At 60.5% G+C, this 57671-nt stretch carries 45 protein-coding genes and 17 pseudogenes (2 of these 62 running past the window's edge); 35 read left to right on the forward strand and 27 right to left on the reverse strand.

Annotated elements, in window-relative coordinates:
• Positions 1-628, reverse strand: partial view of an IS91 family transposase gene (locus HAP47_RS36170; protein WP_173643881.1) — the 5' portion only. It extends 599 nt beyond the left edge of the window; only the first 628 of its 1227 coding nucleotides appear in the window; the start codon lies at positions 626-628; its stop codon lies off the left edge, out of view.
• A gap of 20 nt (positions 629-648) precedes the next feature.
• A pseudogene (locus HAP47_RS36175) lies at positions 649-1510 on the reverse strand (tyrosine-type recombinase/integrase).
• Between the two features lie 1231 nt (positions 1511-2741).
• Between HAP47_RS36175 and HAP47_RS36180 the strand changes: the two are divergent.
• From HAP47_RS36180 to HAP47_RS36195, 6 genes and pseudogenes are all read left to right on the forward strand, one after another.
• Entirely contained in the window at positions 2742-3008 is a 267-nt protein-coding gene (locus tag HAP47_RS36180; protein ID WP_173643880.1) for a hypothetical protein, read from the forward strand.
• A gap of 454 nt (positions 3009-3462) precedes the next feature.
• Positions 3463-3645: an IS66 family insertion sequence element accessory protein TnpB gene (gene tnpB / locus HAP47_RS41855; protein ID WP_173643879.1), complete on the forward strand. Its 183-nt coding sequence runs from the start codon at positions 3463-3465 to the stop codon at positions 3643-3645.
• Positions 3646-3749: 104 nt separating this feature from the next.
• Positions 3750-4061 carry a transposase gene (locus tag HAP47_RS41860; protein WP_371821704.1) on the forward strand — a complete coding sequence of 104 codons (312 nt, stop codon included), beginning with the start codon at positions 3750-3752 and terminating at the stop codon, positions 4059-4061.
• Positions 4037-5071 (forward strand): annotated as a pseudogene (gene tnpC, locus HAP47_RS36190) (IS66 family transposase); the annotation flags it as partial. The gene HAP47_RS41860 and the pseudogene tnpC, both read left to right, overlap by 25 nt.
• Positions 5069-5314 carry a transposase domain-containing protein gene (locus HAP47_RS41865; protein WP_371821832.1) on the forward strand — a complete coding sequence of 82 codons (246 nt, stop codon included), beginning with the start codon at positions 5069-5071 and terminating at the stop codon, positions 5312-5314. The pseudogene tnpC and the gene HAP47_RS41865, both read left to right, overlap by 3 nt.
• 59 nt (positions 5315-5373) lie before the next feature.
• Positions 5374-5959 (forward strand): annotated as a pseudogene (locus HAP47_RS36195) (plasmid pRiA4b ORF-3 family protein).
• A 10-nt stretch (positions 5960-5969) separates the two neighbouring features.
• Here the strand turns inward: HAP47_RS36195 and HAP47_RS41870 are convergent.
• Positions 5970-6254 carry a hypothetical protein gene (locus HAP47_RS41870; protein ID WP_371821713.1) on the reverse strand — a complete coding sequence of 95 codons (285 nt, stop codon included), beginning with the start codon at positions 6252-6254 and terminating at the stop codon, positions 5970-5972.
• Between the two features lie 25 nt (positions 6255-6279).
• Positions 6280-6687, reverse strand: coding sequence for an alcohol dehydrogenase catalytic domain-containing protein (locus HAP47_RS36200; RefSeq protein ID WP_371821714.1), 408 nt, complete (start codon positions 6685-6687; stop codon positions 6280-6282).
• Between HAP47_RS36200 and HAP47_RS36205 the strand changes: the two genes are divergently transcribed.
• A complete protein-coding gene (locus HAP47_RS36205; RefSeq protein ID WP_176396208.1) occupies positions 6569-7258 on the forward strand; it encodes a hypothetical protein in 690 nt (229 codons plus the stop codon). The two genes, HAP47_RS36200 and HAP47_RS36205, sit on opposite strands and share 119 nt — an antisense overlap.
• A 34-nt stretch (positions 7259-7292) precedes the next feature.
• Here the strand turns inward: HAP47_RS36205 and HAP47_RS36210 are convergent, their stop codons facing one another.
• Positions 7293-7838: a hypothetical protein gene (locus HAP47_RS36210; protein WP_173643877.1), complete on the reverse strand. Its 546-nt coding sequence runs from the start codon at positions 7836-7838 to the stop codon at positions 7293-7295.
• 436 nt (positions 7839-8274) lie between these two features.
• A pseudogene (locus HAP47_RS36215) lies at positions 8275-9557 on the reverse strand (IS256 family transposase).
• Positions 9558-9670: 113 nt separating this feature from the next.
• Between HAP47_RS36215 and HAP47_RS36220 the strand changes: the two are divergent.
• The 3 genes and pseudogenes from HAP47_RS36220 to HAP47_RS41875 form a co-directional block, all read left to right on the forward strand.
• Positions 9671-9826 (forward strand): annotated as a pseudogene (locus tag HAP47_RS36220) (transposase); the annotation flags it as partial.
• Between the two features lie 89 nt (positions 9827-9915).
• Positions 9916-10128 (forward strand): hypothetical protein, encoded by a 213-nt coding sequence (locus tag HAP47_RS36225; RefSeq protein ID WP_224581069.1) that lies wholly within the window; start codon positions 9916-9918, stop codon positions 10126-10128.
• Positions 10129-10190: 62 nt separating this feature from the next.
• Positions 10191-10424 (forward strand): hypothetical protein, encoded by a 234-nt coding sequence (locus HAP47_RS41875; protein WP_371821835.1) that lies wholly within the window; start codon positions 10191-10193, stop codon positions 10422-10424.
• 68 nt (positions 10425-10492) lie between these two features.
• Here HAP47_RS41875 and HAP47_RS36230 read toward each other — a convergent pair whose 3' ends face one another.
• Positions 10493-10783 (reverse strand): hypothetical protein, encoded by a 291-nt coding sequence (locus HAP47_RS36230; protein ID WP_173637249.1) that lies wholly within the window; start codon positions 10781-10783, stop codon positions 10493-10495.
• Here HAP47_RS36230 and HAP47_RS36235 point away from each other — a divergent pair.
• From HAP47_RS36235 to HAP47_RS36240, 3 genes and pseudogenes are all read left to right on the forward strand, one after another.
• Positions 10767-12857 carry a recombinase family protein gene (locus tag HAP47_RS36235; RefSeq protein ID WP_173637250.1) on the forward strand — a complete coding sequence of 697 codons (2091 nt, stop codon included), beginning with the start codon at positions 10767-10769 and terminating at the stop codon, positions 12855-12857. The two genes, HAP47_RS36230 and HAP47_RS36235, sit on opposite strands and share 17 nt — an antisense overlap.
• Positions 12858-12974: 117 nt before the next feature.
• A complete protein-coding gene (locus HAP47_RS41880) occupies positions 12975-13151 on the forward strand; it encodes a hypothetical protein (RefSeq protein ID WP_371821836.1) in 177 nt (58 codons plus the stop codon).
• A pseudogene (locus HAP47_RS36240) lies at positions 13133-13423 on the forward strand (transposase domain-containing protein); the annotation flags it as partial. The gene HAP47_RS41880 and the pseudogene HAP47_RS36240, both read left to right, overlap by 19 nt.
• A 411-nt stretch (positions 13424-13834) precedes the next feature.
• Here HAP47_RS36240 and HAP47_RS36245 read toward each other — a convergent pair.
• Positions 13835-13999, reverse strand: a complete 165-nt coding sequence (locus HAP47_RS36245) for a hypothetical protein (protein WP_173640777.1) — start codon at positions 13997-13999, stop codon at positions 13835-13837.
• A gap of 499 nt (positions 14000-14498) precedes the next feature.
• Between HAP47_RS36245 and trpD the strand changes: the two genes are divergently transcribed.
• The 3 genes and pseudogenes from trpD to HAP47_RS36260 all read left to right on the forward strand — a co-directional run.
• Positions 14499-15509 carry an anthranilate phosphoribosyltransferase gene (trpD, locus tag HAP47_RS36250; RefSeq protein WP_166072521.1) on the forward strand — a complete coding sequence of 337 codons (1011 nt, stop codon included), beginning with the start codon at positions 14499-14501 and terminating at the stop codon, positions 15507-15509.
• Positions 15510-15749: 240 nt separating this feature from the next.
• Complete coding sequence (locus HAP47_RS36255; RefSeq protein ID WP_173640776.1) at positions 15750-15935, forward strand: hypothetical protein; 186 nt, start codon at positions 15750-15752, stop codon at positions 15933-15935.
• A gap of 1931 nt (positions 15936-17866) precedes the next feature.
• Positions 17867-18136, forward strand: a pseudogene (locus tag HAP47_RS36260) (M20 family peptidase); the annotation flags it as partial.
• Between the two features lie 207 nt (positions 18137-18343).
• Here the strand turns inward: HAP47_RS36260 and HAP47_RS36265 are convergent.
• A pseudogene (locus HAP47_RS36265) lies at positions 18344-19630 on the reverse strand (IS256 family transposase).
• A gap of 312 nt (positions 19631-19942) precedes the next feature.
• Between HAP47_RS36265 and HAP47_RS36270 the strand changes: the two are divergent.
• Positions 19943-21038: pseudogene (locus tag HAP47_RS36270) on the forward strand (IS3 family transposase).
• Positions 21039-21503: 465 nt separating this feature from the next.
• The gene (locus HAP47_RS36275; RefSeq protein WP_173643875.1) at positions 21504-21785 is read left to right on the forward strand and encodes a hypothetical protein; all 282 of its coding nucleotides are present in this window, start codon (positions 21504-21506) and stop codon (positions 21783-21785) included.
• Between the two features lie 341 nt (positions 21786-22126).
• Here HAP47_RS36275 and HAP47_RS36280 read toward each other — a convergent pair whose 3' ends face one another.
• The 4 genes from HAP47_RS36280 to HAP47_RS36290 all read right to left on the reverse strand — a co-directional run bounded on the left by HAP47_RS36280 (position 22127) and on the right by HAP47_RS36290 (position 25477).
• A complete protein-coding gene (locus HAP47_RS36280; protein WP_173637460.1) occupies positions 22127-23485 on the reverse strand; it encodes an IS701 family transposase in 1359 nt (452 codons plus the stop codon).
• Positions 23486-23704: 219 nt separating this feature from the next.
• Positions 23705-23938, reverse strand: a complete 234-nt coding sequence (locus tag HAP47_RS36285) for a globin domain-containing protein (RefSeq protein WP_231168613.1) — start codon at positions 23936-23938, stop codon at positions 23705-23707.
• 675 nt (positions 23939-24613) lie between these two features.
• Positions 24614-24826, reverse strand: coding sequence for a hypothetical protein (locus tag HAP47_RS41885; RefSeq protein WP_371821715.1), 213 nt, complete (start codon positions 24824-24826; stop codon positions 24614-24616).
• A 33-nt stretch (positions 24827-24859) separates the two neighbouring features.
• Entirely contained in the window at positions 24860-25477 is a 618-nt protein-coding gene (locus HAP47_RS36290; RefSeq protein ID WP_210285307.1) for a di-heme-cytochrome C peroxidase, read from the reverse strand.
• 1078 nt (positions 25478-26555) lie between these two features.
• Between HAP47_RS36290 and HAP47_RS36295 the strand changes: the two genes are divergently transcribed.
• Together HAP47_RS36295 and HAP47_RS36300 are read left to right on the forward strand one after the other, a co-directional pair.
• Positions 26556-26771: a transposase gene (locus tag HAP47_RS36295; RefSeq protein WP_173643874.1), complete on the forward strand. Its 216-nt coding sequence runs from the start codon at positions 26556-26558 to the stop codon at positions 26769-26771.
• An 11-nt stretch (positions 26772-26782) separates the two neighbouring features.
• Positions 26783-27307 carry a hypothetical protein gene (locus HAP47_RS36300; protein ID WP_173643873.1) on the forward strand — a complete coding sequence of 175 codons (525 nt, stop codon included), beginning with the start codon at positions 26783-26785 and terminating at the stop codon, positions 27305-27307.
• Between the two features lie 190 nt (positions 27308-27497).
• Here HAP47_RS36300 and HAP47_RS36305 read toward each other — a convergent pair whose 3' ends face one another.
• Positions 27498-27839, reverse strand: a complete 342-nt coding sequence (locus HAP47_RS36305; protein WP_173643872.1) for a hypothetical protein — start codon at positions 27837-27839, stop codon at positions 27498-27500.
• Between the two features lie 806 nt (positions 27840-28645).
• A complete protein-coding gene (locus HAP47_RS36310; protein ID WP_231168615.1) occupies positions 28646-28840 on the reverse strand; it encodes a hypothetical protein in 195 nt (64 codons plus the stop codon).
• 899 nt (positions 28841-29739) lie between these two features.
• Between HAP47_RS36310 and HAP47_RS36315 the strand changes: the two genes are divergently transcribed.
• On the forward strand, positions 29740-29937 hold the full coding sequence (locus tag HAP47_RS36315) for a hypothetical protein (RefSeq protein WP_173643871.1): 198 nt from the start codon (positions 29740-29742) through the stop codon (positions 29935-29937).
• A 578-nt stretch (positions 29938-30515) separates the two neighbouring features.
• Here HAP47_RS36315 and HAP47_RS36320 read toward each other — a convergent pair.
• Positions 30516-30812 carry an FAD-dependent monooxygenase gene (locus HAP47_RS36320; RefSeq protein WP_305879366.1) on the reverse strand — a complete coding sequence of 99 codons (297 nt, stop codon included), beginning with the start codon at positions 30810-30812 and terminating at the stop codon, positions 30516-30518.
• A complete protein-coding gene (locus HAP47_RS41890) occupies positions 30734-31219 on the reverse strand; it encodes a DUF2188 domain-containing protein (protein WP_210285306.1) in 486 nt (161 codons plus the stop codon). The genes HAP47_RS36320 and HAP47_RS41890 overlap by 79 nt, the downstream gene beginning before the upstream one ends.
• Before the next feature lie 181 nt (positions 31220-31400).
• Here HAP47_RS41890 and HAP47_RS36325 point away from each other — a divergent pair.
• From HAP47_RS36325 to tnpB (HAP47_RS36335), 3 genes and pseudogenes are all read left to right on the forward strand, one after another.
• Positions 31401-31556, forward strand: a pseudogene (locus tag HAP47_RS36325) (transposase); the annotation flags it as partial.
• 89 nt (positions 31557-31645) lie between these two features.
• Positions 31646-31858 (forward strand): hypothetical protein, encoded by a 213-nt coding sequence (locus HAP47_RS36330; RefSeq protein WP_224581069.1) that lies wholly within the window; start codon positions 31646-31648, stop codon positions 31856-31858.
• Positions 31855-32004, forward strand: a pseudogene (gene tnpB, locus HAP47_RS36335) (IS66 family insertion sequence element accessory protein TnpB); the annotation flags it as partial. The gene HAP47_RS36330 and the pseudogene tnpB (HAP47_RS36335), both read left to right, overlap by 4 nt.
• Before the next feature lie 218 nt (positions 32005-32222).
• Here tnpB (HAP47_RS36335) and HAP47_RS36340 read toward each other — a convergent pair.
• A complete protein-coding gene (locus HAP47_RS36340) occupies positions 32223-32513 on the reverse strand; it encodes a hypothetical protein (protein ID WP_173637249.1) in 291 nt (96 codons plus the stop codon).
• On the opposite strand from HAP47_RS36340, the gene HAP47_RS36345 reads away from it, so the two are divergent.
• From HAP47_RS36345 to HAP47_RS36350, 3 genes and pseudogenes are all read left to right on the forward strand, one after another.
• Positions 32497-34587 (forward strand): recombinase family protein, encoded by a 2091-nt coding sequence (locus tag HAP47_RS36345; RefSeq protein WP_173637250.1) that lies wholly within the window; start codon positions 32497-32499, stop codon positions 34585-34587. The genes HAP47_RS36340 and HAP47_RS36345 overlap by 17 nt on opposite strands.
• Positions 34588-34704: 117 nt before the next feature.
• Complete coding sequence (locus tag HAP47_RS41895; protein WP_371821837.1) at positions 34705-34893, forward strand: hypothetical protein; 189 nt, start codon at positions 34705-34707, stop codon at positions 34891-34893.
• 1 nt (position 34894) lies between these two features.
• Positions 34895-35669 (forward strand): annotated as a pseudogene (locus tag HAP47_RS36350) (IS66 family transposase); the annotation flags it as partial.
• Between the two features lie 88 nt (positions 35670-35757).
• Here the strand turns inward: HAP47_RS36350 and ltrA are convergent.
• Positions 35758-36999 carry a group II intron reverse transcriptase/maturase gene (gene ltrA / locus HAP47_RS36355; protein WP_231168617.1) on the reverse strand — a complete coding sequence of 414 codons (1242 nt, stop codon included), beginning with the start codon at positions 36997-36999 and terminating at the stop codon, positions 35758-35760.
• A 682-nt stretch (positions 37000-37681) separates the two neighbouring features.
• Between ltrA and HAP47_RS36360 the strand changes: the two are divergent.
• A pseudogene (locus HAP47_RS36360) lies at positions 37682-38170 on the forward strand (IS66 family transposase); the annotation flags it as partial.
• Between the two features lie 802 nt (positions 38171-38972).
• On the opposite strand, the gene HAP47_RS36365 reads toward HAP47_RS36360, so the two are convergent.
• A complete protein-coding gene (locus tag HAP47_RS36365) occupies positions 38973-39233 on the reverse strand; it encodes a ParA family protein (protein WP_231168619.1) in 261 nt (86 codons plus the stop codon).
• Positions 39234-39448: 215 nt separating this feature from the next.
• On the opposite strand from HAP47_RS36365, the gene HAP47_RS36370 reads away from it, so the two are divergent.
• A complete protein-coding gene (locus HAP47_RS36370) occupies positions 39449-40777 on the forward strand; it encodes an IS5 family transposase (RefSeq protein WP_176396261.1) in 1329 nt (442 codons plus the stop codon).
• A 358-nt stretch (positions 40778-41135) separates the two neighbouring features.
• Here the strand turns inward: HAP47_RS36370 and HAP47_RS36375 are convergent.
• A pseudogene (locus tag HAP47_RS36375) lies at positions 41136-41255 on the reverse strand (ATP-binding protein); the annotation flags it as partial.
• Positions 41256-41639: 384 nt separating this feature from the next.
• Here HAP47_RS36375 and HAP47_RS36380 point away from each other — a divergent pair.
• Together HAP47_RS36380 and HAP47_RS36385 are read left to right on the forward strand one after the other, a co-directional pair.
• Complete coding sequence (locus HAP47_RS36380) at positions 41640-41792, forward strand: hypothetical protein (protein ID WP_224497196.1); 153 nt, start codon at positions 41640-41642, stop codon at positions 41790-41792.
• The gene (locus HAP47_RS36385) at positions 41767-43869 is read left to right on the forward strand and encodes a recombinase family protein (protein WP_173643870.1); all 2103 of its coding nucleotides are present in this window, start codon (positions 41767-41769) and stop codon (positions 43867-43869) included. The genes HAP47_RS36380 and HAP47_RS36385 overlap by 26 nt, the downstream gene beginning before the upstream one ends.
• A 6-nt stretch (positions 43870-43875) precedes the next feature.
• On the opposite strand, the pseudogene istB reads toward HAP47_RS36385, so the two are convergent.
• The 5 genes and pseudogenes from istB to HAP47_RS36405 form a co-directional block, all read right to left on the reverse strand.
• A pseudogene (gene istB, locus HAP47_RS36390) lies at positions 43876-44513 on the reverse strand (IS21-like element helper ATPase IstB); the annotation flags it as partial.
• A gap of 11 nt (positions 44514-44524) precedes the next feature.
• Positions 44525-46051, reverse strand: a complete 1527-nt coding sequence (gene istA, locus HAP47_RS36395; protein WP_173643966.1) for an IS21 family transposase — start codon at positions 46049-46051, stop codon at positions 44525-44527.
• 2405 nt (positions 46052-48456) lie between these two features.
• Positions 48457-50199 carry an ABC transporter ATP-binding protein gene (locus tag HAP47_RS36400; protein ID WP_173643869.1) on the reverse strand — a complete coding sequence of 581 codons (1743 nt, stop codon included), beginning with the start codon at positions 50197-50199 and terminating at the stop codon, positions 48457-48459.
• Between the two features lie 773 nt (positions 50200-50972).
• Positions 50973-51095 carry a hypothetical protein gene (locus tag HAP47_RS41425; RefSeq protein ID WP_256459633.1) on the reverse strand — a complete coding sequence of 41 codons (123 nt, stop codon included), beginning with the start codon at positions 51093-51095 and terminating at the stop codon, positions 50973-50975.
• A gap of 313 nt (positions 51096-51408) precedes the next feature.
• A complete protein-coding gene (locus HAP47_RS36405; RefSeq protein WP_173643868.1) occupies positions 51409-51666 on the reverse strand; it encodes a hypothetical protein in 258 nt (85 codons plus the stop codon).
• A 1647-nt stretch (positions 51667-53313) separates the two neighbouring features.
• On the opposite strand from HAP47_RS36405, the gene HAP47_RS36410 reads away from it, so the two are divergent.
• Together HAP47_RS36410 and HAP47_RS36415 are read left to right on the forward strand one after the other, a co-directional pair.
• Complete coding sequence (locus tag HAP47_RS36410) at positions 53314-53754, forward strand: hypothetical protein (protein WP_173643867.1); 441 nt, start codon at positions 53314-53316, stop codon at positions 53752-53754.
• A 200-nt stretch (positions 53755-53954) separates the two neighbouring features.
• Positions 53955-55066 (forward strand): IS3 family transposase gene (locus HAP47_RS36415; protein ID WP_173643866.1). Its coding sequence is split into 2 segments (ribosomal slippage): positions 53955-54210 and positions 54210-55066, totalling 1113 coding nucleotides; the frame shifts between segments, so codons are not numbered across the junction.
• An 80-nt stretch (positions 55067-55146) separates the two neighbouring features.
• On the opposite strand, the pseudogene HAP47_RS36420 reads toward HAP47_RS36415, so the two are convergent.
• Positions 55147-55407: pseudogene (locus HAP47_RS36420) on the reverse strand (IS3 family transposase); the annotation flags it as partial.
• Positions 55408-55672: 265 nt separating this feature from the next.
• On the opposite strand from HAP47_RS36420, the pseudogene HAP47_RS36425 reads away from it, so the two are divergent.
• Together HAP47_RS36425 and HAP47_RS36430 are read left to right on the forward strand one after the other, a co-directional pair.
• Positions 55673-56955, forward strand: a pseudogene (locus HAP47_RS36425) (IS256 family transposase).
• 406 nt (positions 56956-57361) lie between these two features.
• Positions 57362-57671, forward strand: the start of a protein-coding gene (locus tag HAP47_RS36430) for a hypothetical protein (RefSeq protein ID WP_231168621.1). Its footprint extends 1277 nt past the window's final position; the window shows 310 of its 1587 coding nt (coding positions 1-310); it begins with the start codon at positions 57362-57364; its stop codon lies beyond the right edge, outside the window.

Here is a 57671-nt window from a genome sequence, read left to right on the forward strand (position 1 = left end):
GTTTGAGAAAAAGTGTGCGAAATAGTCTGGACAACGGTTTGACGGCCAGGAAGAAGTTCGGTCGGCAAGCGGTCCAGCGCGCGCCATCGGGCGAGAGGCCGCCACCCGGAACGACGCAATGGACGTGGGGATGATGCATCAGCGTCTGTCCCCAGGTGTGGAGGACGGCGACGCCGCCGATCGCACCGCCGAGCCGGCGTGGATTGGCGGCGAGCGTCGTCATCGCCTCGGCGGCAGCCTTGAACAGGATGGCATAGACGACGGCCTTGTTCTGGAAAGCGATCGCGGCGATCGGTGCGGGAAGTGTAAAGACGACGTGGAAATAGGGAACCGGAAGCAGGTCGGCTTGACGCGCGGCGAGCCACGCGGCTCGGGCTCTCCCCTGACACTTCGGACAGTGCCGATTGCGGCAGGAATTATAGGCAACGCGTGTCGTGCCGCAGTCGTCGCAAGCCTGCATGTGGCCGCCGAGCGCCTCGGTCCGGCACGCAACGATCGCGCTCATCACGCGCCGCTTGACCCGCCCCAGATGACCGGCATGTACACGGCGATAGGCGTCGCCATGCCGGCACAGAATATCGGCAATCTCGATGGCGGGCCTGTTGGAGCGGATGTCGGAGCGGGTCATGACCCGCATCCCGCTGCGGGTCATCCAGGTGGCGTCACCTCCAGCGACAGGCGATCGAGCGGGCTCTGCGTCGCTCGGATCGTATCGGTGGCGACCTGCGTGTAGCGCGCTGTCGACGACAAATTATTGTGCCCGAGCAAGACCTGGATGATCCGGATATCGGTTCCGTTCTCGAGAAGATGTGTCGCGAAGCTGTGGCGCAGCGTGTGCAGCGTGACGCGCTTGGTCAGGCCCGCAGCCTTCACCGCCGACCGGCAGGCGGCATGCAGCACGGTCTGATCGATCGGATGATCTTCGTCACGACCAGGGAACAGATAAAGCCGCGGCCGGGCGAGCCGCCAGTAGATGCGCAGGATGCCCAGCAGCTGGGGCGACAGCATCACGTTGCGATCCTTCGCGCCCTTGCCGTGGCGCACCTGGATGACGCCGCGGGCGCTGTCGATGTCTTCGATCCGCAGTCCCGCAACCTCCGAGGCCCTGAGCCCGGCCGCATAGGCGGTGGTGAGCGCGGCGCGGCTCTTCAGGCTCGATACCGCTTCAAGAAACTGAACCACTTCGTCGGCGCTGAGAACGACCGGCAGCTTGCGCGGTTTTCGCGCATAGGGAATGCGCTCTGGGATGAGCGCCTCGCCGAGCGTGACGCCGTAGAAAAACCGTAGCGCACAGACGATCTGGTTCAGCGCCGGCCATGAGATGCCGGTCGAGACCAAATGCACCTGGAAGGCGCGGACGTCTTCCAGCTCTAACCGGTCAGGCGATCGGCCAAAAATAGCGGCTGAACTTCGAAACCGCGCTGATGTAGGATCTTTGCGTCGCCGGCGACAGATTGCGGACGGTCATGTCTTCGATCATGCGGCGGCGAAGAGGGCTCAAATCGGCCATCTCGATACTCCTGTCTGAGGGGGTGGGCTCCAACACCCACATCCTCTCAGCCAGGAGGCGATCTATGCCACCTTGCCCCCTACGCCGCGGCAGCGGCTTAGTTCAATCCTAAATCGCGGCGAAATCAGCTTTCTGCCAAAGTAGTGCTAGTGCACGCTGTGGAGATCATGCCATAACCCGTGAAGAGGCGTTGAAGATCGCCATTGAGGCGCCCACACAATGGTCTCAAGGGAAGGTCGCAACGGCCGTCGTGCTTGCCGCGATCGCGAAGCTCGAAGCGAGTAGGCCGACACCTAGGCGGCCTCCAAAACGGAAGCTCTCTTCCATAACGCGGATGCGCGCGTTAAAGTTACGCCCTAGCAATGTCAGGCCCCTAGGGTCGCGCTGCCATCCTCCGGATATCGAGCAGAAGTACACCGAAGTATTCGAAGAGCGCGAGATCGCTGCATATCACGAGGCGGGGCATGCAGTGATTGCTCGCGCACTAGACATAGAGGTCGCGTGTGTTGCCATCATTCCTTTTATGGGTCGCATTGGGCACGTGTGGCACGAGAAGGCCAGCCCCAAGACTGAAAACTTGATCACGATGGCAGGGCCATTCGCGCAAGCTCGCTTCACCGGCCGGCTGCTTGTGCTGCGATGACGAAGCCAACATCACCAGCGCAATGACGCAATTGCCGGAGCCGCGCGAGCACTATGAGGCGAAAGCAAAGACGCTCGTGGCGGAAAGCTGGCGCGCTATCGAAATTGTCGCGGAAGAACTATTGATCGGAGCTGGCAGGCTCTACGGCCCGACGCTTGATTTGGCTATATGCTGCGCTGCCCCTGGCGTCCCCTAGCGATCGATGATCCCGGCGAGGATGGCTTTGGCGCGCACGGAGACGGCCATGTAGTGCTGTGCCGCTTTGATAGACTTGAGCCTTCCCGGGTCATTCTGTGCGATGTTTGGATCAGATAGGATGCGCTGGAACCGCGCCTGCGCCACGCCTGCACACGGCGGAGGCGTGGCAGGATGGCCGGCCGCGCGACAGTGTCGATCCGCTCAAACTTGCTCGCCACGGCGGCTTTCCTCCAAGTCGTAGCCTAGCGCAGCTCGCGCTACGCATGGAAGAGGGTCCCGTGATCCTACGGACTAGGCCGCCACGGATCTGCAATCCTCCCATTATTGGGAGGTGGCTACTAGGCGTGGATGCGTAGAGTAACCGCCTGTCTTGAATATCGGACGAGTGAGATGGCAGCAGGATGGATGGTTTCGATCGGCGTTCCCAAAGCCGACGGCAAGCTTCGATATGTAACCTATGCGGTCGCAATGGCCGATGCGACAGAAGCCGTAAAGGCTTCGTTGGCGGCCAGCGCGGGCGAAGCAGCGATCTCGAATTCCGAACTACGCGAAGCTGACTTGAAGGGCCTCGGCGTAAGAGCTGGCGAGCTTGTGACCATATATGATGATCGGAATGATCCGCTGATCTCACGGACGTGGCGTCCTGATACCGGCTAGGATCGAGCCGCCCCAATTCTCAAGGCACCGCTGACCAGAGCCTCTCGGGCCGCGTGCGGTCGTTTGGCACGCTCGTTGCTGGGCTTGGTTGCTTGGCCCCGATGTCGCGGGACACCAAATCGTCAAAGTCAGAACTGGCGCGGGCGGCCCGCGATGGTATTTCCAGCGACCCATCATAGGTTTCTCTCGGCAGAGATAAAGCGCATGATCAAACACCGAATGCTTTTCAAGCAAGCAAAGCCCCTTACTGACCGTCTGTTGGAAGAGGCGGCGTGCTTAAGGAACTGCGTTGACCAGATGCCGGCATGCCCAAAGTGCGACGCGATGTTGCGCAAAGCGCGGGAGCATCAAGTGACTGCCCACATGGCAGATTGGATTAGATCGTCCGGGCTTAGGTGCCCAACTTAGCCGGCGGCCCTCATCTTACCCCGTGGAAGCTTCAACCCAAGACGCGATGAAGGGTGTGGTGGTCTTCCGTGCGAAGCGCGCTGATCGGGTGAAGATTGTCGTCTGGGATGGCAGCGGCCTTGTGATGTACCGGAAACGGCTCGATGGCGGCCGCTTCATGTCCTCCCATCGTGGCCGGCGTCATGCGGGTGAATGCCACGCAGCTGTCCGCGCTTCTGGCCGGCATTGAGTGGACACGCATGCATGCGCCTCGAATCCCGCAGCCGAAAGCGCTTTGCGTAGGACATAAAATCTTCGCTGCATCGTGGCGCGAAGCATGGCAGACTCGGGCCAATGAGTGATTTACCTGATGTGCTGCCGAGCGATCCAGGCGACTTGCGTGTCTTTGCCGCGGCTCTGCTGGATCGCTGCGCCAGGCTCGAGCGGTTGCTCAAGCTTGCAAAAGATGCGCAGTTCGGTCGATCGTCGGAAAAGCTGGACGCTGATCAGCTACAGCTTGTTTGGAGGACATCGAAGAGGCCGTCGCGGCTCTCGAAGCAGCCGAGAATCACGCCAATCCAAGAACCTGCGAGAAGAGAACTTCCAAGCGCGGGGCCAATCGTGGCAAGCTGCCGGAGCATTTGCCACGCATCGTCGAGACCCTGATGCCCGCTGCAACCTGCTGCCCGTGCTGCGCAGGCGACCTTTTTGAGATCGGTCACGATGAGAGCCAGATGCTGGACGTCGTACCGGCGCAGTATCGCGTCATCGTCACCCGCAGCCCCAAACTGGCCTGCCGCGTCTGTCACGGCGTCGTCCTCCAGCATGCTGCTCCCGAGCGATTGATCAGGGGAGGACTGCCGACCGAGCGGCTGGTCGCGCATGTGATCGACGCCAAGTATCATTGGCATTTGCCGCTCTACCGCCAGGCGCAGATGCTGACGACGCACGGTATCGCCATCGACCGTTCTGCGCTCGCCTTCTGGGTCGGCTATGCCGCCCAGGAATTGAAGCCCTTGTGGCATCGTCTGCGCCAGCTTCTGCTCGGCTCTTCGAAGCTCTGTGTCGACGAGACCCCCGCACCGGTGTTGGATCCGGGGCGCGGCAGGACCAAAACCGGCTACTTCTGGGCGCTGTCACGCGATGACAGGCTCCGGGCCGGACCTGACCCACCTGGCGTGGTTTACGCCTATGCACCGGGCCGTGGGGCCGTTCATGGCTTGCAGCTGCCTGAGGGCTTTCGCGGCATCATCCACTGCGACGGCTATCAGGCTTACAAGACTATGACCCGAGAGACGCGTGCGGACGCCTTGTCCGGGACGCTTGCCTTCCGCTGGTCGCATGTGAGGCGCCAGTTTGTGAAGATCGAGCGCGAGGCCGCTCCGGCGCCAGCTCCGGTTGCCCGCGAGGCTCTTGAGTGCATCGCCCAACTTTACGCAGTCGAAAAAGCGCTCCGCGGCCGATCAGATGTCGAGCGCCGTGCTGGCAGGCAGGCGCATGCCTGACCTCTGGCGACAGCCTTGAAGCAGTGGTTTGAGGCCAAGCTTGATCACCTTGCACAGAAGAGCGACACGGCGAAGGCCCTGCGTTACGCGCTGCGTCATTGGGACGGCTTGACGCTCCATCTTTATGACGGGTGCATCGAGATGGACACGAATGCTGTCGAGCGTGCGATGCGGCCGATCAAGCTCAACGCCAAGAACTCCCTTTTTGCCGGTTGCGACGAGGGCGCCGAGAATTGGGCAGTTCTCGCTTCGTTTATCGAGACCTGTAAGCTCAATGGCGTCAGTGCCGAGCACTGGCTCGCTGACGTTCTCGCGAAGCTCGTCAATGGCTGGCCAGCGGCGCGACTGGACGAGCTGCTTCCCTGGGCGTCGACATATACGATGCATGCACACGATCCGAGGCTGGCGGCATGAGCCTGAACACGACCGCGGTCCGGATCAAGGTAACTCTCAAGGATGTGAAGCCGGAGGTGATGCGTCGCCTTGTCGTACCCGTTACCCTGCGCCTTGATCGGTTGCATCTGACGCTTCAGGAGGCATTCGGCTGGACGAACAGTCACCTCTTCGAGTTCTTCGCTGGTGAGGCACATTGGGGGATTCCCGACCCCGACAATGATTACGGCCACCAGCCCATTGATGCCCGTAAAGCGCGGCTTTGCGATATCGTTCGAGAGACCGGCGCCAAGACGATCCACTATCTCCATGACTTCGGCGACAGCTGGGATCACGTGATCAAGCTCGAAAAGTGGTTCGACAACACCGACGGAGGGCATGCCCTTCCTGCTCGAGGCCGCCGGTCGTTGTCCTCCGGAAGACGTCGGCGGTGCGCCAGGCTATGCCGAATACCTCGATGCCATCGGTGACTCCACCCATCCGGAGCACGAACATATGCGCCGCTGGGGCCCCGGAGCGGTTCAATCCCAACGAGATCGACCGGAAGGCCCTCGAGGCCGCCGTCAACGCATTGTCCGGAATTTGGAAGCCACGTCGGCAAAAGCTACGATCAAAATAGGGCGTCAAGAGCCAATCAAAAGGGCCGAAGAGCTAGGGTTACCATAGACCATCGCGCTCACGACCAGGAGCGGCCGGATCCGGGACGGGCCGAGCTCGTCCGCGCGTTGCCTTTCGGGTAGAGGCCGGATTCCAGCCAATCTCGAGCGCCGTCATCTCGCCGCCCGGTGACCTTGTCATCGACATCGATCATGATGATCTCGGCAGGCGAGTAGAATTGTGCGGTCAGCAGCGTAGCCAAGCCGACGGGGCCGGCACCGACGATGGTGACGGCGGAGCCGGGCGAGATCTTGCCGTTGAGCACGCCGCACTCGAATCCGGTGGGAAGGATGTCGCTGAGCATGACGAGAGCTCCCTCATCGACCCCATCAGGCAAATGGTGGAGGCTGGTGTCGGCAGCGGCGTCCGGACATATTCGGCCTGCGTGCCGTCGATCTTGTTGCCGAGGATCCACCCGCCGGTGCGATAGTGCGAATACATAACTCTCCGGCAGAAGTCGCATTTGCCGCAGGACGAATGCAGGAGATGAGGACGCGGTCACCCGCCTTAAAGGCGGTCACGCCACCGCCAACCTGGTCAACGACGCCCACGTCCTCGTGGACTAGAATTCGGCCGGGCTGACAGGTCGTTACATCACCCTTGAGGATGTGGAGATCAGTGCCGCAGATCGTGGTTTTCACGATCCGCACGATGGCGTCTCCGGGTTCCAGGATGGCCGGTTTCGGTCCCTGCGCGAGAGACTTTTTACCGGGCCCCTCAAAGATGAGCGCTTTCATTTCGCATCCCTCCTTGCGTATTCAGTCCGCCGGTTTTGCCTCGGGCAATTGCCATCGTCGCCCGGTAGAGCCGAACCGTGTAGTTCCAGACTTTGGTGATCGGCAGGCTGTTTTGGATCTTGCCGTCGTAGCCTCCAAACTGGCACCGCAACTGAGCCGTCCGAGCCAGCCGCGCACTGAGCTTGCGAACGCATCGGTGGTCATGCCGGCATACGGCACCGCCATTAATCTGCACCAGGCCCTTCTCGCCGCTGGCGGCAAGCGCCCTGCTGTCCTTCTCCAGAATCGCTTTGAACGGCTGCCGCGGAAGAGCGCGCGCTCGACCACGCTGATCTCGGCGTCGAGTACAGGATCGTGGGCAGCGAGCCGCAATGCCTCGATCGCATGCGTGGCGCGACCGGTTCGAACTGTTGCAGCCAGTCGCGCGCGAGCACGTCGCGCAATACGCCTCACGATCGGCCTGCGCCGGACGTACCAACCGGCGATGCGCCGCTCGCTGACGGGTTTGCCTCGATATGCAGGTCACCGCATCGAAATGCGTCACGTCGATTCTTTGCGCGCCGACGTCTGAAGCGACGATTGAGCGGGGTAGAGCATGAGCCCGTCTAGGACAGCAAATTTCGCCGGCGACAACAGCATCGTAGGCATGCCCTCGGTCCTATAGTGACGGTTCGCGTCACGGCATTCCCGGTCTCGAGCCGATCCGACGAGCGATTGATGGTCAGCGCGATCGACAGACTGCCTGCAGCGAGGAAGGGCAGATCGGATGCCACATGCGGGATGAAGGTCTGAAATGCGATCCGGGGGAGCGTGAGCGTTGCCTCGCGTGTGGCCGGCGGATCGACCGCGTATTTGGCGACGATCCTCAGACCAGAGATCGCATAACTGCCCGGCTCCTGCGGATGGATCGCGAATTCGAACCAGACACCGCCAGTGAGGCCGTCGCGCTCTTCGCTCTCATAGGGGCTGCGCAGCTGCCGCGTCAGGACATTGCACGGTTGGAACTCTGGCAGCTTGGGCGGCGCCGTCTTGTAGTTCGGCGCCAGCACCTCGATCCGCTGCGTGGCGGCCTGTCTCACCACGACGCAGGGCGGATCGAGCGTCACCCGCAGGATCGGCTCGGCGTGTTTTCCTGAGCGCGGGCCGCGCATGGCGCCAGCGAGCCAGGCATCGGGGCTGCGTTAGACAGCGGATACCTCATTGCTTCGCTCCCGCCGGCTGCGCCGCATCCTGGTGGGCATATTTCAGCTTGAGGACATCAGCAGGCGTGGCCTGGACCTGTCCAGGCTTCAGCGGCGCGGGACGTGGTCAGGTCTGCCGGTGTAACCTGATCTTCTGGCCGCCCTTCTGGACTGGGTCGATCCGACGGCCTGCCAAATAGTCAAGCCCCTCATCGACGACAATTGCCGCAAGCGATCAACTACCAATGCTCGCAATAGACCTGCTGATGGGGGCATGACCACCCTAGTTAATGATCGTCACTGAAAACTGTGCCGATCCGGCTGCATCACATGCGTTGAGGCATAAAGTCATCATCGGCCGATGAGCACGAGAGCTATCGCCAAATTTTGGTGACGGCGCGGCCGGTCAGGCGGCGGCGGTTATGGGCTGACGGTCAGTCGGTTTGGCGATGAGCTCGATCCCGTCGTTGAATGTCACACCGAGAACGAGTTTTGGCAACTGGTTGCGGCCATCGAGACGACGCCGGCTTTTCTGCGCGGCCTCAAGCAGTTTGAAGACCATCGCGAGCGCCGTTCTGTTGGACAGGCAGCCCTTCGATCGGATCGTGCGGTGGCGCACGGTAGCGAAGGTGCTTTCAATGGGATTGGTGGTCCGCAGGTGTTTCCAGTGTTCGGCCGGGAAGTCGTAGAACGCCAGTAGCGTGTCCCGATCCTTGCTCAGGCAGTCGGCCGCCTTCTCGTATTTGGGCGTATAGCTCTCGATGAAGGCGTCGAACGCCAGCTCGGCGGCGGCCTTGGTTTCGGCCATCCAGCTCTCCTGCAACGCGCGTTTGGCTTTAGGCTGCTGGCTCTTCGGCAACTTGGCGATCACGTTGGCGGTCTTGTGTACCCAGCAGCGCTGCTCGTGCGTTTTCGGCCAGACCTCGCCGGCGGCCTTCCAGAACCCGAGCGCGCCGTCGGCGATGGTGAGCCGCGGCGGCACGCCGAGCCCGCGCCGCTTCAGGTCGAGCAGCAGATCGCGCCAGTCCTGCGCGCTCTCGCGGGCGCCATCGGTGAAGCCGACCAGTTCCTTGCGGCCTTCCGGCGTCGCGCCGATCAGCACCAGGATGCACTGCTTTTCGTCTTCGAGGCGTGCTTGGAGATGGATGCCATCGGCCCAGATGTAGACGTAGCGCTTCGCCGACAGATCGCGCCTCTGCCACGCGGTGTGTTCGTCAAGCCAACCGTCCTTCAGACGGCCGATGGCGGATGCCGACAACCCGGCAGCATCCTTGCCGAGCAGCGCCGCCAGAGCCTCGGAGAAGTCGCCGGTGGAGATACCCTTCAGGTAAAGGATCGGCAGCAGCGTCTCGATCGATTTCGAGCGGCGCATGTAGGGCGGCAGGATCGACGGAGAGAACCGGATGCGGTCGGGATCGGTAGCCTCCGCCTCGCGATCGCGTACACGCGGCTGGCGGACGCCGACCGGACCGATACCGGTCATCACCTCGCGTTCCGGCAGGTGACCGTGGCGCACGAGCGCTGGTGGCCGTCCGCAGTCCTCAAATCGGCATGCTTGCCGAGAAAGTCCGCGACCTCGGCCTCGACCGCCTGGGCCAACAGAGCACGCGCCCCATTGCGCAAGATTTCGGTGAGTTGATCGTCGACGTTTCCTGGCTGAATCAACTTGATGATGTTATCTTTGGACACGGCATATCGCTCCTTCGGTGGAGAAGTGGAGGCGTCAAGCACCCCCACGATATGCCGCCTTCCCGATTCCCGCCGTCGCCAACTTTCAGCGATAGCTCACCGTTAGGCTTAGAATGGACACAGAGCATAGTGCTATCCCGGAGCCGGTGCGGCGGCTTGAGGTCTTCACCGGAGCCGGCCGCCGGCGGAAGTGGAGCGATGAGGACAAGGTGCGGATCGTTGCAGAGATCGTGGCGAGCGGCGGCTCGGTCTGTTCGTTGGCCCGACGGCATGGATTGTCACCGCAGCAGTTGTTTGGCTGGCGACGTCAGTTGCGAGAAGGAGCAGGCGGTCATTCCGAAATAGAAGAAGTAAGTTTGTGCCGGCGGTGGTGGATGCCGCGGTGCCGGCGCCCGCTGTTGATCGGGAGCGCAAAGCGGTGCGCTGCAAGGCCAAGGCGGATACCCGGGCTCGCCGTTGCGATGCCGGGATCATCGAGATCGAAGTCGACGGCATCACAATCCGGGCCGGTCGTGGTGCGGATACGACGATGATTGCGTCGATTGTCCAGGCACTGAAGGCGAGCCGGTGATCGGCCCGTCGGGTGCGGTCCGGGTGATGGTGGCGACCAAACCGGTGGACTTCCGCAAGGGGATGGAAGGGCTCGCGATCCTGGTGCGCGAGAGCATGCGGGCAGTCCAATTCTCGGGAGCTGTCTATGTGTTTCGGGCCAAGCGGGCCCAACACTCGACATTCTGCATACAGTCTTCGAAGCGCGAAGATTGCGTATCCGTGGCATCCGCTTTTTGGGCGGACGCTTCAGGTGGCACCGTTCCGACGCGGCAAGGAGCTGAAATGCATCTACACAGAGGAGCGGCGTGGGTTTAGCCGCGAAGTTCCCAATTGGATGCTCGACGAAAGCTACTGCGCCGGCATGGCGCTAGGACCGCCGCAGGTCAGTATTGAGGGGCTGAACGAATTTGCTGCTGTTCTGAAGCTTCTGGGCGCGACTCAGGCGTCGGGCGCACAATCCCGTCCTTCTTTGAAGAGGGAGAAAGGACGTGCGGAGAAAAAGCCAATATCGCGAGCCGATGCAACTGGGTCTGGATCTGCGTCTTCGGATTCCCCAGAACCCGCTGGGCGCCAATCCCAAAGGTCTGATCGAGGCGCTCGCCGATCTGTTGCTGGAAGCGGCTGGCGTCGAACCCGCTCAGATGTCGGGAGGTGACCATGAGTGTCAAGATCACACGTGATCACCTCGACCGCGCCGCCGTCGTCTATGTTCGCCAATCGACAATGTCCCAAGTTATGGGGAATCTCGAAAGCCAGCGGCGGCAATATGACCTGGCGCAGGCCGCGGAAACCGCCGGATTTAAGTCGGTGGCGGTAATTGACGATGATCTTGGCCGCTCAGGCTCTGGCAGCACTCAACGGCCCGGATTTGAGCGGCTTGTGGCGATGGTTTGTTCGGGTAACGTCGGTGCCGTTTATTGCATTGAGGCGTCGCGGCTGGCGCGCAATGGACGCGACTGGCATCACTTGATCGACCTATGCGCCCTCGCGGGCGCGTTGGTCATTGATCCCGACGGCGCCTATGATCCGCGGCTTGTCAACGACCGCCTGCTTCTCGGACTGAAGGGAACGATGTCGGAGTATGAGCTGAGCCTGCTTCGCCAACGTGGAATCGCCGCTCGGGACTCTAAGGCCAAGCGCGGCGAGTACCGCTTCATGCTTCCACCTGGATTTTGTTGGAGTGAACTCGGCAAGATCGAAATGGATCCCGACGAACATGTGGCGGGATTGGTTCGACTCGTCTTCACGAAGTTCCGCGAGCTCGGTAGCGCCCGGCAGGTCTTTCTTTGGCTGCGTGCTGCCGACATCAAAATGCCTGTGGTTCTAAAAAACGTTCAAATCTACAAGCTCAGCTGGAAGGCGCCGGCCTATCACACGGTGATGCAGATCCTGCACAATCCGCTCTATGCTGGCGCCTATGCGTTTGGCCGAATCGCCCAGAAGACACGGATCGTGGACGGTCGCGCCCGCAAGGTCAGCGGGTTCAAAAAGCCGCGGGAGGAATGGAATGTTCTCCTGCGCGACAATCATCCCGGCTATGTCAGCTGGCAGGAGTATGAGGACAATCAGAGGCTGCTGCTGGAAAACGCCCACATGAAGAAGAACTGCTCGCGAAAATCGGCGCGCGGGGGACGCGCACTTCTGACCGGATTGATGCGGTGCGGCCATTGCGGGCGGATGATGCGTGTGTTCTACGGCCAGGCCAAGGGGAATGCCCATCGTTATCAATGCCGCGGCGATGACGCCCATGTCGGCGCTGGCCTATGTATCGGCATCGGCGGGGTGCGGGTCGATCGTGCGGTCGCGCTGCAAATCCTTGAGGCCGTCTCCGATCGGGCTGTTGAAGCAGCGATATTGGCGTCCGACCAGGTTGAGCGCTCAAGACAAGAGATCATCACGGCCGTCGAACGGGAGCTTGAAGTCGTACGCTACGAAGCGTCTCTTGCTGCACGCCGATACGAGCTTGTGGATCCGGCCAAGCGCCACGTTGCCCGCGAACTCGAGGCGCGCTGGAATGGCGCATTGGAGCGGGTTGCCGAGCTTGAAGGTCGTGTAAAGGAGCTGCGCACCGCATCGGCGGAAAGTCCCAAGATCGACCGCGCCCTGCTTCTGCAACTTGCGCATGATCTTCCGCGGGTTTGGAATGCACCGTCCACGGACACGCGCACCAAGCAGCGGCTGGTTCACATTGTGGTCCGAGAGATTGTTTGCGATCTCGATAGGAACACCAATGAGGCGGTTCTGCTCATCCACTGGACCGGCGGCCGGCACACGGAGGTTCGCGTTGCTCGCGTTAAGACGGGCCGATATCCGGGCGACATGGCACCGACTGCCGTTGACGCACTTCGTAAACTCGCTGGTCATTGGCCTGATCGAGAGCTCGCCGTGTCGCTCAATCGGATGCGCTGCAAGACCGGCGACGGCGAGACCTGGACGACTGTTCGCGTGCGGGAAATGCGCGAACGCCTGGGCTTGCCGGAATACGACCCCGCATCGTCCGACGGCAAAATGATCAGCCTTGCGAAGGCTGCGGCACACTTTGGAATTTGCGTCGGATCAGCAAAGAGCTTGGTGCTGAAGGACATCTTGCCGGCCACACAAGCAATCAAGGGCTCGCAATGGTTGGTTCCTGTCGACGCGCTGAGCTCGGAAACAGTACGTATAGCGGTGCAGCGCGTGATCGAGCGTCGGCCGAGAAACTACATTGATTATCAATATGATAGAATGATCCGCCTACCCGGTATCTGACAAAGGGACGTACAATGAAACGAGCTGTGCGGATCGCATCAAGCTGGTGTTCTGGGCGGAACGGGTCTGTGCCTGTTCGCCAAGAGGCTCGAGGATGGGATCTTCCGCTGGCCGACAATCGAGGACGGCGTGATGCGCCTGTCGGCGGCGCAATTGTCGGCGCTGCTGGAGGGGCTCGGCTGGCGGCTTGTGCATGAGGCGCGAGAGACGCCGGCGCCAACGCAAGCCGGATATTGTTGGCAGCGCTGCGGCGAAGTGAATCAGGAGCGTCGAACTCACGCTGGGAGGGCCTGACGCGCTTCATCAATGATGGCCGTATCGAGCTGGACAACAACGCCGTCGAGCGCTTGATCCGTCCGATCACGCTGAACTGGAAAAATGCGCTGTTCGCAGGCTCTGACGGCGGTGCCCAGCACTGGGCCGTTATCGCCTCCTTGATCGAAACCTGTAAGCTGAATCGCATTGACCCGCTGGCCTATATCACCGATGTCCTCACCAGAATCGTCAACGGTCACCCGAACCGCCAGCTCGACAGTTTGTTGCCATGGAACTACGGAAACGGCTAGAATCCGGCCTGGGCGAAGAAAATCGACGAACCAACATTCTTGAGGCGCGCCGGTGAGCGACAAGAACATCTTGTGGCAACAGGACGGGTCGATCCCGGTTGGTTTACGGCCGAACACATCGGATCGATCAGGAGCAGCACGAGTTACCGCCCGGGCGGTTGGTAGTTCTTGCCTGCTTGGCTACCGGACACGCAAGAACACGACGTTGGTCCATTTAAAACCAAGACTGCAGCACTAGCTGAGGCGGAGCGGCTGGCAGCCCTCCACAAACGAAAAACATAGAGGTCAGCTCACGTCTCGAACCCGTGTGTTCGGAACAGCGCTTACCGCCACCTAACAATCCGGCATGTCTTCGGTCGGAAGGCCTGAAGAACATGCCGCAAACCAACCGACGCGAAGGAACACCATGATTCAAAACCAGCGGCTTCGTTTGGCTTCGCCCCTGAAGGCTGCCATCCCCTTGCTTTTGCAATGACCGCCCTCATCCCAGAGCGAGTAGACGCGCGCGATCACGCGCCGACCGTAGAGGAGAAAGAAGCCTGCATGGAGGACGTGTTCCGCCTGTGCAGCAGCCATATTCCTGATCGCGTCGCCATCATCGCTTGTCTCATATCCAAGCAATGAGGCTCAGTCGTCTGAAATGTCGCTACATGATTTCCGCTGGTGACGCTGGCAAGAAGAGTAACGAACCGAAATGAGGGGATGGCGAACCAGGTGGCTGCTCCTTCGCCTCAGGCTCAGAGATTGCCGACCGTGACCAGCAGGCCGTCACGCGATGGCGGGACAACAGGCACGGGCAATCGAGAGCGACGTCGATAACTTAGAACTGACGGACACGGTCGCCGATTACTTCTATCGGGCAGCTCAGCCTGGGGCGCTTGACCCTCACGTAGCGTCAGGTTGTAGCCTGACGAAGGAATCGCATTTAAGCGGCAGATACGCAAGCATCGAGGACGGTCTGCCGCGAGCGGGTGCTCGCACAACAATATCAATGCAATTGACGCCACGCCTCGTCGACGAAAAGTCCCCTATTGAACGAGGAGCCCGAGGATAGACTGGTAACGTGTGAAGTTCGATGGAAGCGCTTAGATCGATCATTGGCAAAGTTGCCAGCGGCACCACTCTGACATGTGAGGAAAGTGAGTTCGCCTTCGACAGCATGATGTCGGGTCAAGCGAGCCCTTCACAGATCGGTGGCTTGTTGCTGGGAATGCGGGTCCGCGGCGAGACCGTCGAAGAGGTCACCGGCGCGGCCTCCGCGATCCGCAATAGAATGCCACGGGTCGATGCGCCATGCGATCCCATCGGTATTGCTAGCACGAATGATACCCCGTTTTGCTCAGTCAACGTGGAGACGTGCGCCTCCTTTATCGTCGCCGGGGCCGGCGTTCCTGTCGCCAAGCACACCGACCGCGCAGCGTCATCAAGCTCGAGCACCGCGAACATTTTGGCGCGCCTAGGCGTGAAGACCGATCTCACGCCTGAAGCCGTTGCTCGTTGTCTACAGGAAGCCGGCATCGGCTTTCTGTTTGCGTCGGCCCAGTATCCGGCCATGCAGCGTATTCGCCAGATCCGAACTGCACTTGGGACTCGCACGATTTTTAATCTAATCACACTTCTGTCCAACCCCGTGGGGGTTAAGCGGCAGATGGTCGGAGTGTTCTCTCGTGAATGGGTGCAGCCACTGGCCCTAGTGTTGAAGAACCTTGGCGCCGAATCGGTGTGGGTGGTGCACGGCTCGGACGGGCTCGATAAGATAACCCTTGCCGGCCCGACTTTTGTTGCCGCGCTCGAGGCGGGTGCAGTCCGCACCTTCGAGGTGACGCCAGAAGATGCTGGGCTCCCCCGCCACACCGAGGCGCTGGAGAGCGGCGATGTGGACGGCAATGCCGTCGCGCTGCAAAGCGTGCTCGGTGGCGCAGCAAGTCGATATCGCGATGCCGCCCTTTTGAACGCGGCGGCGGCATTGATCGTGGCCGGCCGGGCCTCCACGCTACAGGAAGGCGTCGCACTTGGCCAGGAAGCGCTTGATCGCGGCGCCGCAGCCACCCGACTGGAGCGCCTGATCGCGGCTTCCAACGAATGACAACTGAGTCGGGCCCTGTTCAGTTGTGACCGCCAAGGCCAACGTTCACAAGCGCGAATGCTCGCTGCTCCTGCGAGGCTTGCGAGCTTGCGCCGCTTGCCCATGCATCAACGCAGTTGGCATCGAATAGGTGGCAAGAGCCGACCTTCGTCGTCGGCGAGAGCCTGTTGCGGCGCACCGTTGCCGAGGTTTCAGAGCCCGCTACGTGGTGCTAACGCTGCCGGCCAAAGGAGATGATCGATGACGTTCGCACAAAAAACGGAAGCACTCGGATCCATCGCAACGATAGAACACATCATTCGCAAGTTTAGGGAATTGATTGATACGGACAGCTCGATCCCCCCGGAGCTGCGGGGCGCGCTGCACGCAATACTCGATGAGCATCTTATCGATGCAAAAAAGCGTGTTCTCTCACGGGGACATTAAGCGCGCCAATGCCCTGCATAAGGAGAAACAATTTGCCCTGGCCAGCGCCCGCCAATACTGCAATCGGCATGATCCTGTCCGCACGGCCAGTCGGCGACGTTCCCGCCATGCACCGATCGCGCCGACGGAATCCATCAGCATGGCCGCCCCTTTCTGCCTAGCGGGGATAGGGTTGAGCTCGACAAGATCAAGCAATTGCTCATTGGTCTACAGAGAAAGCCAAGCACATTATATCCATCGAGATGGTCCAGCTTCAGGCCCGTTCTCGCGCACGGCCGTCGGCCAAACCGTCGGCGATTGCCTTAGGCTGACTGCCGCGTTCGGCCTGCCGGTGAGCCATGCCGAGATTGCCACTTTCGGCAGAACCACGGCGCTGGTGATCGAGCGCCTTGCGGTGGACCCAGGATGGCCGCTTGTTCCGGCTACCGCAGGAGGACTGCTGTCAGGCGCTGTCTGCTTGCCGCTACGCAAGTATCCGGGCGCGGCGGCCGGCAGGGTGGAGCTTCTTGATCTGCCAAAAAGACAGCGATGTCCCTTCCGAGGACCAGGCGATTCTGCTGAGGGCGCAGATTCTCTTTTGGCCGATCGGCGCAACGCATGCAGATGAAGCTTGTGACGTCGGTAGGGACATACAACTCCTACAGGATTGCCGGCGTACAGGGGCGGCATTTCGTGCAGACCCGCGAAACAGCGGGCGTAGCGAAAAGGCTCGTTCGGGATTCTATGGAAGCTATGGCAACTACCGCCAAAGCTGCTCTCGACAAGATCGAAAGCAAGCTGCACACGGGATTTCTCGGATCGATTCATACGTCGGTAAAAGCTGCCCGTCATGCAGCGCCTGGGTTCATTGAGAGTGCAATACCGGACAACCACGGTTGCTGCCGCCGGCCGACTAGGGGATGCCGCCGATGCCTTGTCACCTGCGCATTGCGGATCATGCGTTCCATGACGCACCGGCTCCCTCGTTCGGAAGTGAATTGCCGTCACGCATTGCCGGACATCTCCTACACTGCTTGGTCTTTGCCATATCGCTGCGAATTGACGAAGCCGGCACGCCCGACATCACCAACACGGCCGTCGACCGAACGCTGCTGCAAACAAGAGCTGTCAACAGACAAAAAGCGAACCCGCGCATTTTCGGGACATGTGCCTTCACAAAGCCCGATGTGCCGAACCGAGCAGCCGGGGAACAGCGAGGCCTCCGGCAAACCCTCCTGGCCGAGCAGGAGGGTGCCTCCACCTCTTCGATGCGCGCGGCCATACGCAGGAATGCGTGCGGCCAGACACCAAAGCGCGTGCATCTACCTCGTGGAACGAGCAAGGATCGACAAGATTGTCTCTCAGGGTGTTGTAGAGCGCTGCGCTATCACGGCACGCGCGCGTGCGAGCCGGCACTCACGGCTTCTCCGATCACCGGCAAGCACATCCTCCCGGAATAAGACCACGAGCAGCGCATCGAATACGTGCACTTGAACGAGGAAGGCGGGCGGCCGGCTCCACAGGTGCATTCTGCGCTCCCGCCGAAGCCAAGCCGTGCCAGGGAGCGGCACGGCACGTTCTTGGATTGATGTCGTGGTTTTGCGCAACAGAAGGCAGGTCAGCAATGCGAGGACGGCCCATACCAGGGCGCGCTCCTGAGCTTCTACAATTGCGCCGACACCTACCAGCCCTGGTAGCTCAGTTACTATCGATAGCCGCGTAGCATCATTGCCGCGGCAAGACCGGCTTCACAAGACCAGGCTTCAGAAGGCACAGGTGCCCCACAACAATTGCGCATCTTAAGACCTTCGCGCGAGATCATGATAGAATTAGCGTGGGTCTTATCCTGATCTTGTATGAGCGATGAGAGGCGAGTTCACAGGCGTCAGGCGACGTCCAGCGATCCGTTTCGAGCAACGGCAATCCTCGAGGGTATCTGACGTTGGGTTGGGATCGAGTCTCCAACGGAGCGGCCGGATCAGGTCAACAAGCTCGTCGACCTCGTCGCCGCAGGCTATGGCGACTTGCCGGCAAATGTGGAACGTGTCGCGGGACGCGACGGCCGAGGGGATCATCTGATCGCACGCTCGTCCTGGGGCCAGGAGGCACCGGGCGTCTTGGCGCTGAGCCATCTCGATACCGTACACCCGATGGGCTTCATCGAGCGCCTGCCGTTCCGGATCGACGGCGACAGCGCGTTCGGTCCCGGCATTGGCGACGTGTGTTGGCCTTCCGTTGCCCAACGGACGCGTCACGACGACCCCAGACGAACTATTCAGAGCGGTCACCTCCCTGAGCTCTGAGACCGGCAGCGCAATTGTTAAGTTGGACAATGGAGCCGGTGGGTTTAGAAATGTCATCTTGACCGGCGAGGAGAGCAGTCCACTACCTAGGGAGCTATCGCCAAATTTTGGTGACGGCGCGGCCGGTCAGGCGGCGGTTATGGGCTGACGGTCAGTCGGTTTGGCGATGACCTCGATCCCGTCGTTGAATGTCACACCGAGAACGAGTTTTGGCAACTGGTTGCGGCCATCGAGACGACGCCGGCTTTTCTGCGCGGCCTCAAGCAGTTTGAAGACCATCGCGAGCGCCGTTCTGTTGGACAGGCAGCCCTTCGATCGGATCATGCGGTGGCGCACGGTAGCGAAGGTGCTTTCAATGGGATTGGTGGTCCGCAGGTGTTTCCAGTGTTCGGCCGGGAAGTCGTAGAACGCCAGTAGCGTGTCCCGATCCTTGCTCAGGCAGTCGGCCGCCTTCTCGTATTTGGGCGTATAGCTCTCGATGAAGGCGTCGAACGCCAGCTCGGCGGCGGCCTTGGTTTCGGCCATCCAGCTCTCCTGCAACGCGCGTTTGGCTTTAGGCTGCTGGCTCTTCGGCAACTTGGCGATCACGTTGGCGGTCTTGTGTACCCAGCAGCGCTGCTCGTGCGTTTTCGGCCAGACCTCGCCGGCGGCCTTCCAGAACCCGAGCGCGCCGTCGGCGGTCGGCGATGGTGAGCCGCGGCGGCACGCCGAGCCCGCGCCGCTTCAGGTCGAGCAGCAGATCGCGCCAGTCCTGCGCGCTCTCGCGGGCGCCATCGGTGAAGCCGACCAGTTCCTTGCGGCCTTCCGGCGTCGCGCCGATCAGCACCACGATGCACTGCTTTTCGTCTTCGAGGCGTGCTTGGAGATGGATGCCATCGGCCCAGATGTAGACGTAGCGCTTCGCCGACAGATCGCGCCTCTGCCACGCGGTGTGTTCGTCAAGCCAACCGTCCTTCAGACGGCCGATGGCGGATGCCGACAACCCGGCAGCATCCTTGCCGAGCAGCGCCGCCAGAGCCTCGGAGAAGTCGCCGGTGGAGATACCCTTCAGGTAAAGGATCGGCAGCAGCGTCTCGATCGATTTCGAGCGGCGCATGTAGGGCGGCAGGATCGACGGAGAGAACCGGATGCGGTCGGGATCGGTAGCCTCCGCCTCGCGATCGCGTACACGCGGCTGGCGGACGCCGACCGGACCGATACCGGTCATCACCTCGCGTTCCGGCAGGTGACCGTGGCGCACGAGCGCTGGTGGCCGTCCGCAGTCCTCAAATCGGCATGCTTGCCGAGAAAGTCCGCGACCTCGGCCTCGACCGCCTGGGCCAACAGAGCACGCGCCCCATTGCGCAAGATTTCGGTGAGTTGATCGTCGACGTTTCCTGGCTGAATCAACTTGATGATGTTATCTTTGGACACGGCATATCGCTCCTTCGGTGGAGAAGTGGAGGCGTCAAGCACCCCCACGATATGCCGCCTTCCCGATTCCCGCCGTCGCCAACTTTCAGCGATAGCTCTGAGCACGAAAAGGATATGGCTACAACACACTTGGTATGTTTCCTTCAACCAGTCGAAGGGGCCAAATCGATACCCCATTCGAGAAACCAGAACCTTTCCAAGTGAGGCTGACGCGAAGAGATTCGCGGACGAACTGCTGAACAGTCCACCCGCGAGTTCGACTACCATACTGGCTGGCACGATAAACCCACATTATCCAAGGCGCGTAGTCGGATCGAGCGACATAGTACGTTGCTGGTGCGGGACCGTGGGGTGTCGGTGGCGCAAGCCGGCCGTGACCTGGATGTTCATGAGAATGTTCTCCGCAAATGGGTGAAGGAGTTGGGCTCCGACCCGGCGCAAGCCTTTCCCGGCCACGGGCAGATGAAGCCGGAGCAGCAGGAGATCGAGCGGCTGCGCCGTGAGGTCGCCAAGCTGAAGGCCGAGCGGGATATCCTAAAAAAGGCCGCAGCCTACTTCGCGAAGGAAGCGACATGAAGTTCGCCTTCGTCGCGAAGCACCGGACGATCTGGCCGGTGGCATGGCTATGCGATGCGCTGGGAGTGTCGCGGTCGGGCTTCCATGCCTGGCTGAATCGCTCTCCCAGCACCAGATCCCGCAGCGACGAGGAGCTCGGCGGCAAGGTCAAGGCCAGCTTCGCCGCCAGCGACCGCACCTATGACGCACGCCGGGTGTGGCGTGACCTGCTCGCCGACGGGGCGGATTGGGGCCTGCACCGGATTGAGCGGCTGATGCGCCTGCAAGGCTTGCGGGCGCGGCCGCGACGTCGGCGCTTGCCGAAGGACAGCGGCGATCGACAGCTCGAGACCGTACCGGCGAACCTCCTTGACCGGCAGTTCGCCGCCGAGCGGCCGAACCAGAAGTGGATCGCCGACTTCACCTATCTCTGGACGGCCGAAGGCTGGCTCTATGTCGCAGCGGTGATCGACCTGTTCTCACGCCGCGTGGTGGGCTGGTCGATGAGTGCCGCCATGACGGCACAGCTCGTGACGGACGCATTGTTGATGGCCGTCTGGCGGCGCGGCAAGCCGGATGCACTGTTGCATCACTCCGACCAGGGCAGCCAGTACACCAGCGAGCAGTTCCAGCGCCTGATGGCCGACCACGGCATCGTTTGCAGCATGAGCTGGAGAGCTTCTTCTCCTCGCTCAAGACCGAGCGTACGGCCAACAAGATTTATCGAACCAGAGATGAGGCACGCGCCGATGTGTTCGACTACATCGAACGATTTTACAACACGACCCGCAGGCACTCGACCATCGGCTATCTCAGCCCGGTTGAGTTCGAGCGCAAGGTGGGATTAGCTTAACCGGGTGTCCATCAAACCGGCAGCAGCTCACAACGTGCATCCCTACACTGACCGCGACTGAGCCGTTCTCGGCGCGACGTGAGATCGCTACGCAAGCGGGTCCAGCCCACGGAACCATATGCCTAGCGTTCCGTCAGCCCCATCGGAATGATTTTGGCGCGCGCCGAGAAGGCTAAGTAGTGCTGCGCGGCTTTGATGGACTTGTGTCGCGCGGGATCATTCTGGCGATGTGGGATCGCTGGAGCCGTGCCTGCGCCACGCCTGCACCCGACGGAGACACGTCAGGATCGCCGGCCGTTCAACGCTGATCCGCTTCTCGCTCGTCAAATCTGCCACTCCTCTTGAGGTTGCGAGCCTAAGGGAGCCGGCCCTTCCAACCTCCCACTATTAGTAGGTGCGCTTTGCGCTTGGCGCAGAGTAAGCTGGGGCAGTCGCCATATCGGATTGCACAATCGGATTGCACACATGGCAGCAGGTTGGATGGTTTCAATTGGCTACATAGAAAGCGGCCAACTTCGGCACGTAACGTATGCGGTCGCGGTGGCTAACGCCACCGAAGCCATCAAGGCTTCACTGGATGTCGGCGCCTCCCGATTCTCATTGGATGCCGGTCTCGGCTGGGTGGCCTTGGCGAATTCTGAACTCAGTCTACAGCAACTGGATGATCTCGGCATGGTGAAAGGCGGGATTTATTCCCTATGGGACGACACGCATGATTGGCTGATCTGGCCCCGCCAGCTCCATTAAGTTTGATCAGTGAACACGATGACTTGGCAAGGAGCGATAGTTCGCGGTCTACCGGCAATCGGGCGCTGTGTCCGCTACGGCGCGCGAGACAGTTCGGCATGCGCGGAGTTCTCTTGGGAAGGGCACGACAAGAATGACCCCGCCTGCGGTCCCCGATGGGCTATGATCGGCACCGCGGGCAGGCTCGTCGGTCACTTCTACATGCACAATGGCGACGATTCAGCCTTCGTTTGCGAACGCGGCTGAGTTCTTCAACAGCCTGCTAGTCTTACTGCGTCACAAATCATGACGGCGCATCGACCTGGATTTGGACTGCGCAGCACGGACATCTACGTAGCCGGCTAACCAATGCGCTGGTAAGGCGCCGCCGCATGGTAGCGATCGAATTCGGAATATGACGCTCGGTTCTGAGCGGTAGCGCCCCGCGGCTTTTGATTTTTGGGAAGCGCAAATTCTTTGACGAACGCGGGCCGACGAGGTCGTGAGGGGGGAATCGTCTCCCTTTCGGAGATCAGGAAGCCGTAGGCGGCGATGCATAACGTGGCGTGGTGATGGAAGCCGCGCCAACCACGCCCTTCATAATGCCCCAGGCCGACCTCCTGCTTGAGCTCTTGGTAGTCGCGTTCGATGCGCCATCTGAGCTTGGCGAAGTTGACCAGGGCGCGGAAGGAGATGTTTTCAGGCAGTGTCGAGAACCAGTATTTGGTCGGCTCCGCCTCGCCGTCAGGCCATTCGATCAACAGCCATTCCTCCGCACGGGGCTCGCTCAGCCAGTAATCGCGATTAGCGGGACGGACCCGAACGCGTGCAAAGCGCGAGGTCAGCCAATCAGCACTGCCTTCGCGCCATCTGACATTGCGCCAGGCCGTTCTCGGCAGCGCGAGCGCCTTGACTGAGCAGGGCTTATTTTTGTCGTCGCGCCGGATCAGCTTTGGCGGCCGCCCATTCCCAGACCATCGCTTTGGTGGCAGCGGTCTCGTGCCTGGTGGCCAGACAGAGGTGTGCGGCAAGATACCGGCAACATAGCGCAACCCCAGTGCCGTCACTTCCCCGCGCAGCGCGGTATCGGCCCCATATCCCGCATCCATCAGCACAACACCGCGTGCAATGCCCGCTGCACACGCCGACCGGATCTGCTCCAGCGCGATCTCAGGCTTGGTCTTGAAGGTGACATCCTTTGGTACGCCCGCCTTCTCTCGGCGATCCTCATCCTCGGCCCAACTTTCCGGCAGGTACAAACGGTAGGCGATCGGCAAACTCGCATGATGATTGGCAATCGATAGCGAGACCGCCACTTGGCAATTGTCCTGCTTACCAAGCTGACCGCAGTATTGCCGTGCCACGCCAACCGAATGCCGCCCTTTCTTGGGAAAGCCAGTATCATCGATGATCCAGGCCTCGATCGGACCGTGTCGCTCGATCTTGGGCTGGACCATCTCTCGCACCTTGCTCAAGACCTTCTCGTCCGACCATCCGCCCGCGCCGACGAAATGCAATAATGATTGATGCTGGGCCGCCGTTCGCTCCGGGGCTGTTATCGCCGCCATCGGCTCGACGCTTTTGCGATCCCCGGGCAGCATCAGGCCAACACAGTAGTCCCTCAGCGGTCTCGTCCGATCCGCGTGCCCGATCACGCTCGCCAAACCCTCGACATAGGCCGTAAATCGCGATTCACCCTGGTTACCGCTTCGGCTACCCATTCCAGCTCCCCCTCGCGTGAGTCCCTCGGGTAGCCGATTCGTCGTCAAAAACGTCCGCGACTTTCTGACTCAGTAAGACTAGGTCGTCAGGCGCCTCGAAAGCACAAGAGACCTGATCAACGGGTCGCGAATTAGGCTTCTCGCCCGCCGTTGTCAAAACGAACTCTGCCGGCCGGCCGCGCGCAGCATCTCGTTCTGGGCGGTGGCGTAAAGCATCCGTCACGATTCCCTCAGCTCGGGGGTGAAAGAAGGGCCGAATTTGCAATCAAAGCTCCACATCAACGCCTCGCCCATTGCGACGAAGTGCGATGGCTGAACGCAAAGTCTGGCGTGCTTGTGACCTGAAAGCGTGATCAGCGATTGGAACATCGGTCTTTCGTCGAGCGAGGCGGGCAGCGCGGTGATCATATCCAGCGCCTTTATCCGCTGCTGCTCGATATCGCCGCCGAACATATCTCTTGCATCAGGAGCTAGTTCAACGAACCTGTTGTAACACAGGTCAGCGAGGTCGCGACGGACCGCCACATCGCGTCAAACGATATCCTGATAAGGTCGACCAGCTCGGGCGTCATTGGTCAGACGAGCAGGCTCGTAAAGAATGGTTTTGTGATCTCAGCGACTGACGGCTCCCTTTCGTGAGAGTTGACGACGGAGATAAATTGGTGTTTGCAGCTCCAGCAGCGCCAAAGAACCTGAACTTCGTTCGCACTGACGCGTTCATGCCATTCGCTGGTGACTAACCCAGAACCACAGCGAAGGCATTCTTTGTGATGTGGTATTGAGATTGGTGTCATGTGGAATCTCGTTTCGTATGCACAAGCGACGCTAACGGTCGAAACGCGATAATTTGTAAGCCATCACTTGCGCTTCCTTGAGCAGTTGTGCTGGATCAAATCTCCGTTTCAAGGCTCGTGCCGATAAGCGAGCATACTGTGACCGACAGCATGCTGGAAACCGGAGCGGGTCACAGTGTCTTGAGGTATTCAAGCAACGCCTTTTTGTCTCGGTCGCTTAAACTGGTCCCGTACTCGTGTCCGCATCGGCTATTTCCAGAATTGACATTACTACAATCCGTGACAGACAGAGTTTCGCTCAGCGGCTTCCTGGGTCGCAGCAAGACCAACGTCTTCAATGTCGTATTTCCGTCCAACGCTGAACTGCGGTTTCCGTATCCCCTGATGGCTTGAGCAATTCCGCCAGGGTAGGGACCGAGCCGTTATGAAGATAAGGTGCGGCGGCCCAAATACCCTGCAGAACACGAGCCTCGTAGGCGCCCCACGGCTGCTCCCTGCCGCTTGGCCTTTTTGATTGCTTCGGAGGTGCTGGCAGTAGCAGCGTCAATCTTCCAGGGCCATTTCGGAGTGCCGATTCACTTCACCAAGTTTCAAGCTCGCTCAGGCCGTCGAAATTGGCGGAGTTATTGTCGAGGAAATTGATGATCGCGCCCTGACGCATCGGCTCGAACGTAGTGAATACCCCCAGAACCTCGCCAACGTTCCGAGCTAGCCCCAAGATGTCACTTCCATCTTTGGCGAATCCAGGCCATTGTCTTTTGTCCTGTCGCGGCGAATTCCAAAGGAATGGGTATCTCACGGGAGCGTCCGCGGTTTTCATGTTTTCCGGGATCATGAAGTCGGGTGGCGGGCCGATGTCCAGTCCGGATATGCGCTTGAAAATCATACCTACAGCATCCAGACGGCCAACTCCCCAGCCGTTCTTGGGCAGCGCACGCACCATGAGCGTGTGAAACCGCAAGTACCACCCATCTACCTGTCGACGAAGATCCGGAACATCGGCCGCATCCGGCGTTGCGGACCGCAGAACAGCTGCAGAAAACGGAGCGAACGAGCTGTCGCTGGCGATCACGTCGCCGACTGCCTTGTCCAGATCGCCAAGCAGTGCGTAGAAGTCTCCAAACCCCGGACCGCCATCCACCCGATACACCTTGCCGTCAACTTCGATCTGGCGCGAGTGACATGCCGAGCAGGTCATTCCGACGACCTGGAAGTCTTGGAGGGCCAGAAGCGTGAAAGCCGACGGGAAGGTTGGCCGTGTTTGCAGGATTCCGTAGATACCCGTACCGTGACAAGCCATCCGCGAGGAACGGCTGTCCGTTCGTTTGCTTCAGGGCCTGCATCCAAGATAACGAAATCAAACGCGAACCCTGATCGCACGAATAGAAATCCGCTCTCGCTGCCGCGGTCCAATCCATACCTTGGTCAACATAGATAGGGTTGGCGTCGGTACCCTGAGCGCTCGATCTTGTCGTGACGAAACGCTAAGGCAATTAGAATGAGAGTACGGAGCATCGTGTGGCCTACCGCTTCCATTGTCAAAATCGCCCGAAGAGACGTTCGCCGAAACCCCACGCCGTCTCCGGCAAACTTGGGCTCGCCTTTCGGCTTGCAGGTCGCCTGATCATTGGTCATTAGAGGGCGCTGTCCAACTAAGTTCAACCTACCAAGTCTTGGGAGAAGGCACCGGCTAGCGGTGTATCGGTAGCCTTACTAATCGCAGAACCTGCCGTAGCGAACCAGACCCACGCCGATTTGTCTCCAGAGACTGACGATCGCTTTGGAGGCCTGGCTAGGTATTGGCGTGCGCTGCCGGGCAACATGCGTCTCACCGCATCGGGGTATCAAAGTCTCGGACCGTGAAATCGTTGGCCAAGCTCTCGTCTGAAAAGCACAAAGAGTTGTTGGGCAGACCTCTTGTTGCTGATTCCGCAACAAGCGCGGTACGATACGATCGATCATCGTACCGGATCTTTGTGTGTAGGGCGTCGACAATTGATCAGCATCAGCCTCATCGCCCAAGGGCCAGTCCTCTTGCGCCGCCGTTCCCCAGATCGTACGTGCGGGGACATAGGGACGTAGGGGCGGGCGGCGCAAGCGCATCTGCACCTTCGATCGCAACGAATTTTCGTCGCAGGTCGTGTTACGTCGCCCAAGGCCTCGCCCCCCCGACCGATCGGGTTGGATCAACGTAACCGGCATGAAGCCCCCACCTCGCCATCGTGAGGCTCGCCTGCGATACAGCCTGGCATGAGCTGATCGGCGGAGGTGCAACGATGGCAAATACCATGCTTGATGCCAGGCAGGAAGGTGATTCCTATCGTCGGGTCGAGGTGATCACCGGACAGCGGCGGCGATGGACGGGCGAAGAGAAGGCCCGGATCGCAGCGGAGAGCTTCGAGGAGGGGGCGAACATCTCCGAGGTGGCGCGGCGCAATGGCGTTGCCCGCGGGCTGCTCACGGTGTGGCGACAACCAAGCTCTCCGGGGTAATCGAGATCGAGATGAAATCCAGCTTCGTGCACCGCGTCCTGAAGGCGATCACGTCGTGTACCTGGAGCCGGCTGTTCAGGTCGCTTTCGTCAAGTTCATTGAGCGTATCGTGGAGGGCCGCAAATGACCGAGCGGCTGGCACGTTGATTGCGGAGGCGCAGCGGCTCACTGCGCTGAAGCGCGAGCAAATCGAGTTGGTCGTCGCCGAGACGGCCCGCAGCAGTGAAGCCATCGACCTCGCTGCTATCGACCACATGCACGACAACCCAGTGACGGACGACGACTGCGAAGTGATCGCGTTTGATCACCATCGTCTTGCGCAACGTCTTCCGCTGCGGATACCGAACCTGGAAGCCGTGATCCTGCCCGCGGGGTCACCTCGAGCGAGTACTCGATCCTCCGCGCCGGGGTCGCGCTCGCCATCGTCTCCTCGCTCGGCGGCACGCTGGGCGCGGCGTTTCAAAGCATCTCGGCGTACCTCAGGGGGAGATGGAGAGCAAAGAGATCATTCGACGGACGGCGACCGAGTTCATTGAGGCGGTTCGTGCCGGCCTCGTTCAATACATCGAAAAGCAAATAGGAGCGTCCATTGATGGCCCTTCTTTGGTGAATACGAGGCGACGATATCCGATGCTCCCGTACGTGTCGTTCCGGCTTGAGGAGGACAGGGGCATGTCCGTCCCGCCAGAACGCCAAGCGCTACTAGCTGAGGTATGGACCATTCTCTCAGCCGCCCGCGATCTCGGAGATATCGTTACGCACTTGGTTGCGCGCCGCATTGTGGACGCTCACTTGACTGACCGTCAGCCCCGCATCACTTCGGATATCGAAGTGATTATGATGTACTTCCGTTGAGCATATCAAGCTATTGAAGATTTGCGGGGCCGGCCACTGCGCCGGCTTTTCGTTTTGGTCGATCTCTTCGCTTTCGCTTATGGTCCGATCACTTGTGCCTTCTCTGTCGGTCCGGACGTGCAGCCGCCATGCTGTGCAAGCCGTATTAACGACAGATACGGCCGCGTCTGCGATGAGAATGCTATAGCTTCGAGAAGCTGGGTTGATGCTCATGTGCGCCTCCCCTCATCGGCAGACGAATAGCAGCCTCGAAGGCCAGTATAAATGTGGTCTGTCCATTGCACCAGCCTCCAGCGATCGTGAGCGCTGGCGTAGGAAGTGACTTTCCGTTTTCGAGGCCGTCTGGGCGGTAGTCAGTTCGAGCTTCGGGATCGCGGCAAGCACGACAGCTGTTGCGACCGTCCCTTGGGACCACTGTGTGAGTGCCTCAATGACGTTCTTCAACGCCTCTTCACGGGTCATAGCATGATCTCCACGCCGCGCCGCTAGGCCGATGCTACGGAAAGACGCGCGAGCGGCTGGAGGAGCCGCTAGCGCTAGTTAAGGCTGCGCGGACTTGGCCATCTCACGGGGGTTGTGCAAAAGTATGAGAATCCAAATCCAAACGTCTCTCAGCAACTCGCGTGCCAGACAGTCAGGGAGGCGAAAAGCTGCACAGCCTCTTCACGGGTCATGATCGACACGAAACGCGGCGCTAGGGCGATCAATGAAAAGCGTGCGGACGGCGGAAGGAGCCGCCCGCACGAGTTGCTGGTGGAGACTTGGCCGTCTCACGAGGGTCATCAATAAGCAACCAAGCCAACAGGGCTCAGCAACTCGCGTGCCAGACGGTCACGCTGCAGAAACGCAAAACGGCTTGCTTTCACACCTCGTGCAGACTGACTACCTGCACTGTGGTGGCAGCTTCCGGACGTACATGTCATGAACCGGACGCGACTGAACGAGATCAGACGTGCGGCGCTTTTAGTCACGTCTGGGGCGCGGGATGATTGGATCAACCTCGTCATCGTGTATAGCTATCAGCTCGCCGGGCTCCACGCCGAGCCTTTGCAACTGCTCCTTTTCGATCGGCCAGTTAGCATTGCGGCCTTTGCGCCGCAGTCTTTCAGGGGCAGCTTCACGGCTTCCGCCGGATCGGTGACCGCAACCGCGTAAGTTACATGCCCGACGTCTTCGTCGTCGTCGCTGTCTTTCTTGAAGATGGCGACAGTCACTATCCAACCATCCACCTTGCTGCCCTCGGGAGCAGCCCTCGTCATGTGAAATCGGCTCGGACCGATGATCCTGCAAATTCGGAGCCATCGGGCGTGCATGCCGTCAACCGAGCGCGGCTGCACGCAAACAAGAAACATACCCAGACTAGCCTCAACGGCTCGCGGGAGGCAGGTAACGAGGCATGATGCGCATTGCGCACTCATTAACCTGTGCGTGAAACGCGTCGGCGGTGTCGCTGTTTCCGAAAAATATTCGACGGCGGTCACGGCCAAGAGCTTCGATACAAAATTCGCGCGCTTTGTGGATAGCTCCACGTTCCGCGTCAGTTAGTGCGCTTTGGGCATTCACAGACGAATCGGTCAGGAGGAGGAGCGCGGCGGCGATCAACGGTCGTTTCATATCGGAGGCTCAACAAAGGCGCAGGCGAGATTGGTCCGGAATACTAATCGAGCCATCCCTCGTTGTCGAATTCGGCCGGTCTTGATTAATCCGTATCGTCCCGGGAACCTCCTCCACACGAGCCGGGAGTTGCGCTAGGCTCATAGCCCCAAGAGGAGGCGACTGGAAATGCCGAGCGAGAAGCGGGTCAGTGTTGAAGAGCGGCCGGCAATCCTCCCGCGCCTTCGTCCCATACAGGCGTGACGCAAGGCGCGTTTCCAGCGTCTCCTAGCTGATCCTGACATCGCTCAGAATGATCCGGGGCGGTTCAAGTCCATCAAGGCGGCGCAGCACCACACGGCCGTCGGGATGCGCGCGGAAGCCATCCTGCGCAGGCTGATCGAGAGTTAAAGCGTGTCCGCCCGTTATCGGCCTCGCCAAGATGTGAGAGCTTATTTTGAGGATGAAACCGGGGTGCTTCGCGATCACATCATCATCAGCGAGATGCTGAGCATAATCAATGGCCGTGACAAACGAACAGATAAAGTCTGTTGCCGTGCTCGGGACCAAAGGTATTGAGTTGCAGCTATCGCTGGCGGACAAGACAGTGCAGGAAGTTCTCTATCAAATCTGGCCATTCGCTTATTGCTACGGAGTTGCGACCGCCGTCACTACTGCCTCGGCAGCGCCGACGATCATCCGGCTCGCGATGATGTGATAGATGTCGTTAAGCCAGACCGGCGCCGATTCCGCGATCGCGTCGCTATCAAAGTACTCTTGCGTGCAACGCGCTTGACCAAAACGCCTACGAATGGCGACAGGATCGCGATGATCACCGCCGACCCGGCAAGCACCGTCGGAACCAATACTAGCGCTTCCGTGTTCTCCGCAAGATCTTTCATCATAAACGGCAGGACTGGCGATAAAGAACCACTCCAAAAATCGTCATCCATGGGGCAGATGTCAAAATCCATCCCTGCAGCGACCCCGCCTGTCTTGTCATACATTTCCCCTTCTCGTGACATACTTGTTGTGGGCCGAAGTGAGTACGGAGTTTGCGTTCGGTCCACGGACGTGGCCCTGCCACCGCGGAATCGACGTCCGTCCCTTCCCAGCTGACTTCGCCTGCTTCCGATCAGACGGGCGTAGCCAGAAACGCGTAGCCTTCACGAAGAAGGCCCATCGAATGGTCCCGGCCAGCTCCGATTTGCGCTCTTCCCGGCAAATGGCGCATGCGATGTCGTATACGCGACTGACCCTTTGCTCGCGCCGACGGCAATAGGTCACGAGCGAAGTCTACAAGTCGTCGTTGCGATCCAGTTCCTGGGCAAGAACCAGTGCATCCTCGATTGCCATACCGCCGCCGGATGTCATTTGCGGCGTCAACGAATGGGCCGCGTCGCCCAATAGCACGACACGGCCACGGTGCCAGGGGGCTGGCATCATCAAGACATCAAATGGGCGATAGCTATGTAAATGAAATGGGCGGTAGCTTATGTGCTTGTCTTCGCCGATCACCTTGGCAGCCGCGACCAGTTCGGGCGCCGTAAAGGGGGCGAGCAGTTTCGTGGGTCTCCGGTCGGCTGGAGACACACGAAAAAACCTTGTCGCGCGAACAGTGCTCGTGCTCCTGAGCTGACGTTCCGAGATTCGCTGAATTGGAAACACACGCCACCGCGCTTCGATGAGTCCTGCGGAGAAATGAAATTCGTAGTGACCGCCTTGACGTTCCGCGATATCATCGATGACCCATCGGCGTTTTCGATCGGCATCGAGCGTGGGTGCGTATCTGGGGCTCCAGCCCGATTAGCCGGACGGTGGGTATAGGTCTTGGTGCCATATGTCCACTCGTTTCTGAACCTGTGGTCATGGCCCTGAACTAGAACCTGAGCGTCGCGTCCTGCCTTTCCCTCCTTGTGGGCTGCGTCGACCGCGGCGCGGATCGCCTCTTCCTCAGTGGCGTAAGCGCCGGAGTGCTCACAATGAGCGCAACCCTCCACTGGCCTTCATGGCGCGTGACGAAGTACTGAACGCTTTCCATAAAGCTTGGCTCCGGCATCGCCCCCGTGATCGATAGACGGGTCGTACTCTGCAAATCTGGGTAAGCGCCGTTCAGCGGCCACCTTCCGGACCACGGGGCGATCTGCGAGTCTGCGGTTTGTTTGAACCGTTAGGCTTAGAATGGACACAGAGCATAGTGCTATCACGGAGCCGGTGCGGCGGCTTGAGGTCTTCACCGGAGCCGGCCGCCGGCGGAAGTGGAGCGATGAGGACAAGGTGCGGATCGTTGCGGAGATCGTGGCGAGCGGCGGCTCGGTCTGTTCGGTGGCCCGACGGCATGGATTGTCACCGCAGCAGTTGTTTGGCTGGCGACGTCAGTTGCGAGAAGGAGCAGGCTGTCATTCCGAAATAGAAGAAGTAAGTTTGTGCCGGCGGTGGTGGATGCCGCGGTGCCGGCGCCCGCTGTTGATCGGGAGCGCAAAGCGGTGCGCTGCAAGGCCAAGGCGGATACCCGGGCTCGCCGTTGCGATGCCGGGATCATCGAGATCGAAGTCGACGGCATCACAATCCGGGCCGGTCGTGGTGCGGATACGACGATGATTGCGTCGATTGTCCAGGCACTGAAGGCGAGCCGGTGATCGGCCCGTCGGGTGCGGTCCGGGTGATGGTGGCGACCAAACCGGTGGACTTCCGCAAGGGGATGGAAGGGCTCGCGATCCTGGTGCGCGAGAGCATGCGGGCAGACCAATTCTCGGGAGCTGTCTATGTGTTTCGGGCCAAGCGGGCCCAACACTCGACATTCTGCATACAGTCTTCGAAGCGCGAAGATTGCGTATCCGTGGCATCCGCTTTTTGGGCGGACGCTTCAGGTGGCACCGTTCCGACGCGGCAAGGAGCTGAAATGCATCTACACAGAGGAGCGGCGTGGGTTTAGCCGCGAAGTTCCCAATTGGATGCTCGACGAAAGCTACTGCGCCGGCATGGCGCTAGGACCGCCGCAGGTCAGTATTGAGGGGCTGAACGAATTTGCTGCTGTTCTGAAGCTTCTGGGCGCGACTCAGGCGTCGGGCGCACAATCCCGTCCTTCTTTGAAGAGGGAGAAAGGACGTGCGGAGAAAAAGCCAATATCGCGAGCCGATGCAACTGGGTCTGGATCTGCGTCTTCGGATTCCCCAGAACCCGCTGGGCGCCAATCCCAAAGGTCTGATCGAGGCGCTCGCCGATCTGTTGCTGGAAGCGGCTGGCGTCGAACCCGCTCAGATGTCGGGAGGTGACCATGAGTGTCAAGATCACACGTGATCACCTCGACCGCGCCGCCGTCGTCTATGTTCGCCAATCGACAATGTCCCAAGTTATGGGGAATCTCGAAAGCCAGCGGCGGCAATATGACCTGGCGCAGGCCGCGGAAACCGCCGGATTTAAGTCGGTGGCGGTAATTGACGATGATCTTGGCCGCTCAGGCTCTGGCAGCACTCAACGGCCCGGATTTGAGCGGCTTGTGGCGATGGTTTGTTCGGGTAACGTCGGTGCCGTTTATTGCATTGAGGCGTCGCGGCTGGCGCGCAATGGACGCGACTGGCATCACTTGATCGACCTATGCGCCCTCGCGGGCGCGTTGGTCATTGATCCCGACGGCGCCTATGATCCGCGGCTTGTCAACGACCGCCTGCTTCTCGGACTGAAGGGAACGATGTCGGAGTATGAGCTGAGCCTGCTTCGCCAACGTGGAATCGCCGCTCGGGACTCTAAGGCCAAGCGCGGCGAGTACCGCTTCATGCTTCCACCTGGATTTTGTTGGAGTGAACTCGGCAAGATCGAAATGGATCCCGACGAACATGTGGCGGGATTGGTTCGACTCGTCTTCACGAAGTTCCGCGAGCTCGGTAGCGCCCGGCAGGTCTTTCTTTGGCTGCGTGCTGCCGACATCAAAATGCCTGTGGTTCTAAAAAACGTTCAAATCTACAAGCTCAGCTGGAAGGCGCCGGCCTATCACACGGTGATGCAGATCCTGCACAATCCGCTCTATGCTGGCGCCTATGCGTTTGGCCGAATCGCCCAGAAGACACGGATCGTGGACGGTCGCGCCCGCAAGGTCAGCGGGTTCAAAAAGCCGCGGGAGGAATGGAATGTTCTCCTGCGCGACAATCATCCCGGCTATGTCAGCTGGCAGGAGTATGAGGACAATCAGAGGCTGCTGCTGGAAAACGCCCACATGAAGAAGAACTGCTCGCGAAAATCGGCGCGCGGGGGACGCGCACTTCTGACCGGATTGATGCGGTGCGGCCATTGCGGGCGGATGATGCGTGTGTTCTACGGCCAGGCCAAGGGGAATGCCCATCGTTATCAATGCCGCGGCGATGACGCCCATGTCGGCGCTGGCCTATGTATCGGCATCGGCGGGGTGCGGGTCGATCGTGCGGTCGCGCTGCAAATCCTTGAGGCCGTCTCCGATCGGGCTGTTGAAGCAGCGATATTGGCGTCCGACCAGGTTGAGCGCTCAAGACAAGAGATCATCACGGCCGTCGAACGGGAGCTTGAAGTCGTACGCTACGAAGCGTCTCTTGCTGCACGCCGATACGAGCTTGTGGATCCGGCCAAGCGCCACGTTGCCCGCGAACTCGAGGCGCGCTGGAATGGCGCATTGGAGCGGGTTGCCGAGCTTGAAGGTCGTGTAAAGGAGCTGCGCACCGCATCGGCGGAAAGTCCCAAGATCGACCGCGCCCTGCTTCTGCAACTTGCGCATGATCTTCCGCGGGTTTGGAATGCACCGTCCACGGACACGCGCACCAAGCAGCGGCTGGTTCACATTGTGGTCCGAGAGATTGTTTGCGATCTCGATAGGAACACCAATGAGGCGGTTCTGCTCATCCACTGGACCGGCGGCCGGCACACGGAGGTTCGCGTTGCTCGCGTTAAGACGGGCCGATATCCGGGCGACATGGCACCGACTGCCGTTGACGCACTTCGTAAACTCGCTGGTCATTGGCCTGATCGAGAGCTCGCCGTGTCGCTCAATCGGATGCGCTGCAAGACCGGCGACGGCGAGACCTGGACGACTGTTCGCGTGCGGGAAATGCGCGAACGCCTGGGCTTGCCGGAATACGACCCCGCATCGTCCGACGGCAAAATGATCAGCCTTGCGAAGGCTGCGGCACACTTTGGAATTTGCGTCGGATCAGCAAAGAGCTTGGTGCTGAAGGACATCTTGCCGGCCACACAAGCAATCAAGGGCTCGCAATGGTTGGTTCCTGTCGACGCGCTGAGCTCGGAAACAGTACGTATAGCGGTGCAGCGCGTGATCGAGCGTCGGCCGAGAAACTACATTGATTATCAATATGATAGAATGATCCGCCTACCCGGTATCTGACAAAGGGACGTACAATGAAACGAGCTGTGCGGATCGTATCAAGCTGGTGTTCTGGGCGGAACGGGTCTGTGCCTGTTCGCCAAGAGGCTCGAGGATGGGATCTTCCGCTGGCCGACGATCGAGGACGGCGTGATGCGCCTGTCGGCGGCGCAATTGTCGGCGCTGCTGGAGGGGCTCGGCTGGCGGCTTGTGCATGAGGCGCGAGAGACGCCGGCGCCAACGCAAGCCGGATATTGTTGGCAGCGCTGCGGCGGAGTGAATCAGGAGCGTCGAACGCGTCGTCAGACGGCGGCGAATATGCTCTGAATTGGGTGTGAGCGACGCCCTGCCTGACGATCCCGAGACGCTGAAAGCGATTCTGCTTGCCGAGCGATGCGAGAGCGAACGGCTGCGTCAGATCATCAAGGAATTGCAGCGACATCGGTTTGGCCGGCGGGCAGAGACGCTGCCTGAAGATCAGATGCTGCTGGGCCTGGAAGACGTCGAGCAGGTCGCCGCATACAACGAGACGGCACAGGACGTGAGCGCGCCTGAAGGCCGTGAGGCGCGGGCTCGCAAGCGCCGCGGCAACCGCGGTGCCTTGCCGAGGCGCCTGCCGCGGATCGAGGTCGTCCTCCACATCGAGGACAAGACCTGTCCCTGCTGCCAGAGCGAGTTGCACCGGATCGGCGAGGATAGAAGCGAGCGGCTGGACCTAGTCCCGGCGCAGTTCCGGATCCTCGTGACCCGGCGTCCCAAATACGCCTGCCGGGCTTGCGAGGACGGGGTCACCTGCGTCCGCTGCATGACCGTCTGCTCGGCAAGCTCAGGCAACGGCCAAAGCTGTTCGCCGACGAGACGACGATGCCGGTGCTCGATACCGGCCGCGGGCGCACCAAGACCGGTCAGCTCTGGGCCTATGCAGCGGACGACCGGCCGTGGGGCGGTGCCGATCCGCCGGGCGTTGCCATGGCTGTGCCCCCGATCGCAAAGCCGATCGGCTAATCGCCTATCTCGCAGGCTTCGAAGGGATCCTGCAGGTCGATGGCTATGCCGGCTATGGCAAGCTCGCCGAGCGTGGCGATGTCCAACTTGCATTCTGCCGAGTAGGCGGGGGTGTTGCCATCCCCGCCCCTCACAGACCCGGACGAGCGGATTACCCGCATCCGGTTCTTCACGCGCAAGCTTCGCTCACGAGACGGCATATTGGTGGACGATCTTGGCTGTTGGCAGTGGGTATCGCGCGAGCATGGCCCGGAAGCGCGTCCACGGCAGATTGCTGTGGCGGCCACGCCGTGCGAGCCACTTCCTCCATATCCGCGTGACTTGGTGGTGGTACCATCTGATGCGTCGGCCGTTTCCGGAGATGCCGTAGTAGGCGCAGTGCCCCCGGATTACCCGTGACAGATGGGCGTGCTGCTCCCTGAACGAACAGTGCAGGTTTTGCCGACACCATTCCATCACAGAAGCCAGCGCGCGTGCGTAACGGTCTTTTGCCGTTATCTGACGGACGACATTCTTGCCTTGCCTCGACAGACCCCACACGTGGGTGAAGCCAAGGAAGTTGAACGTGGTCCCCGCCGTCGCAGGATGACGCCCGCCTGGGCGTTTGAACCGGAAGTCTACGAAGCGAGTCTTGGTCGGATGGAGTTGAAGCCCATACCGATCAAGCCGCTTGGCCAACACGTTCAGCAATCGCTTGCCGGACAGGTGGTCCTCAAAGGCAGCCACCGCATCATCAGCGTATCGAACCAGTTTGCACCGCCCCTTGAGCCGCGGTCGCGCCACCTGCTCGAACCATTCGTCCAGCACATAATGCAGGTAGATGTTTGCAAGCAGTGGCGAGATCACGCCGCCTTGGGGCGTTCCAACAGTCGTGCGGCGCAGGATGCCCTTTTCGAGCACCCCCGCCTTCAGCCATTTATCAATCATCCTCCGGACGGCACCGTCCGTGACTCGCTGGTCGAGGAATCGGCGCAAGTGTGCGTGGTCGATGGTGTCGAAGTATTTCGAGATATCGACGTCCACCACCCAGCGCAGCCCTTGTTCCATGAACCCGGTACGTAGAGCTTGCAGGGCGTCATGGGCCGATCGTCCCGATCGGAACCCGTACGAGCACGGCAAGAAGTCCGTCTCGTAGATCGGCTCCAGCAGCAGGAGAATCGCCCGCTGCACCACCTTGTCTTCCAGTGTCGGGATGCCCAGCGGCCGTCCCGTGCCATCCGCCTTGGGGATGTAGTGCCGTCGCACCGGCGGCGCGATGTAACGGCCGGATTTGATGCGCGCCAGGAGATCATCAAGATTGACCTCCAAGTTCGCCTCATAGTCCGTCGCCATCATGCCGTCGACGCCGGGCGCGCCATCCTTGCGCGTCAGACGATAAGCCTCGAGCATCCATTCACGGTCGATCAGGTGATGCAGCGCGGTCAGCACCCGCTCGGGATGTTGCCTCGCCAGATCGGCTATCCATTGTCGTTTCGTGGACAGGTTTGCGGGACTCAGGGTTCCCTCCCGTGTTTCTCGTCAATGGGTCTTAACGCGTGACGGCTCCCTTCCCTCCAGCGGGTCCCGGTGAGCCCAGTTCCCCGCCTTCCTCGGTACTACGAAGCCGCTACGACTTCCCGCCGCGCATGTCCGTCAGCTTATGTCTTCGCCTCGGGATTCCACATGCCTTGGTGTTTCGTGTTCGCGTCTGCGCTCCCGATGTTCGCCAAGTCGGTCATCGGGCCCGGAGCATTGTTCAGGCCGGTGCTCCTGTCCGGCCGATTCATGTGGACACAAACGGGACATCTCAGGTTTCCTGGTGGCCCATCCCGTACCTTTGCCCTGCTCTGAGACCCCGGCCGAACCGGTAAGCCTGACCATAGCGGCTTTCCCAGTGCTGCCCCCGGATCCAAAACGGCGAAGGCTTCAGCACGACCATGATTTCGAGGCTGCCACAGGGCTTCAGTACCCGCTGTCTACGCTTCACGAATGACGTTGCCGTCACCCATGCAAGACTCGCTTCCGGCTGGCGGGCTCCGCCTTTGCCGCGAGGGCGTCGAACCCTCTGGGTCACGTTGAAAGGTTTCAGGTCACATTCTTCCTCCTTTCCAGGACTTATCCTGACGCAAGCTGGGCGCACATGCGACGTAACTTCTATCGGCGAGTTCTACGCATCGAAAGGGACATCCGTGGTCGCGGCGCCGAGGAGCGCCGTCTCGTTCGGCAGCAGACAATCCGGGCGCTGGCGGCAGCCTTCGAGCGATGGCTCCGTGCAAAGCTCGCGTTGATCAGCCAAAAGGGCAAGTTGGCCGACGCCATTCGCTATGCGCTCTCACGCTGGGAGGGCCTGACGCGCTTCATCGACGACGGTCATATCGAGCTCGACAACAACACTGTCGAACGATCGATCCGTCCGATCACGCTGAACCGGAACAATGTGCTGTTTGCAGGCTCTGACGGCGGTGCCGAGCACTGGGCCATCATCGCATCACTGGTCGAAACCTGTAAGCTGAACGACGTCGATCCACTCGCTTACCTGCCCGGCGCCCTCACCAGGATCGTCAACGGCCATCCAAACAGCGACATCGATCAGCTGCTTCCGTGGGCCTATTGCCGTCAAGACCTCAACGCTGTGGCCCGAGAACGACGCTTACAAATCTGCCGCGGTCGCCTCAACTACCGTTTTGGTGGGCCCCCAAGGAGCAGTGCCTTGTAGTGATAGGGCTGGCCTGTTTGCTGTGACCGCGGAGACCAACTGCCGCGCCTTGGCCGCTTCCCTTATTACGAGAGCTGGAACGTAGCGGCTTCAATCGGCGAGATCGAGTATCGAGAGCGAGATGTCGCCTAGCTGCTAGCCAATCTTCTCGCTCTCTCTCGTTGGAGTCGAAGGCTGGATTGATGACGGATTGGGAGACGATCCATTTTTCCATTATGACCGTGATCCCAAGCTCTTTTTCCGTCTCCACCCTTGCTGCGTTGAGTGCTGCGACTGCTTGCGTTTGATCGACAACAAGCTCTCCGGTCCGGTTCTGATAGCGAACCCTTATTGCCAGCGACGATGCTGCCGACCTCGGTTGTGAAACTATGCTTTTTTTTGCGCCCCGCGACGCTTCAATCTCCATACCGGCACGCGTTCCGCAACGGCTTCGGCATAGCGGTCTCGTGCAACAATCTGGCCTGGGAATGCGTACTTTCCCGCTTCGCGCAAGAGCTGCTCTAAGTGCGTCCGTTGACGAGGCGACTTGGTATTGAAATTCGAATGTAGCAAGCCGAGATTCTCGTGTCCTGGCGACCGCACCGTCGTTGGACACCGATCACGGTCTGCATCAGGCCTTTAATCTTCCAGGTAAATTGGCGCCAGCGCATGCGAGGCGGCGACCAGGCAAGCGGCGCTGCGAAGCCAAGCGATGGCGGGGTATCGATCATTCAGATATCGAACCGCTCGGCGGCATCGGCGAGATTGCTGTCAGGGTCATGACGGCAGCAGCGTTGCCGCGATCGATATCCGTAAAGTCACTGTCGGCCGGCGCCAGCGTGATACCGTTGTTTTCACCAGCGACTCGGGTCGCCGGCTTGAAGAGATCGGCCGGCGAGATCGCCCCTGTATTCTGCTTGATCGTGTCGGTCGCGCTGCCCTGCGCGTCAACATCGATCATCAGACCCCGGTGGCCAGCTTCCGCCATGAACCAAGCCAGATGCACAGCAAGCGTCGTCTTGCCGACACCCTTTTTAGTCGTCCGTGAAGAGCGGCTAAGCGATTGAGCTGGAATCGCATTTGTCGTTTTGGATTGTTAGGATTGCAGGGTTTTGATGCTTCGGACATCGGAACCTTGCAGTTTCATTTTCGGGATTCCGTCGAATCGCCAGTCATGATTCCGTCGTTGCATCGGAGGTGGCGATGCGACCGAAGAAGCACAAGACGACGGGATCGGGCGATCTGTTCCGGGCCAGGCTGGACCAGATCATCAATATGAAGCACGAGCTGGTTCAGCTCGCCGGCAAGGTTGATTGGGACTGGATCGACGGCGAGATCGCGCCGCTCTATAGCGAGAACGGCCGGCCGGGTATCGCGACCCGCTTCATGATCGGGCTGCTGCTCAAGCACATTTACGGCCTGTCCGACGAGGGGGAGCGTTGGGTCCACGACCCGTATTTCCAGTACTTCACCGGCGAAGAGTTCTTTCAGCACGCGTTCCCGCACGAGCGCTCGGACCTGAGCCACTGGCGCAAGCGGCTCGGCGACAAGCTGGAGCTGTTGCTGGCCGAGAGCTTGCGGGTGGCGCACGAGGCCGGCGCGTTACGCAGCCAAGACCTCAAGCGGGTCACGGTCGATACCACCGTGCAGCCGAAGGCGATCACCTTCCCGACCGACGCCAAGCTGCTGCACGCGGCGATCAAGGGGCTCAACCGCCTGGCGAGGAAGCACGGGGTCAAGCTGCGGCAGTCCTATCTTCGCATTGCCAAGACCGCGGCAATGATGGCGGGACGCTACGCCCATGCCAAGCAATTCAAGCGGCATCATCGGCAGCTGCGCAGCCGGCTGGGCCGGATCATCCGCGATATCCGCTGCAAGATCGAAGGTCAGGCTGTGCTCGAGAACGCGTTCGCCCTCTCGCTCAGCCGGGCCACGCAGATTCGCGCGCAGCAGCAGCGCCAGCGCGGCTGGAAGCTCTATTCCTTCCACGCCCCGGAGGTGGAATGCATCGGCAAGGGCAAAGCAGCCGCGCCTTACGAGTTCGGTGTCAAAGCCTCTATCGTCACCAACAACCGGCGGGCTCCCGGTGGCCTGTTCGTGCTGCACGCCAGGGCGCTACCCGATAACCCGTACGACGGTCACACCTTGCGGGACGTCATCGACCGCACCGAGACACTCACCGGCTGCGCGATCGAGCGGGCCTATGTCGACAAGGGATATCGCGGCCACGACGCACAAAATCCCCGTCGCGTCTTCATCTCTGGCCAGAAGCGCGGCGTCTTCGGTGTCATCAAGCGCGAGCTGCGCCGCCGCTCCGCCATCGAACCCATCATCGGACACCTGAAAGTCGATGGTTACCTCGGCCGCTGCTACCTCAAAGGCCGTGCCGGCGATGCGGCCAACGTCATCCTCTCCGCCGTCGGCTATAACTTCCGCCGTATCCTCGCCTGGCTCAGGAAGCTCTTGCGCTTCATCCTGACCGTCCTTTGGCGCGCCTTCGCAACCCCAGTCGCCCTCAATCCCGCTTGTTAACGGACGACTTTTTATTGTTGATGACGATCGTGTTCATTGATGACTATTCCTTCCGATCGTGGCTCCTGCTGGCACGATCTCGATGAAACCGGCCTCTTCTGCGGATTCCGATGATCTCGCCCGGGTGTACCGATTTGATCTCGCCCAGGATTCCGAGATGATCTCGCCCACCATTCCGATTTGATGTCGCCCGGGGCGCGAGGCGTTCTGGCTGTCTGGTTTCTGGCATCGGCGAAGCCGCGTGGTCAATCTTGAATCGCGGCTCGAAGGACTTGTTTTTTGCTGCTCCTGCTGTGGGCATGTGGGCAACGCCCTTCGCGTCGTCCAAGCGCAGCGGCATGTCCACAGGGCCACGGGCTCAGGCCTTTCGGCCAGGCTTACGGGTTCGCCGCGGGCTCTCGCCGTTGAGATCGATCCGGTGGGCGTTATGGACCAGGCGGTCGAGAACGGCGTCGGCATAGGTGGGGTCGCCGAACACGGCAGAGTACCCCTATTCTTGAACGGGTCGTGTCTCACGTCACGATCACTGACCCGCATCATTTCCTATTTGGGCACCGGCTTGAGGTGCTGAAGGAGCGGTCGGGACGCGGTCCCGCCTACGTTGTTGTCGCGCTGCCGGACGGACGGCGGCGGGGGGTTCGGATCGCGTCGACGGATCTTACCGAGACGTCGATCGCTTTCCGCCCGAACGCGGCCGACCTGCCGCGCATCAGTGTACGGACGCTGATCCCATTGATGCAACATTTGAGCGCGAGTCTGAGCCTTCTCGACGAGAAGGTGATTCGCGATGACCCACCGACCGCTCCCAGGTCGCGTTGCGTATCGACCCCTGCCAACGTTGGCAAATCCATCCGGCCGTCCGATGGCCGACATTCCGCGCCTCTGGCCGAATCTGTCGACCGCGACGCAAACCCAGATTGCTCAAACGATCGCCGCGCTGATGCGGCGAATGCAAGCGATCCCCGGCACGCCCGGAAGGGGACTGGGTCGTGCTGATCAGCTCGACCGTCGCTGACGAGCGGCTCACGACGGCTCACCGAGCCAAGTTGGCCTATGTCTACGTGCGGCAGTCATCCGTGAACCAGGTGCGCCAGCATCAGGAGAGCACCGAGCTGCAGTACCGCCTTGTCGATCGCGCCATCGGTCTGGGCTGGCCGCCCGAGCGCGTCCAGGTGATTGACGAGGATCTGGGCAAATCCGGTGCTGGCGGCGTGGACCGTCATGGTTTCCAGAAGCTCATTGCCGAGATCGGCCTTGGCAACGCCGGTCTCGTGGTGAGTCTCGACGCTTCGCGCTTGGCCCGCAATAACCGGGACTGGCATCAGCTTCTCGAACTGTGCTCGGTATTTGGCGTGCTGATTGCGGATGGCGAGCGGCTTTACGATCCGCGCGCCTATCACGACCGCCTGCTGTTGGGCCTGTCCGGCATCATGAGCGAGGCGGAGCTGCATCAGCTTCGGATGCGCCTTCACCAAGGGGAACGGCAGAAGGCGGCGCGGGGCGAACTGCGGCTGCCGCTGCCGGCCGGGCTCGCCTACGATCGAGCGGGCACAATTGTTCTCAATCCGGATGAGGAGGTGCGCGCCCGTCTTCATCTCGTATTTGCTAAATTCCGGGAACTGCAAAGTGCGCGCCGTGTGATGCGCTACTTGGACAGGAATGGATTGTCCTTGCCGGTTCGGCCGCTGCTTGGACCTGCTCCACACGAGATCGTCTGGCGTGCGCCAGATAGCACACGCGTCCTTAATATCCTTCAGAATCCGGCCTATGCTGGGGCGTATGTTTATGGCCGCCGGCAAAAGGACCCGAGCCGATGCCGGCGGGGATCGCTGACGGGAACGGTCAAGGTAGCGATCGCGGATTGGGCGGTTTGCCTCCACGCCGCTCACCCAGGCTATATCAGCTGGGAGGAGTTCATGGCCAACCAGGGGCGATTGGCAGATAACGTCTGCCGCTATGAGGCAGGTCACTCTGGCGTACCGCGCAAGGGGGCAGCCCTGTTACAAGGAATTGCGGTCTGCGGTCGTTGTGGACGGCGCATGAGCATGCGCTACACGGGCCCGAATGCCGACTATCCGGTCTATTGCTGCCGCTCGGATCGGGACCAGCAAGGCAGTGCAATGTGCCAGGAAGTCCGGGCCTTGGCGGTTGACGCGCTGGTCGAGCGGATAGTCCTCGACGCCCTGGTGCCGGATCAGATTGAGATCGCACTCGCAGCCGCGGGCCAACTGGAGCAGGAGAGCCGTCAGCTCGAGCGCCAGTGGGCGCTTCGCGTGGAGCGCGCCCGCTACGAGGCCGAGCGCGCTCGGCGCCAGTATGACGCCGTAGAGCCCGAGAACCGTCTTGTGGCGCGCTCACTTGAGCGGGCTTGGGAAGAGAGGCTGCGTGTCGCAGAGGCGGTCGAGCAGGAGCATGCGCGTTGGCGCGGGCAAGAGCCGCTTCTGATTGGCCCGGCGGAATGCGCAGGGCTACAAGCGCTCGGCGAGAACCTGCCGCGGATTTGGAACGCGGCCACCACGTCGGCAGCCGATCGCAAGCGCATTCTGCGATTTGTGATCCGCGAAGTCGTTCTTGATCAGAAGCGGACCCGAGGTCAGGTGTGGCTCAAGATCGTCTGGCAGACCGGTGCAACCAGCGAGCATCACGTGCAACGGCGCGTTCAGACATACCGTGATTACATCGACATTGATCGGTTGCGGCAACGGATCGTCGAGTTGAATGCTGAACACAAAATGGATGCCGAGATCGCGGCAATACTCAATCAGGAAGGCTTCGTCGCGGCTCGAGGTTGCGCCTTCAAAGGCGAGAATGTCTGGCTGTTGCGTACCCGCTGGGGCATTCCCACCGTCAAAATCAACGGCGTGGACAAGAATCCGATGCGCTGGCCCGATGGAAGCTTCTCAATTCAGGGCGCAGCGGCTGAGCTTGGAGTGACCCCGCAGACGGTGTTCGATTATCTCGCGCGGGAATTGCTGGCAGGTCGTCAGTTAGCCAAAGGCCAGCCATGGCAGATCGAGCTCTCAGACGACCAAATCCGTCAGCTTCGCAATCGGGTACGACGCACCAAGCGTTCGAAGAAGGAGGCATCATGAAGTCATCGGCTCGCCGATCAGCGCGTGCCATTTATCGACGGGAAGCTGGCTGGTGACGATGGTGGAGCGGTGGCCGTAGCGGTCCTCGAGGATCTCCAGGAGGTCGTGGCGGGCCGCGGCGTCGAGCGGCTCGAGACCCCAGTCGTCGAGGATGAGGAGATCGACGCGGCCGAGCGCGCGCAGCAGGCGGGGGTGGCGGCCGTCACCGCGCGCCAAGGCCAGATCGCTGAACAGTCGCGGGACGCGCTGATAGAGCACGGAGCGATTGTCGCGGCAGGCTTTGTTGCCGAGCGCCGAGGCGAGCCAGCTCTTGCCGACGCCGGACGGGCCACAGATCAAAAGATTGGCGTGGTCGTGATCCATTGGCCTTCGACCAGCATCGTCAAGAGGCTGCGGTCGAGGCCGCGCGGGGTGCGATAGTCGATGTCCTCGATGCAGGCCTGCTGGCGCAGCTTGGCATATTGAAGCCGCTTCGACAGTCGCTTGTCGCGTCGCAGCGACGCTTCACGTTCGAGCAAGAGCGCAAGCCATTCGGCGTGACCGAGGCTGGCGGCCTCGCCGCCGGCTTCGATGTCGGCGAAGGCCTTGGCCATGCCGTGAAGGCCGAGTTGATGGAGCTGATCGAGGGTCGGATGGGTGAGCAAGGCGTGATCTCCTAATTGTAGTAGCGCGGCCCGCGGATGTTGGGATGGAGGATCGGTGCGTCGTCCGCGGAGCGCTTGGGTGAAGGACGCCGATCAAGATTGTTGGCGAGGATCGATTTGACCGAACCGTAAGTGCGCGCGCCGATATCGATCGCCCGCATGGCGGCGGCATCGAGCCGCTCTTGCCCGTAGGAGCGGGCCAGCCGGATGATGCCGAGGCAGGCGCGGAAGCCCTGCTCGGGGTGTGTGCGTTCATCCAGGATCAGATCACACAGCGCCGCGGTGGCCGGCCCGATCGTGGCGGCATCCTTGCGGATGCGCTCGATGGTCCAGCCGGCGTAGCGCCGATGACTGGAGGCCATGTGCTCCGGCACGGTCGTGTGCTTGTGGTTGCCGCTCACGCGTTGATGCGCGGCGATCCGCTCGCCCTTGTGGAAAGTCTCCACGGTGCGGGCGGTGAAGCGCACCTCGACCTCGGCGCGGACGAAGCGATGCGGGACGCTGTAGTAATGCGCCTCGACCTCGACGTGATAGTCGATGCTGACCCGGCAGATCCGCCACTCGGCGAACACGTAAGGGCTCTCCGGCAAGACCTTCAGTGCCGGCCGGTCGATCTTGCGGCGGGTGACGCCGAGCCGCCGGATCGGCCGCTCCTCGTTGAGCCGGGTCATTAACTCGGCGATCGCCGCGTTGACCTCGGCGAGGCTGTGGAAGATCCGGTGGCGCAGCCGTCCGAGCAGCCAGCGCTCGACCATGAGGACCGCCTGCTCGACCTTGGCCTTGTCCCGTGGCCGTCGTGGCCTGGCCGGCAGAATGGCGGTGCCGTGATGCGCCGCCATATCGGCGTAGCTGCGGTTGATCTGCGGATCGTAGAGGCAGGCCTTGATCACCGCGACCTTGGTGTTGTCCGGCACCAGCAGTGCCGGCACGCCGCCGATCGCCTCGAAGGCGCCGACGTGCCCGCTGATCCAGTCGGCGAGGCCCTGCGTCCAGGTCGCCTGCGCGTAGGTGACGCTCGATGCGCCGAGCACCGCGACGAAAATCTGCGCGGCGCGCCGCTCGCCGGTGAGCCGGTCGATCACCACCGGCACGCCGTCGCCCGCATAGTCGACGAACAGCTTCTCGCCGGCCGCGTGCGACTGGCGCATCGTCACCGACAGCCGGCCTTCCCAGGCCCGGTAGAGCTCGCAGAACCGCGAATAGCGATACCCGCTGGGTTCGCCCGCGATGTACTCCTCCCACACAATCGACAGCGTCACGTGCTTGCGCTTGAGCTCGCGATGCACCGCCGCCCAGTCCGGCTCGGCCTGCCGCCGATGGCCCCGCCGGGTGCCCGGACCTCCTCCGGCGCTGGCGAACAGCCGGGCCTCCAGCACCGTGTCGGTGACGTCGCCTGGCAACGGCCAGGTCAGCCCCGCCGCCTCGCACCGGCGGATCGTCAACCGCACCGTCGAAGGGGCCGTGCCGACCCGCCGCGCAATCTCGCGGGTCGGCATCCCGGCCGACTTCAATCTGATCACATCGCGCACACGGCGCATCGCAAACCTCTCCGTCGGCATCCAGGTCCCCCTTCGCAAAGCCGAAAGGCGGGACCGTATCGGAGCCAGAAGAGGCCTCGTCACCCCGGGCGACATCATCCCGGAATGGTGGGCGACATCAAATCGGAACGGTGGGCGAGATCATTCCGGAATGGTGGGCGACATCGAGCGGAATCAGCACTCTTCATCCCTGCTGTTGGTTGGAACCAACAGCCGCTACGGACCGGCGCTTTCTAGATAATCTTCAAAGCCCGGCACAAATCCCCTGCCAGAAGAGTCAGGTCGGCCCAGCCAAAGAAAAAAGACGCGCCGGATCGAAAACCAGTCCGCACGGGTCGACAGGCGGTTGACGTTGTCACCGAAGCGCAGCCGCCCTCCCCGGCGGGTTGGTTTGAACTTCCAACACGTTCCGGGCCTGCACCATATTGCGACATCAACTGCTGGAAGGACGCGACAGAACCCGAAGCCCCAGAGACAGGAAATCCCTGCTCCGCGCGAGTCAGAGGGTCCCAGCGCGAAGAACACTAAATGGCGTCAGCTCAGTTGGTTGGGCTTTCCATCTGTTGAGCGTAGTGAAGGGGTTGAGAGCCAGGAATTGACTCCCGCAGTTCTACAAAGTTCCAGTTTGAGACATGAACCTTGGCACGCTTTGTGCTGACCCATCCTTGTCGGGATTTTGCATCACCTTCGCGGGGCTGGGAGCCAACGCCGGTCGAATCATTTCAAGCGAGCGGCGTTGTATTGTCGAAGCTCCTCGGCGAGTGATCCTGAATCCACACGTGGGCGACACTCGCCGGACCAAGGTATCAACCGCCTTGCCGAGGAAACCCCGCCAAGATCGTCTTTGGCGGCCGACAGCAATGTGAGCGTCCACAGATCGCTAACAAATCCGGAGAGGCTAGCGGGCTTATTTGTTGGCTCGCATGGGGAGCCGTCACTGCCGTCGCTTCGCGCGAGCGAGCCTTTGCGACTTGGTGCGAGACGACAAGCACAATGGCTGAATCTCGAATCTTTAAGAAGCGCCTCCTTCAGCTCGGCGGTCGATTAAGTTGACGATGCCGTTACGCCGCTTGTGCGGCACCAGCAACCGGTCGGCTCTCTGCTGAGATGTTTCGTTGTCGTGCAACACTTTGAGACTGCAGACGCGAGCGATCGCCACGGCGCGAGATTCGCTGATGGTTCATGGATTTTGCTTTTAGCTCTGATGCCGGTAGCGGACTGGCTGCCGGCGGTTCAGAAACCGTAATCCTGAACGGCCAATGTGCTTTTGGGGTGCCCCTTCGACATGGGCGCACCGTCCCACCGAACGGGGCTGTTATACGCTAGCCCATTGATGGCCACTGATGCTATCTCGGGTTTCTGACACCCAAGTCTACGGTTGCATACAACCTAGACGTTTGCAACAGTCATTGCCTACTCAGGGCGCGACGAAACCGCGCGCTCTTCCTTGGGTTTTCGTGCACACGGCTGCGCTCGGCCGCTCGGCTTTATCAAACCCGAATTGCTCAAGCTCCTGCCGAAAGCGCGGACAACGAACCTGCAAGCCGTGCTGCCGTGGCCTACTGCACTTAGGATCGAAAGCCCGACGCGGATATAGACGCAAAAGACGGCGAACATGGTCAGTCCAAAGACGTGCCGCACTCCTAATTCGCTGCGTCCTCTCTGAAAAGAACGCAGCCTGTTCGTCTTAGCGATTGTTGCCGGAGATCTATCACAGGCGGACGTGATCAGACCCGCAGGTTTTCTGCGCTGCTTTTGCTCGCTTGGGGGCGACTTTGACTTCGTAAGAAATCTTTTGGCCTTCTGCCAAACCAGAGGGTCCAGCGCGCCCGCCAAGGCTCACCGCGCTTTCGGCAGCAATCGACGCCGATCGATCGCCAGCCTGTTTCGGTCCGGGTTCCTAAACCCGCGGTCAGCCTGCACCTAAAAATCCATCTCCTTTCGGGGGTGCGTTCGCTCGCCCGTTCGGGTTGTATCGTCGTCATGACAGAACACCCGGGCGTTTCAGAAAAACCAGACTTGGGAACGAGCCGCCGATGTCACGACCGCCGAAGCGCGATCGGTGCTGTCAATCGTACCCGTCGTCGGACAGGACCTCCAGGAAATGGTGACAGCGCTCGTCCCCAACCAAAGAGCCGAACGCTTCGAAAAATACCTTCTCCTGCTATCCGACGAGCTCAACAGGCTGGCGGTTGCTTCATAGTCCCCTCCGATTCGCGAGCTTGCGGGAAGGCTTGAAGATAGCTGACGTTTTGAGCCGCAGGCGCTGACCGCAATTACGTCATCGTATGCACGATTGACACGTTTAATTGCGTGGGCCACTTCTTGCAATTGCGAAGGCATCTCGTCCAGCAATGCGCCTACAGTGCAGACAATCAATGCGCCGGGCTGATTATCCCCTTCGCCTAGGTCAAGGACAAACCGCAGTCGGTCAGCTCGACCACGACGTCGGTTGTAGAAATGACGCCTTTGTGATGAGTGATTGCCAGCACGGTCACATCTTCCGCCAGGCTGCGAATACGGTCCAAAATGTCGCGCTCGGTTCGTTCGTCAAGCGCGGAGCTGGCCTCGTCGAGAAGAAGGATCGCCGGCTCGCCATAGAGCGCGCGGGCAATAGCAACACGCTGGCGCTCCCCGCCTGAAAGCTTCAAACCGCGTTCTCCAACGGTTGTTTCAAATCCTTCCGGCAGAGCCTCGATAATGCGGAGAATTGCGGCTTTTTCCGACGCACCGCGAAGGCGCACCTCGTCGCGGGGCCGTCCTAGCAGAATGTTGTCGGCTACCGACTCATTGAGCAACATCACGTCCTGCGGCACAATAGCAACTGCGGCATACCAATCCGTGTGATCGATGGTCGCTATATCGGTTCCATCGACCAGAATACGGCCGCAGTCTGGCTCGATCGATTTCAGGACGAGCTTGAATATTGTCGACTTCCCCGATCCGGATTCGCCGACAAGGAAGGTAATGGCGCCGCGCCTAGCCAGAAACGAGACATTCGTAACGCCACGACCGTTGTCGTAGGCATACCGAATGCCCTCGAAGGATAGCTGGCCAGCGGAGGGCGTGAAATCATGAGCATGAGATGTTCGCCGCTCTTCTGGTGCGACCCACAGTCTGGCGAGAGGAATGAGGTCGGCTCGCGACCGCGCCGCGTCAGAGATCGCGCGCGCGACCATCTCGAAGGGCGTATTGAGTTGGAGTAGAAGCGTGTTGAATAGCACAATATCGCCGATCGTGACCGCACCGGCCCGGTATTCAGGCATTAGAAGGAGAAGTGTGACGGCAAATTGTAGCGCGATGGCTAAGCCGAGCACGGCTATGTAGGCCAATCGTTGAAACACGTAGGCTCGCCAGTTATCGCGCACCTCCCGCGCCTTCATCGTAAAGCGCTGACTCATCCAGGAATGACTGCCGAAATGGCGCAACGTGTCCATGGAGTTCATGACGTTGCCGACGAAACGCGCATTCTCCTGTCCGGCTTCGATGGCCCGGTCCAGAAACACGCGCGCCCGACGCGTGGAATTCCACCCCAATGTAATCGCGACAGCCCCATAAGCGAGGACGATTGCAGCGACTTGGATATTGACGAGCACACCGAGAGTCGCGAGCGTAAGCAGAAGTTGCGCTGCAGCCGGGATGAATATCATAATTCCAAGCTGGACCAACGTCGTCAACCCGCTGCACCCGCGCGCGGCCGCACTCTGTATCTCCACGGGATTGTGCTCAAGAAAAAAGGCCGAGGTTTTTCTCAGAATGCGATCGAAAAAGCGAGTTGCAGCGATGAAGCCCAGGTTCTCGGCTGTCATGAAGGAAAGATACTGCAGCATGCGCTGCAATGCGGAGGCTATGCCGAGCAGGACCGCATAGCCGGCGAATCCCCAGGCAAGCGCCGACATGCCTTCCCCCCGCGGGAGACGATCAATGAGACTCGAAAATACATAGGGGGCTGCGACGCTGCTCGCGCTGGAGATCAGCACCACTGTGGCAACGATGAGAAGCAAGCGCCGATCGGATCGCCAGTACGCATGCAGAATTTCGGAAACCGGCGACAATGCGCTGTCGTTGACCTGATCTGCGGTTGATCCAGGGAATGGGGCTTTGCTTACACTGAGAGAGCCGACATGGCCTTGCGATCTGGATTCCATACGATCTCACGTAAAGATGCGGCTCTGTGGAATTTGCTGCCGTTTACCGTTACTAGACTCCAACCCAGTTTTGTCCAGCACCGTCATCCAACCCCGCCAAATCTTGGTAGGTTGTCGCCCGGGTTCTCACATGAGAGAAGTTATAGTGTGGCCCGACACGCTGCCGCGCCACACGACGAGAAGCCCGATCACGCTAGGAACAGACATGAAGAGCGCAACTGCAGACACGTCTAAGCGGCCATCGCGGCCCGATACAACTGACCTCCTCTTACCGGTGCTGCCACCTCCCACTATTGTGGGGCCGAAGGGCCCCTCCCTAACGACAGCGCTAACGAAGGCTACCTTTAAGATCATTCTTCACTCCGTTACCGCCTCTCACACGAGAGGCGGTAACGTTTAAGTCGAGGAACAAATGCTCAAGGCCACTCTGAAAATAGCCGACTTGGAAAACTATGGCGTTCATTCGGTCGTAATAGCCCTTGCGTCTACGGATCAGTTTCGTCAGCACTACCAGAAATGCATGTACTGGCCCGCTCGATTTTATCGTGATCGAGGCCGCTCGCCGGGGTCCTCGGTTGCGTGTACGAGCAGGCCATATAGGTAGCCTCCCAATTTACTTCCATGTGGAGGAGCGCACTCGTACGGTTACGCTCTCCTGGGATTTCGTGGATCTTTTGGATAACTCGGGAACGATTGATGCAGAAATCATAGCCCATCATCCATCTATGAGAACGTTCTATTCTGCGCGGCAGGCCTGCGTTGGCGCTAATCAGTTAATCTGCTGCGGCTGCATGGAACATCTCGGCCGTCCCGGCAGCGGCCATGGTGCCGAACGGGGCGTTTGCGTAGGTGATGATACGAACCGCCGCGCGATTTTCGATGGAAACAAGGGCCATCGGCGTCCTCTCTCCTGCCGCGCACCGGCTGCTCGGGGCCGTGGTCTCCATCGGAGGCGCCCTCACATTCTGGATGAACTTTCCAACTTTATAACGGATGCAAAGTGACCGCGGATGAGGGAGCCAAATCGGCATCCGGCGGTCGCTCGAACAAGCTCGCTTGAAAAAGGCTGGCCGATCTCCGCGTTGAGGTGGCCCGGGACTACGTGCCGAAAGACACGCTGGGTGCACCTGAGAAGCGCGTTATCGACGCGATCAATGCCGCCGGCAGTGCATTCACAGCCTGGCGAAACACGGCAGCACTAAGATTCTGTCACTGATGAAAATCGGCTACATTCGATTCTTGTTCTTCAGTGGGCGCAGGGGCTAGCGAGCCATCGGCCTGAACGATCATCTTGGGCGAGAGGGGCGCGCCAAGCGGCGGAACTGCCGATCGCCGGATCTGCGGCGGATATCGCCGGGAAAACACCGCAATGAGGCGCTGGCGGCGGCCAGCTTTTTCCACCACCTTCTCGATGGTCTTCTCTTTGGAGCGTAGCGCGGCGCGGTGCGTCGGCGTTGGCGATTCCACTCCTGTACGTCCGTTAACAGCAACATTACCTCACCTGCTGAAGTGCTCGCGCACGGAAAATTTGGCTCTTCAGCCCAACGAGCGATTGTTCGAGGCGTGGTCTTGAAGTGCGCGGCCAGTTGGACCGCTGTCATTAAGATGCCGATAGGGCCGATCGATGTCGGTCCAACATCCGCAGTGATGCTCCCCGTGCTGTCTTTCATTGCTCGCGAGCCGCCCCTAGCCAAGCGACCACGAGCGGGCGGCAGCTTGCCATTCATGAGCGATACTCTTCGTGCACGCCGCGAGAATATGATCTTGATCAGCCTAAAGAGCTAAGTGCTCGTCACCGCGAACTCATCAGGGCCTCCGCGCTGGCGGATGACCTCTCGGAGTGCAGATGGCTTCTCAGGGGCGGAAGAGCGAATAGCGGCCTCGAAGGCCGGTATGAATTTGAGCCGGTCCATTACAGCACGCTCCACAAAGCCATCGTGAGTGTCAGTCGGGGAAACGAGCTTTTGGTTTTGAGGCCGGCTAGGGGGCGGCCCAGTCGCCGTGAGCTGCGCAATCGTCGCGAGAACTACGCTCGTTTCGGTCGTTCCCCCGGACCAATCTCCGAGCGCCGCGATGGCTCCTTCCAAAGCCTCTTCACGGCTCATGTGAACTATCTCCCCAGCGAGCCTGTTGCAGAAGACCGGTAAAACCCAGGAAAAGAGGCGCGGGCGTCTGGAGGAGCCGCCCGCGCGAAGTTTGCTACGCCAAGCTTGGCTGCTGGGGTTGCGTGAAATAAACAGCCAAGCCAAAAGGCTCTCAGCAACTCGCGTGCCAGACGGTCACGAACTTCAAGTGTAGAGATAAGCGGAGCCAGTCTTTTCGCCCGTCGTAGCCTGACCTCGACAGAGCATGGCGGCTAGCGCCACGATGGAACCGCGCGGGCGGTAGCTGAGAGACCGCCCGCACGAGTTGCGTTACGCATGATGCTTGGTCCTCAAGAGATTCAGTAAGCGACCAAGCTATACATAGCTCAGCAGTCCGCGTGCTAGATAAACGTAAGGGAACAAGGGACACGCTTTCACACGCAGATCGCAGGCTGCTCGCGCTGCTGTCCGAGAAGGCATGTTGTCCGCGCCATGCTGCGCAAACCACCTCAACGACCGATACAGCTGCGTCTGCGATGAGAATAGTGTAACTTCGAGAAGCTAGCTTGATGCTCATAGTCCATGCTCCTCATGCGCCGCAACGGAAATGATCGTAAGCAGCCTAAAGAGCGTAAGCGGGTGTTTACGTAAGAGTTCTGTGCTCGCCTTCGCGAACGCGTCACGGCCTCCCGCAGTGCGGCGAGCTTGTCGGGATCGGCAGAGCGAACAGCTGCGTCGAACGCAGGCATGCATGATCTCCACACCGTGCCTCCGATGGCATGAAAAGATGCACGGAGGAGAGCCCCCCCGCGCAGACTTGGCCATCTCATAGAGGTCGCGCGAATTATGAGGAGCCAAGCCCAATTGGCTCTCAGCAACTCGCGGGCCATTCAAGATGCAAGAGAGGCGAAATAGTGCGCACCACCATGAAAAGCGTGCGGGCGGTGCTGACGACCGCCCGCACGAGTTACGGTGTGAGGACTTGGCCCTCAATCAATAAGCGACCAAGCCATACTTGGCTCAGCAATCAATGGGCCAGACGGCCACATTGCGCAGAGAGGCAAACGGCGCGCTTTCATACCTTGTGCAGACTAACTACTCGCGCGAGCGGTGCTTTCCGGACGACAATGTCACGAACCGGACGCAACTGAGCGACATCAGACGTGCCGCGTTAATGACGACGAGCGTGCGAAATAGTCGGACTGATCTCGTCATCGTGCACGATGAGAAGCTCGCCGGGCTTCACGCCAAGTCTTCGCAACTGCTCCTCTTCGATTGGGCAGTTGAGCATTGCGGCCTTTGCGCCGCATTCCGCGATGGTCATCCTCACCACTTCCGCCGGATCGGCGACGGCCCCCACGCAAGTTATGTGCCCGAATTCTTCGTCATCGTCGCCATCTTCCTTGCCGCTGTTACTATCCAACCATCCATCTTGTTGAGCTCCGTGGGCCCTGAGCTGCCGAACCTCTGAAGATCCCGAGGCATCGGACACCGCGGCTGAACACGAGGACGGCCACCTCATTGCATAAATATTACGACCGCGGCGATGGCGAGCGAGGTTAGTCCTATCAAAATGACGTATGCGATATACGGAAGGTCGCCACTGACCTGCTCCCCTGAAACGCCCCCGGTTTTGAGTTAGGGTTCTGTTCTCCACCGAGGAGACAGACGATGCGTAAAGGCAGGTTCACGGAAGAGCAGATCATCAAGGTCTTGAAGGAACACGCTGCCGGAATGTCGGCGAGCGATCTGTGCCGCAAGCACGGCATCAGCGATGCGACCTTCTACAAGTGGCGGTCGCGCTATGGCGGGATGGAGATCTCCGACGGCCGCAAGCTGAAGGCCCTGGAAGAGGAGAACCGCAAGCTCAAGAAGCTGCTGGCGGAGTCGATGCTAGACGCATCGACACTGAAGGAGATGCTCGGAAAAAACTTCTGACGCCCAGCTTGCGGAGACGCGCTGTGACCTGGGCGATCGATGAGAAGGGCTACTCGCAGCGGCGGGCCTGCGGGCTGGTTGGCCTGCAACCGAAGACCTATCGCTATGCCCCGACGAGACCGGACGATGGTCCGTTGCGAGCCCGGCTGAAGGAATTGGCGTCGCAACGTCGCCGCTTCGGCTACCGTCGCCTGGGGCTGCTATTGGCTCGGCAAGGGGTCCGGATCAATCGGAAGAAGCTGTACCGGCTCTACAAGGAGGAGCGGCTGAGCGTGCGCAAGCGTGGTGGCCGCAAACGGGCACTGGGCACCCGGGCGCCGATGACGATCCCGCAGGATCAGAACCTGCGCTGGTCGCTCGACTTCGTGATGGACACGCTGGTCAGTGGCCGGCGCTTCCGTGTCCTGACCCTGGTCGACGACTTCACCCGGGAATGCCCGGGTCTGGTCGTCGACACCTCGCTCACCGCCCTGCGTGTGGTGCGTGAGCTTGGCCACATCATTGAAAGCCGGGGCTGCCCACGCATGATCGTGAGCGACAACGGCACCGAGTTCACTTCAAATGCGATCCTGGCCTGGCAGGAAGAACTCGGGATCGAGTGGCACTACATTGCGCCCGGCAAGCCGATGCAGAACGGCTTTGTCGAAAGCTTCAACGGCCGCCTGCGCGACGAGTGCCTGAACGAGTACCTGTTTGCCAATCTCAACGAGGCTCGCCGGATCATCGAAGAGTGGAGGATCGACTACAACACCAACCGACCGCACACGAGCCTCAACGGGCTCACACCGACCGAGTTTGCAACCCGCCCCAACAGGGGCCAAACCCAGAACAGACTCTCCTTATAAACGAGGGCAAATCGGGGAGCAGGTCACGCTCGGCGGGCGCGCTGCGGCTCGCGTTTAGGATTGATGCGCAATACTCTCCGCTACCTCTCGCCAGTCTGCGCACTCTGCGTCTGATCTTCCCCCGAGAAAGTGGACTGGTTTAAGCGGCTTTTAGCTCCATTTCGATCGGGGCGATATCCCACGGCGGAATGGAGCCTTGTTCGGTTGTAGAAGCCTTCGATGAAGGCGAAGATATCGCGCTGGGCCTCGGCGCGGGTCTTGTAGTTGCAATGATGAACGAGCTCAGTCTTCAAGGTATGGAAGAAGCTCTCCATCGGAGCATTGTCGTAGCAATCGGCCTTCGGCGTGCTCCCGGTCATAAGGCGTCAAGGTCTGATCGCTCGGGGCGATATCCCGTGGCGGTCTTTGCATGGGATGCAACTTCGGTTCGTCACAACCTAGAGCGTGATGACTTTAGTTTTGGCCATATCCGGCGTCGGCGAAGCAATTGGCACATTCGGCGGGTGAGGAGCTATCGCTGAAAGTTGGCGACGGCGGGAATCGGGAAGGCGGCATATCGTGGGGGTGCTTGACGCCTCCACTTCTCCACCGAAGGAGCGATATGCCGTGTCCAAAGATAACATCATCAAGTTGATTCAGCCAGGAAACGTCGACGATCAACTCACCGAAATCTTGCGCAATGGGGCGCGTGCTCTGTTGGCCCAGGCGGTCGAGGCCGAGGTCGCGGACTTTCTCGGCAAGCATGCCGATTTGAGGACTGCGGACGGCCACCAGCGCTCGTGCGCCACGGTCACCTGCCGGAACGCGAGGTGATGACCGGTATCGGTCCGGTCGGCGTCCGCCAGCCGCGTGTACGCGATCGCGAGGCGGAGGCTACCGATCCCGACCGCATCCGGTTCTCTCCGTCGATCCTGCCGCCCTACATGCGCCGCTCGAAATCGATCGAGACGCTGCTGCCGATCCTTTACCTGAAGGGTATCTCCACCGGCGACTTCTCCGAGGCTCTGGCGGCGCTGCTCGGCAAGGATGCTGCCGGGTTGTCGGCATCCGCCATCGGCCGTCTGAAGGACGGTTGGCTTGACGAACACACCGCGTGGCAGAGGCGCGATCTGTCGGCGAAGCGCTACGTCTACATCTGGGCCGATGGCATCCATCTCCAAGCACGCCTCGAAGACGAAAAGCAGTGCATCCTGGTGCTGATCGGCGCGACGCCGGAAGGCCGCAAGGAACTGGTCGGCTTCACCGATGGCGCCCGCGAGAGCGCGCAGGACTGGCGCGATCTGCTGCTCGACCTGAAGCGGCGCGGGCTCGGCGTGCCGCCGCGGCTCACCATCGCCGACGGCGCGCTCGGGTTCTGGAAGGCCGCCGGCGAGGTCTGGCCGAAAACGCACGAGCAGCGCTGCTGGGTACACAAGACCGCCAACGTGATCGCCAAGTTGCCGAAGAGCCAGCAGCCTAAAGCCAAACGTGCGTTGCAGGAGAGCTGGATGGCCGAAACCAAGGCCGCCGCCGAGCTGGCGTTCGACGCCTTCATCGAGAGCTATACGCCCAAATACGAGAAGGCGGCCGACTGCCTGAGCAAGGATCGGGACACGCTACTGGCGTTCTACGACTTCCCGGCCGAACACTGGAAACACCTGCGGACCACCAATCCCATTGAAAGCACCTTCGCTACCGTGCGCCACCGCACGATCCGATCGAAGGGCTGCCTGTCCAACAGAACGGCGCTCGCGATGGTCTTCAAACTGCTTGAGGCCGCGCAGAAAAGCCGGCGTCGTCTCGATGGCCACAACCAGTTGCCAAAACTCGTTCTCGGTGTGACATTCAACGACGGGATCGAGCTCATCGCCAAACCGACTGACCGTCAGCCCATAACCGCCGCCGCCTGACCGGCCGCGCCGTCACCAAAATTTGGCGATAGCTCTTCTGTCCAGCACCGTCATCCAACTGCCGACATTGGTAGGTTGTCGCCCGCCTTCTCACATGAGAGACCTTCCATTGTGGCTCGACACGGTGCCGCGCCACTCTCTCTCTGGCTTTTACTGAAGCCTAGATTTGAGACGACGAGAAGCCGGACCACCCGGAGATTGACATGAAGAGCACAACTGCAGACGCGCCTAAGCGGCCATCGCGGCCCGATACAACTGACCTCCCCTTACCGGTACTGCCACCTCCCACTATTCAGGGAGAGAAGGGCCCCTTCCCTAACGACAGCAGTAACTTCGGCTACCTTTAAGATCATTCTTAACTCCGTTGCCGCCTCTCCCACGAGAGGCGGCAACGTTTAAGGAACAAATGCTCAAGGCCACTCTGAAAATAGCCGACTTGGAAAACTACGATCCTGTTGCCAAAGGCAGTTCGATACAGGTTGGTGAAAGCTACATCCGGCCGTTCCAACATAAGAGTCTTGAGAGTTCGTTAGTGAAGAACACTGAGCAATGGTTCTTCGTCATACGTGAGCGTCAAGTAGCGGCGGACGGGGCTGGCGTTCATTCGGTCGTAATAGCCCATGCGTCTATGGATCAGTTTCGTCAGCACTACCAGAAATGTATGCACTGGCCGCTCGATTTTATCGTGATCGAGGCGGCTCGACGGGGCCCTCGGT

The sequence above is a fragment of the Bradyrhizobium sp. 41S5 genome (genome assembly GCF_011516665.3).
GTDB lineage: Bacteria > Pseudomonadota > Alphaproteobacteria > Rhizobiales > Xanthobacteraceae > Bradyrhizobium > Bradyrhizobium quebecense.

What these genes read in the sequence shown, in the direction of transcription:
- istA (WP_173643966.1), bottom strand. Translation starts at nt 46,051, where the DNA reads ATGCGCCGTGTGCGCGATGTGATCAGATTGAAGTCGGCCGGGATGCCG.
- HAP47_RS36210 (WP_173643877.1), bottom strand. Translation starts at nt 7,838, where the DNA reads ATGCGCGGCCCGCGCTCAGGAAAACACGCCGAGCCGATCCTGCGGGTG.
- HAP47_RS36200 (WP_371821714.1), bottom strand. Translation starts at nt 6,687, where the DNA reads ATGAAAGCGCTCATCTTTGAGGGGCCCGGTAAAAAGTCTCTCGCGCAG.
- HAP47_RS36295 (WP_173643874.1), top strand. Translation starts at nt 26,556, where the DNA reads ATGGCAAATACCATGCTTGATGCCAGGCAGGAAGGTGATTCCTATCGT.
- HAP47_RS36275 (WP_173643875.1), top strand. Translation starts at nt 21,504, where the DNA reads ATGGCAGCAGGTTGGATGGTTTCAATTGGCTACATAGAAAGCGGCCAA.
- HAP47_RS36345 (WP_173637250.1), top strand. Translation starts at nt 32,497, where the DNA reads ATGAGTGTCAAGATCACACGTGATCACCTCGACCGCGCCGCCGTCGTC.
- HAP47_RS36410 (WP_173643867.1), top strand. Translation starts at nt 53,314, where the DNA reads ATGGGCCAGACGGCCACATTGCGCAGAGAGGCAAACGGCGCGCTTTCA.
- HAP47_RS36235 (WP_173637250.1), top strand. Translation starts at nt 10,767, where the DNA reads ATGAGTGTCAAGATCACACGTGATCACCTCGACCGCGCCGCCGTCGTC.
- HAP47_RS36285 (WP_231168613.1), bottom strand. Translation starts at nt 23,938, where the DNA reads ATGTTCGGCGGCGATATCGAGCAGCAGCGGATAAAGGCGCTGGATATG.
- HAP47_RS36370 (WP_176396261.1), top strand. Translation starts at nt 39,449, where the DNA reads ATGCGACCGAAGAAGCACAAGACGACGGGATCGGGCGATCTGTTCCGG.
- HAP47_RS36400 (WP_173643869.1), bottom strand. Translation starts at nt 50,199, where the DNA reads ATGGAATCCAGATCGCAAGGCCATGTCGGCTCTCTCAGTGTAAGCAAA.
- HAP47_RS36300 (WP_173643873.1), top strand. Translation starts at nt 26,783, where the DNA reads ATGAAATCCAGCTTCGTGCACCGCGTCCTGAAGGCGATCACGTCGTGT.
- HAP47_RS41870 (WP_371821713.1), bottom strand. Translation starts at nt 6,254, where the DNA reads ATGCTCAGCGACATCCTTCCCACCGGATTCGAGTGCGGCGTGCTCAAC.
- HAP47_RS41425 (WP_256459633.1), bottom strand. Translation starts at nt 51,095, where the DNA reads ATGGCCCTTGTTTCCATCGAAAATCGCGCGGCGGTTCGTATCATCACC.
- HAP47_RS41865 (WP_371821832.1), top strand. Translation starts at nt 5,069, where the DNA reads ATGCGGCCGATCAAGCTCAACGCCAAGAACTCCCTTTTTGCCGGTTGC.
- HAP47_RS36305 (WP_173643872.1), bottom strand. Translation starts at nt 27,839, where the DNA reads ATGAGCATCAACCCAGCTTCTCGAAGCTATAGCATTCTCATCGCAGAC.
- HAP47_RS36280 (WP_173637460.1), bottom strand. Translation starts at nt 23,485, where the DNA reads ATGGGTAGCCGAAGCGGTAACCAGGGTGAATCGCGATTTACGGCCTAT.
- HAP47_RS36380 (WP_224497196.1), top strand. Translation starts at nt 41,640, where the DNA reads ATGGCCGACATTCCGCGCCTCTGGCCGAATCTGTCGACCGCGACGCAA.
- HAP47_RS36290 (WP_210285307.1), bottom strand. Translation starts at nt 25,477, where the DNA reads ATGACCTGCTCGGCATGTCACTCGCGCCAGATCGAAGTTGACGGCAAG.
- HAP47_RS36315 (WP_173643871.1), top strand. Translation starts at nt 29,740, where the DNA reads ATGGCCGTGACAAACGAACAGATAAAGTCTGTTGCCGTGCTCGGGACC.
- HAP47_RS36180 (WP_173643880.1), top strand. Translation starts at nt 2,742, where the DNA reads ATGGCAGCAGGATGGATGGTTTCGATCGGCGTTCCCAAAGCCGACGGC.
- HAP47_RS36255 (WP_173640776.1), top strand. Translation starts at nt 15,750, where the DNA reads ATGACGTTCGCACAAAAAACGGAAGCACTCGGATCCATCGCAACGATA.
- HAP47_RS36365 (WP_231168619.1), bottom strand. Translation starts at nt 39,233, where the DNA reads ATGGCGGAAGCTGGCCACCGGGGTCTGATGATCGATGTTGACGCGCAG.
- HAP47_RS36245 (WP_173640777.1), bottom strand. Translation starts at nt 13,999, where the DNA reads ATGGCTGCTGCACAGGCGGAACACGTCCTCCATGCAGGCTTCTTTCTC.
- tnpB (WP_173643879.1), top strand. Translation starts at nt 3,463, where the DNA reads ATGAAGGGTGTGGTGGTCTTCCGTGCGAAGCGCGCTGATCGGGTGAAG.
- HAP47_RS41860 (WP_371821704.1), top strand. Translation starts at nt 3,750, where the DNA reads ATGAGTGATTTACCTGATGTGCTGCCGAGCGATCCAGGCGACTTGCGT.
- trpD (WP_166072521.1), top strand. Translation starts at nt 14,499, where the DNA reads ATGGAAGCGCTTAGATCGATCATTGGCAAAGTTGCCAGCGGCACCACT.
- HAP47_RS41875 (WP_371821835.1), top strand. Translation starts at nt 10,191, where the DNA reads ATGGAAGGGCTCGCGATCCTGGTGCGCGAGAGCATGCGGGCAGTCCAA.